Annotated in this window: 40 protein-coding genes (1 of these 40 running past the window's edge); 10 read left to right on the top strand and 30 right to left on the bottom strand. The window is 42.0% G+C overall.

Going from position 1 to position 49,662, the window contains the following annotated elements:
* Positions 1–314 precede the first annotated feature (314 nt).
* The gene (locus H0U71_02320; protein ID MBA2653886.1) at positions 315–1,580 is read left to right on the top strand and encodes a hypothetical protein; all 1,266 of its coding nucleotides are present in this window, start codon (positions 315–317) and stop codon (positions 1,578–1,580) included.
* 79 nt (positions 1,581–1,659) lie between these two features.
* Here H0U71_02320 and H0U71_02315 read toward each other — a convergent pair whose 3' ends face one another.
* The 8 genes from H0U71_02315 to H0U71_02280 all read right to left on the bottom strand — a co-directional run bounded on the left by H0U71_02315 (position 1,660) and on the right by H0U71_02280 (position 12,256).
* On the bottom strand, positions 1,660–2,055 hold the full coding sequence (locus H0U71_02315) for an acyl-CoA thioesterase (GenBank protein ID MBA2653885.1): 396 nt from the start codon (positions 2,053–2,055) through the stop codon (positions 1,660–1,662).
* Between the two features lie 15 nt (positions 2,056–2,070).
* Entirely contained in the window at positions 2,071–4,176 is a 2,106-nt protein-coding gene (locus H0U71_02310; GenBank protein ID MBA2653884.1) for an enoyl-CoA hydratase/isomerase family protein, read from the bottom strand.
* A 66-nt stretch (positions 4,177–4,242) separates the two neighbouring features.
* Positions 4,243–5,538, bottom strand: coding sequence for an acetyl-CoA C-acetyltransferase (locus tag H0U71_02305; protein ID MBA2653883.1), 1,296 nt, complete (start codon positions 5,536–5,538; stop codon positions 4,243–4,245).
* Positions 5,513–7,960 (bottom strand): acyl-CoA dehydrogenase, encoded by a 2,448-nt coding sequence (locus tag H0U71_02300; GenBank protein MBA2653882.1) that lies wholly within the window; start codon positions 7,958–7,960, stop codon positions 5,513–5,515. The genes H0U71_02305 and H0U71_02300 overlap by 26 nt, the downstream gene beginning before the upstream one ends.
* Before the next feature lie 57 nt (positions 7,961–8,017).
* Entirely contained in the window at positions 8,018–9,403 is a 1,386-nt protein-coding gene (locus H0U71_02295; GenBank protein MBA2653881.1) for a leucyl aminopeptidase family protein, read from the bottom strand.
* 21 nt (positions 9,404–9,424) lie between these two features.
* A complete protein-coding gene (ald, locus tag H0U71_02290; GenBank protein MBA2653880.1) occupies positions 9,425–10,543 on the bottom strand; it encodes an alanine dehydrogenase in 1,119 nt (372 codons plus the stop codon).
* Positions 10,544–10,553: 10 nt separating this feature from the next.
* Positions 10,554–11,504: an electron transfer flavoprotein subunit alpha/FixB family protein gene (locus H0U71_02285; protein MBA2653879.1), complete on the bottom strand. Its 951-nt coding sequence runs from the start codon at positions 11,502–11,504 to the stop codon at positions 10,554–10,556.
* Entirely contained in the window at positions 11,504–12,256 is a 753-nt protein-coding gene (locus tag H0U71_02280) for an electron transfer flavoprotein subunit beta/FixA family protein (protein MBA2653878.1), read from the bottom strand. The genes H0U71_02285 and H0U71_02280 overlap by 1 nt, the downstream gene beginning before the upstream one ends.
* Positions 12,257–12,408: 152 nt before the next feature.
* Between H0U71_02280 and H0U71_02275 the strand changes: the two genes are divergently transcribed.
* The 3 genes from H0U71_02275 to H0U71_02265 all read left to right on the top strand — a co-directional run bounded on the left by H0U71_02275 (position 12,409) and on the right by H0U71_02265 (position 18,195).
* Positions 12,409–13,506: a hypothetical protein gene (locus H0U71_02275; GenBank protein ID MBA2653877.1), complete on the top strand. Its 1,098-nt coding sequence runs from the start codon at positions 12,409–12,411 to the stop codon at positions 13,504–13,506.
* Entirely contained in the window at positions 13,507–15,129 is a 1,623-nt protein-coding gene (locus H0U71_02270; GenBank protein ID MBA2653876.1) for an electron transfer flavoprotein-ubiquinone oxidoreductase, read from the top strand.
* Positions 15,130–15,498: 369 nt separating this feature from the next.
* Positions 15,499–18,195, top strand: coding sequence for an ankyrin repeat domain-containing protein (locus H0U71_02265; protein ID MBA2653875.1), 2,697 nt, complete (start codon positions 15,499–15,501; stop codon positions 18,193–18,195).
* 133 nt (positions 18,196–18,328) lie between these two features.
* Here the strand turns inward: H0U71_02265 and acnA are convergent, their stop codons facing one another.
* Complete coding sequence (gene acnA, locus H0U71_02260; GenBank protein MBA2653874.1) at positions 18,329–20,962, bottom strand: aconitate hydratase AcnA; 2,634 nt, start codon at positions 20,960–20,962, stop codon at positions 18,329–18,331.
* A gap of 216 nt (positions 20,963–21,178) precedes the next feature.
* Here acnA and ung point away from each other — a divergent pair, with 216 nt between their 5' ends.
* Positions 21,179–21,859, top strand: coding sequence for a uracil-DNA glycosylase (ung, locus tag H0U71_02255; GenBank protein MBA2653873.1), 681 nt, complete (start codon positions 21,179–21,181; stop codon positions 21,857–21,859).
* A 35-nt stretch (positions 21,860–21,894) separates the two neighbouring features.
* On the opposite strand, the gene dnaE is transcribed toward ung, so the two are convergent.
* Both dnaE and rnhB read right to left on the bottom strand, forming a co-directional pair.
* Positions 21,895–25,344, bottom strand: a complete 3,450-nt coding sequence (gene dnaE, locus H0U71_02250; GenBank protein MBA2653872.1) for a DNA polymerase III subunit alpha — start codon at positions 25,342–25,344, stop codon at positions 21,895–21,897.
* 6 nt (positions 25,345–25,350) lie between these two features.
* Positions 25,351–25,950 (bottom strand): ribonuclease HII, encoded by a 600-nt coding sequence (rnhB, locus tag H0U71_02245; protein MBA2653871.1) that lies wholly within the window; start codon positions 25,948–25,950, stop codon positions 25,351–25,353.
* Between the two features lie 166 nt (positions 25,951–26,116).
* Between rnhB and H0U71_02240 the strand changes: the two genes are divergently transcribed.
* Positions 26,117–27,109 (top strand): Gfo/Idh/MocA family oxidoreductase, encoded by a 993-nt coding sequence (locus H0U71_02240; GenBank protein ID MBA2653870.1) that lies wholly within the window; start codon positions 26,117–26,119, stop codon positions 27,107–27,109.
* Entirely contained in the window at positions 27,102–28,247 is a 1,146-nt protein-coding gene (gene lpxB, locus H0U71_02235; GenBank protein MBA2653869.1) for a lipid-A-disaccharide synthase, read from the top strand. Before H0U71_02240 ends, lpxB begins: the two co-directional genes overlap by 8 nt.
* 6 nt (positions 28,248–28,253) lie before the next feature.
* Here the strand turns inward: lpxB and H0U71_02230 are convergent, their stop codons facing one another.
* The 13 genes from H0U71_02230 to rpsB form a co-directional block, all read right to left on the bottom strand.
* A complete protein-coding gene (locus tag H0U71_02230; protein MBA2653868.1) occupies positions 28,254–29,150 on the bottom strand; it encodes an EamA family transporter in 897 nt (298 codons plus the stop codon).
* 165 nt (positions 29,151–29,315) lie between these two features.
* Positions 29,316–30,083 (bottom strand): acyl-ACP--UDP-N-acetylglucosamine O-acyltransferase, encoded by a 768-nt coding sequence (gene lpxA, locus H0U71_02225; GenBank protein ID MBA2653867.1) that lies wholly within the window; start codon positions 30,081–30,083, stop codon positions 29,316–29,318.
* A complete protein-coding gene (gene fabZ / locus H0U71_02220) occupies positions 30,080–30,523 on the bottom strand; it encodes a 3-hydroxyacyl-ACP dehydratase FabZ (GenBank protein MBA2653866.1) in 444 nt (147 codons plus the stop codon). Before fabZ ends, lpxA begins: the two co-directional genes overlap by 4 nt.
* A complete protein-coding gene (gene lpxD / locus H0U71_02215; protein ID MBA2653865.1) occupies positions 30,516–31,565 on the bottom strand; it encodes a UDP-3-O-(3-hydroxymyristoyl)glucosamine N-acyltransferase in 1,050 nt (349 codons plus the stop codon). The genes fabZ and lpxD overlap by 8 nt, the downstream gene beginning before the upstream one ends.
* 56 nt (positions 31,566–31,621) lie before the next feature.
* Positions 31,622–32,173 (bottom strand): OmpH family outer membrane protein, encoded by a 552-nt coding sequence (locus H0U71_02210; GenBank protein MBA2653864.1) that lies wholly within the window; start codon positions 32,171–32,173, stop codon positions 31,622–31,624.
* A gap of 24 nt (positions 32,174–32,197) precedes the next feature.
* Positions 32,198–34,474 carry an outer membrane protein assembly factor BamA gene (gene bamA, locus H0U71_02205; protein MBA2653863.1) on the bottom strand — a complete coding sequence of 759 codons (2,277 nt, stop codon included), beginning with the start codon at positions 34,472–34,474 and terminating at the stop codon, positions 32,198–32,200.
* A gap of 388 nt (positions 34,475–34,862) precedes the next feature.
* Positions 34,863–36,053, bottom strand: a complete 1,191-nt coding sequence (locus H0U71_02200) for a 1-deoxy-D-xylulose-5-phosphate reductoisomerase (GenBank protein ID MBA2653862.1) — start codon at positions 36,051–36,053, stop codon at positions 34,863–34,865.
* Positions 36,054–36,065: 12 nt separating this feature from the next.
* Entirely contained in the window at positions 36,066–36,866 is an 801-nt protein-coding gene (locus tag H0U71_02195; GenBank protein MBA2653861.1) for a phosphatidate cytidylyltransferase, read from the bottom strand.
* Positions 36,859–37,593, bottom strand: coding sequence for an isoprenyl transferase (locus tag H0U71_02190; GenBank protein ID MBA2653860.1), 735 nt, complete (start codon positions 37,591–37,593; stop codon positions 36,859–36,861). The genes H0U71_02195 and H0U71_02190 overlap by 8 nt, the downstream gene beginning before the upstream one ends.
* 36 nt (positions 37,594–37,629) lie before the next feature.
* The gene (gene frr / locus H0U71_02185; protein MBA2653859.1) at positions 37,630–38,187 is read right to left on the bottom strand and encodes a ribosome recycling factor; all 558 of its coding nucleotides are present in this window, start codon (positions 38,185–38,187) and stop codon (positions 37,630–37,632) included.
* Positions 38,180–38,917, bottom strand: a complete 738-nt coding sequence (gene pyrH / locus H0U71_02180) for a UMP kinase (GenBank protein ID MBA2653858.1) — start codon at positions 38,915–38,917, stop codon at positions 38,180–38,182. The genes frr and pyrH overlap by 8 nt, the downstream gene beginning before the upstream one ends.
* A complete protein-coding gene (locus H0U71_02175; GenBank protein MBA2653857.1) occupies positions 38,917–39,798 on the bottom strand; it encodes an elongation factor Ts in 882 nt (293 codons plus the stop codon). The genes pyrH and H0U71_02175 overlap by 1 nt, the downstream gene beginning before the upstream one ends.
* Before the next feature lie 135 nt (positions 39,799–39,933).
* Positions 39,934–40,884 carry a 30S ribosomal protein S2 gene (gene rpsB / locus H0U71_02170; protein MBA2653856.1) on the bottom strand — a complete coding sequence of 317 codons (951 nt, stop codon included), beginning with the start codon at positions 40,882–40,884 and terminating at the stop codon, positions 39,934–39,936.
* A gap of 359 nt (positions 40,885–41,243) precedes the next feature.
* Between rpsB and map the strand changes: the two genes are divergently transcribed.
* On the top strand, positions 41,244–42,011 hold the full coding sequence (map, locus tag H0U71_02165; GenBank protein ID MBA2653855.1) for a type I methionyl aminopeptidase: 768 nt from the start codon (positions 41,244–41,246) through the stop codon (positions 42,009–42,011).
* A gap of 81 nt (positions 42,012–42,092) precedes the next feature.
* Here map and argH read toward each other — a convergent pair whose 3' ends face one another.
* The 6 genes from argH to htpG form a co-directional block, all read right to left on the bottom strand.
* Positions 42,093–43,493, bottom strand: a complete 1,401-nt coding sequence (gene argH / locus H0U71_02160) for an argininosuccinate lyase (protein ID MBA2653854.1) — start codon at positions 43,491–43,493, stop codon at positions 42,093–42,095.
* The gene (locus tag H0U71_02155; GenBank protein ID MBA2653853.1) at positions 43,490–44,713 is read right to left on the bottom strand and encodes an argininosuccinate synthase; all 1,224 of its coding nucleotides are present in this window, start codon (positions 44,711–44,713) and stop codon (positions 43,490–43,492) included. Before H0U71_02155 ends, argH begins: the two co-directional genes overlap by 4 nt.
* Positions 44,714–44,722: 9 nt before the next feature.
* Positions 44,723–45,622, bottom strand: coding sequence for an ornithine carbamoyltransferase (gene argF / locus H0U71_02150; GenBank protein ID MBA2653852.1), 900 nt, complete (start codon positions 45,620–45,622; stop codon positions 44,723–44,725).
* A gap of 251 nt (positions 45,623–45,873) precedes the next feature.
* Positions 45,874–46,419, bottom strand: coding sequence for a hypothetical protein (locus H0U71_02145; protein MBA2653851.1), 546 nt, complete (start codon positions 46,417–46,419; stop codon positions 45,874–45,876).
* A gap of 26 nt (positions 46,420–46,445) precedes the next feature.
* A complete protein-coding gene (locus tag H0U71_02140) occupies positions 46,446–46,793 on the bottom strand; it encodes a prepilin-type N-terminal cleavage/methylation domain-containing protein (protein MBA2653850.1) in 348 nt (115 codons plus the stop codon).
* 207 nt (positions 46,794–47,000) lie between these two features.
* Complete coding sequence (gene htpG / locus H0U71_02135; protein ID MBA2653849.1) at positions 47,001–48,905, bottom strand: molecular chaperone HtpG; 1,905 nt, start codon at positions 48,903–48,905, stop codon at positions 47,001–47,003.
* Positions 48,906–48,989: 84 nt separating this feature from the next.
* Here htpG and H0U71_02130 point away from each other — a divergent pair, with 84 nt between their 5' ends.
* Both H0U71_02130 and H0U71_02125 read left to right on the top strand, forming a co-directional pair.
* A complete protein-coding gene (locus H0U71_02130) occupies positions 48,990–49,583 on the top strand; it encodes a CBS domain-containing protein (GenBank protein ID MBA2653848.1) in 594 nt (197 codons plus the stop codon).
* A 21-nt stretch (positions 49,584–49,604) separates the two neighbouring features.
* Positions 49,605–49,662: the start of a DUF378 domain-containing protein gene (locus tag H0U71_02125; protein ID MBA2653847.1), read on the top strand. 158 nt of this gene lie beyond the right edge of the window; the window shows 58 of its 216 coding nt (coding positions 1–58); its start codon is at positions 49,605–49,607; its stop codon lies beyond the right edge, outside the window.

Here is a 49,662-nt window from a genome sequence, read left to right as displayed (position 1 = left end):
ATCCAGCATCGGCGTGGATCCCGCGATCAAGTCGCGGGACGACGTAGGAGGGGGTGTCGCAGGGCGACAGGAAGAAGATGTTGTGGCGACAGGAAGAAGATGTTGTGGCGACAGGAAGAAAAGATGTTGTGGCGACAGGAAGAAGATGTTGTGGCGACAGGAAGAAAAGATGTTGTGGCGACAGGAAGAAGATAAAGGAGCACTAAATAGTAAAATTTATCATTTCTGGCTTTACAACAAGAATTTCTTCTCCATAATATATTCCTTATATTTTTTGGATCTACCCCATATAATTACAAATAAAAGGTAAAAACATGAGAACATTCTATGCTCGATTCTTACGTATCACCTCTTCGTTGGCCCAAGGGCTGGCTGATGCCGCTGAGATGGGCACTTCCTTACTCATGAATCGCGATGCCACTAAAACCCTGACCCCCTCTAATTATGCCGTTTCATACTTATTCGGAATATTAACAGGCATTGTTACGGGAGTGACTCATTACAATTTCCAAGGGCGTGAAATCCAAAAGAGAATAACTAATGATCAACGCCGCGACTCCCAAACTGAAGAAGAACTGGCTGCAATTGAAACCCAGCCCTTGTCGCTAAAACGAAAATCCTCTTATTTATTAATAAAATATGGCTATATTGGCATGGCGATAATAGTAGATTATTTGGCACTCAGCTTTCTCTATTCTGCTACGAAGGCATGGGTGCAGGATTTGAAAGAAGGTGATGACACTCCCCTCACCTTTGTCTCACATAGTGAAGGTCTTGCCATCCTTTTGTACTATACCCTTTTTGATTTGCCCATGGTCGTAACCACCGGTATTAGCCAAACCTGTACCGGAATTAGCAATATGATGGATGTGCTGCCGCACGAGGCACCTGATAAATTTGTAATGAAAAAATTATTCTCTGCAGTACGCCCCATCGCTGCAAGTAACGTCTGTCGAAAACTCATTCGCGGTAGTGGAACACTAACAGATACTGTTGAACATGTTTTACCCCTTATAATCCTTATCCCGCCCTCTGTTATTTTAAGTATCATGAATAGCCCAGCGATAATAGCTTGGGGTGCAGCGGGGATAAGCTTAGTGGTGCTAGGCATAGTTTCTGGCACTATTCTCACTCAAACTTATCTTTTTGAGGGGAGATTTAGTGAACAAAACTTAAGATGGATTGCCAGCAAATTTGGTGAAGAACTAGGAGACGAGGCCGCTTGGGTTTCTCCCCGTGTAGCGAATATTTTTCACAAACTGCTCTATTTAGGTGGGCCATTACATGGTTGTGATAATGGTTTATCCGTTTCCCTCACATTGAAAGAAGTGAGTGCCCCCGCCAGCTTGATTGCGATTACTACGCCGCTATTTTTTGGAATATCCTGGGCAGGAAATCATTGGTCAGAAGTTAAAGAATCTCAAGATGAGCTTGAAGAAATTACTTTGCCTCGGGAATCCACACTGTCTAATAGCCGTCACACGCAATTTTTCGCAAGAGGTTACGGGACATTAAACAATGACCCAGAAGATATGAAGCCTATCGCTATTTTAAACAATGCTCAATCGCTTAATGGCTAACGCTTTCATATAACCAGAGGCATTCGATAGGGTCTTGTACCAAGTTCAAGTGTATAAGACCTACTATTCCCAGCACCGTTTACTCTTGTAATATTTCACGTTTAATACCCGGCTGGCTAACCGCAACATAGACAAGGGTAGCATCTGAAACTTTTATAAGTCCGGGGTGCGTGAGTCTTTCTGCGTATACCTCTACTTTTACTGTGATAGAAGTCTTTCCCATCTTCTCGATATCTACATAAAAACTTACGAGGTCATAGACAAACAGTGGCTGCAAGAAGGTCAAATCCTTCACCGCCACTGTCACAACGTGCCCCAGGGTTTTTTTGGTAGCAACTATCGCCCCTGCTATGTCGATTTGAGACATCAGCCAGCCCCCAAAGATATCACCCGATCTATTGGCATCATTGGGTAATGTCTTGATGCGCAGCACCGGGTCACGATTAGGTAGGTTTGCAATTATTTCTGTAGACATAGCCTCTTACCTCTTTTAATGAACGTGGGTTTCTTGTTGTTTGGGTGGTTTTTGCTCATGAATAGAAGTCTCTGGCAAATCATCCAGCGACTGCCAACCCGCATCTGGAGTGAAGCGTTCACCGTATTGAGTCATAAGTTCTTCCAGGCGCTGACGAATTGCGGGAATGCCTCGCGTTCTGGCGTATTGCATAGGGCCGCCGCGAAATGGGGCAAAGCCCGTACCAAAGATCATGCCTGCATCTAGGAGATCAGCGTCACTGACAATAGTTTCGCGCAAACATGCAGCCGCTTCGTTTAACATTCGCAGGATCAGCCGATCGATGATGTCATCTTCTGGCATCTTGGTAACAGCCGTTTCTTCTTTTTTAGTTTTCATCACCTTACCGTTGTGATAGCGGTAAAATCCTTCCCCCGATTTCACACCGAGCTTTCCTTCGGACACTAATTGCTGAAGCTGTCCTGGTACTTCGCCACCAAGGTGACGTGTTAAGATCTGGGCTACTGACAAACAAACGTCGAGTCCCACTCTGTCAGCCAATTCAATGGGTCCCATCGGCATACCAAATTTTTTAGCCGCTTTATCTATCGCCGAAGCAGGAACACCCTCCTGCAGCAATAATACGCTTTCCAAGAGGTAAGGCATGAGAATACGATTAACTAAAAAGCCCGGCTTACTCAATACAGGTAAAGGTAGGCGATTAATTTGTTTTACGAAGGCGATAGCATCGTTTATGCGTTCTTTATCAGTGGCAGAATCATAGACAATTTCCACTAATTCCATTTTTTCTACAGGATTAAAGAAGTGAATACCGATCAACTGATTTGGTAATTTAAGCACCTTGCTTAATTCAGCTAAAGGTAAGCTTGAAGTATTCGTTGCCAGTATAGCGGTTGGCTTCATCTTGCTTTCTATCTCTCGATAAAGCGCATGCTTGGCACCAAGATCTTCAATAATGGCTTCAATAATGACATCCGCTTTAGCAATGCCGGTACCGTTAAGATCGGGGGTTAATCGGTCCATAGTCAGCATGACTTCACGTGAGGATTTTTGTTTTGACTTGATGACGCCATAGGCCTTTTTCATTCCCGCCGCAATAAATTTAGGGGTTTGATCCTGCAACGTAACTGTCAAGCCAGAAATAGCACACCATGCAGCAATTGCACTGCCCATCGTACCTGCACCAATGACATGAACATGCTTGGCTTTAAAGCTGAAACCTTTAGCCAGTCCCTTCAGCCGTTCTTTTAGGAAAAAAGCCCTGACTAAATTACGCGCTGTGGGAGACACCATAAGTTCGCTAATGGATCGGGCTTCTTGCACCATCGCTTGGGGGCTTTCCGGACCTAATTCCTCCCAATTTCGGATAACAGCAAAAGGTGCCGGGTAATGATCTTCACTTATCTTTGCCTTTAAATTCTGCGTGAAAACCTTTACCAATAAAGGTCTCACTAACCCATGATTGGTCAGCGCATCAACAAAGGAAGGTTGATGCGGTTTAGGGGCTTGTAGGGCATAGTGCATGGCGGCTTTTTCAAGGGTGCGCTTAGGCACCGCGTCGTCAATGATGCCCAGCTTAGCCGCTTCTTGAGCACTGATAATTTTGCCTGAGAGGATAAGCTTCATTGCATTGGGTGCGCCGATCAATAGCGGCAACCGTATCGTCCCCCCCCAGCCTGGTTGAATACCCAGTAAGACTTCCGGTAAACCTATTTTCGTATGACGGCTGTCGTCAGCAACTCTATATTTACAGGCTAGAGCCAGCTCTAAACCCCCGCCTAAACAAAAGCCATCGATCATTGCAACCGTGGGTTGCGGCAGTACTGCTAATTTATCAAATACTAGCTGTCCTTGACGGATCAATTTGAAGGCCTGATCTGCGGTCTTTAATTCAGTGAATTGCGAAATATCTGCTCCAGCGATAAACCCTACCTTTTTCTCAGAGTAAATGATGACACTTTTGATAGACGTATCTTTCGCGATATCATCTAACATGCCGTCGAATTCTTGAAGTAAGGAATGATTGAGCGTATTGACCGAACTGCCTTGGCGATCAATTCCTAACCATAAAACACCCTTCTCATCGAATCGTAATTTGAAGTTTTGATAATCATTTTTCATTGGCATGCCCTACCTCAATAGTGTAAATCTAAATTCCTTTAACATTTAATCTCTGAATTCCAATGGTTAAACACGTTCTAACAACATTGCACCACCTTGGCCTCCTCCGATACAAATCATGGCCATCCCTCTTTTCTTATTGGTTCTTTTTAGAGTTTCTAATAGATGCAATATTATTCGCGCACCACTAGCCCCTACGGGATGCCCTACTGCTATAGCGCCCCCATCAACGTTTAATTTATCTAAATTTAGGCTACCGAATTTATGATCTAGGCCTAACTCTTTACGACAAAAATCGTCATTTTCCCAGCCTTTAACGCAAGCCAGCACTTGTGCGGCGAACGCTTCATTGATTTCCCAATAATCAATATCATCAATGGTAAGATGTTGCCGTTTCATTAATGGGGTAGCAGCAAAAATAGGACCCAAACCCATCACATCTGGCGCTAAAGCTGCCCAGTTTACATCGACAATTCTACCCAAAATAGGCAGATTATAGCGTTTAACCGCGTCCTCATTTGCTAACAGTAACATGGCTGCACCATCAGTTACTTGTGAACTATTACCCGCAGTGACTGAGCCATATTTATCAAAAAAGGGCTTGAGTTTCGCTAGTTTTTCCAGGGATGTATCGGTCCTGGCCCCGGTATCGGTATCGTAAAAATTCCCAGAAGTATCATAAAGAGCCGCCATTTCATTAGAGAGACGTCCTTCTTCTTTTGCCTTGGTGATACGTTCATGACTACGAAGAGCAAATTGATCCATTTCTTCTCGACTAATATGAAACTGGCAGGCAAGTTTCTCTGCTGTTTGGCCCATGGAGAGACCCACCAAGGGATCACTTAAACCCTTTCGTAGAGCCGCTTCTGGCATGAGAGAGTTCGGTTTGAATTCTGCTAATACTTGCGCTTTCTTGCCGAGGGTTTTAGCGGCTTTAAAACTCGATATCCAATCAACAAACTGATCGCTGTATAATAAGGGTGCACGACTCATCGCTTCGGTTCCCCCTGCTAAAACGAGGTCATGACGTCCTAAAAGAATATCTTTAAAGGCGGAATCGATCGCTTGCATTCCAGAACCGCAATTTCTTTGTACCGTCCACGCAGGCACTTTATTGCCACAACCCAGTCGCAGCGCTGCCACCCGCGCAATATTGGCTTCCGATTCACGCGGCATGACGCAACCCAGCACTACTTCGCCAATATCGGAGGGCTCGAAAGGTTGGCGATCCAAAAGTGCCTTTCCAGCGGCGACTGCGAGATCCGTTGCAGAGAAAGGGTTAGGGCGTTCTCGCATTTTAAGAAAAGGAGTCCGCGCACCATCTACTATGTAAATATCATGAGATAACTTCTTTTCTGCCATGCTCTTCATTCCTCATTAGGGAGTTAAATTCGTCGACCTGGATTACTCCAAACCTTAATTGTTCCAATTCACGTAACTGATTTACTTCTAGGTCTGTCAAAATATTAGCATTTTTTGCGGCTACAATTTGCGCATCGTAATTTTTTTCTTTAACAACCCCATTTTTAATCGCACTCTGCAGTTTTTGGTAGCTAGGCTCCGCAGCTAATCGACACTCAAACGCTTTATCCATTTTTCTGCAGATATCTTCTGCCTCACCCAGATACATATTTTCGGTTAAACGCTCTCGAAGCTCATCAGCTTGCATCATGGTGTTCGCAATCTGATGATCTTGCACATCTAACGGCAAATGATAATTATTTCCCCATGGGAAAATTAAATTTTTAATCAATCTTGCTAAAAAAGGTTTCGGAAAGTTAACAAAAAAATGATTAAAGGCATTTGCCATTTGATAAAGACAGTAATTTTGTATCCACTCGATAAAAGGCAAATCTGCAGGCGATTTCTGATGATCTTCGTAATATTTTAATGTGGCAGAGGCCAGGTAAAGATAACTTAGCACATCTCCAAGCCGCGCAGAAAGTCGCTCTTTTTGCTTCAATTCTCCCCCTAAAGTCGCTAAGGAAATGTCTGTAACAATGGCGAGTGCGACACTCATGCGCGTTAACTGACGATAAAATTTTGACGTATAGTCATGTATTGGAACACGAATAAAACGGGCATTGGTGAGCCCATAAAATAGCCCGCGCAATAAATTTGATAAGCCATAGCCAATATGCTTAAAGAAAACTTTATCAAATTTGTTTAAAGCACGTTCTGTATTTTCATTTTGTAAGGCGGCCACTTCTTTTTGTATAAAGGGATGACAACGCAATACTCCTTGACCAAAAATGATGAGATTACGGGTTAGAATATTAGCCCCTTCCACTGTGATGCTAATGGGTTGCGCAATGTAATAAATGCCCAAATAATTATTCGGTCCTAATTGAATAGAGCGACCACCATGAATGTCCATTGCGTCATTGATTATTTTTCGGCTCAATTCAGTAAGATGATATTTAGTTATCGCCGTGGCGATAGACGGTTTTGCTTCCTGATCTATCGCCGATGCAGTTAAAAAACGAGTGGCTTCTGCCATATAGGTAAAAGCCCCGATGCGCGCCAGGGCTTCTTTTACTCCCTCGAAGGTGCCAATGGAGGTATTGAATTGTTCACGAATCTTGGCATAGGCACCTGTCATGCGATACGCCAGCTTAGCGCTAGCACAACTTAGCGCAGGCAGGGAAAGGCCTCTGCCCACTGATAATCCTTCCATCAGCATCCACCACCCTTTACCTCGCGCTTCTACACCACCAATAATATATTCGAGTGGAATAAAAACGTCTTTACCGGACACGGGTCCATTTAGAAAAGCGAGGAGTAGGGGGGAATGTCGATTGCCCATTGTAACACCCGGAAAATTACGGGGAATCATTGCCAATGTAATGCCAATATTCTCTTTTCCTCCGAGAAGATGGTCAGGATCAAACAACTTGAACGCTAAACCTATCATGGTGGCCATAGGAGCCAAGGTGATATAACGCTTGTTCCAATTGAGACGAATACCTAACGTATTTTGGCCATTAAATTCTTGGTGACACACAATTCCCTCATCGGTCATTGATCCTGCATCACTTCCTGCCCCCGGTGACGTCAGAGCAAAGCAAGGAATCTCCTCTCCGACGACAAATCGAGGTAGGTAATACGACTTTTGATCTGGAGTACCGTATTCCAAAATGAATTCGGCTAATCCAACGGAATTAGGCACCATAATATTTACAGCGGCGCTGTAACTTCGAGAGGCAATCTTCATGATAATGGTAGAGTGAGCGAAAGCAGAAAAGCCTCGGCCCCCATATTTTTTAGGAATGGTGAGTCCTAAAAAACGCTCTTTTTTAATATAATCCCATGCTTCCGGCGAAAGGTCTCCTCGCTTGATGAGCCCCCAATCATCTAACAAGTGACATAAAATATTGACTTGGTTATTGAGGAAGTCGCTTTCTTCCTTACTCAACTTCGCAACGGGGAACTTTAGAAATTGCTTCCAATTTGGGCGTCCAATAAATAATTCTTTTTCCCACCATACATCACCAGCTGCCAACACTTCACGCTCAGTTTTACTGATTCTCGGTAGCTTATTTTTGACCTCTAAAAAAATTCTTGAGGTGATTGAGTGGCGACGAAGCGGCGGAAAATTGAGCATGACCATAATCACTAAGGAGAGAGCCCAAATAATGCCGAGTGTAAGCGTCAGTCCGTGAATAAGGGTTAAGGCTACTCCATAAACCAAAAAAACCACTGTACTGATTAAAAGAGGAACATTATAGAAAATAAGGAATAGGAAAATAAAAATGGCAATGAAAATCTCACCAAGGATTAACATGAGTTTTCCTTATAGGATAAAAGTCCATCATTCCTATTCCCCATTACCCATTACCCTTCACTTACAATATTTTTCCACTATGTAACGGTAAACAGCGCGAATGCCCATGGCTTCGCCACCAATAGGTCTCGATGGTTTATAGCGCAAGTTATATGCCATGATATCTAGGTGTAACCATTTAATTTTATCGGGAACAAATTCTTTCAAGAACAGTGCTGCCATAATAGCACCACCTCCTACTGATTCCATGTCCGCATTGACTATGTCGGCGACAGTACTCTCCAACAAATTACGATACGGTTTATAGATAGGTAGCCGCCATAAAGGGTCTTGTTCTTGTAATGAATATTCGAAAATTTCATTCGCCAGTTGATCATCTTCCGTAAATATGGCGCCCGGTTCAGGTCCGAGCGCTACCCGCGCCGCTCCCGTCAAGGTGGCAATATCAATAATTAAGTCAGGTTCATGTTGCACTGCATCGGTAATAGCATCCGCTAAAATTAAGCGTCCTTCAGCGTCAGTATTGGTCACTTCTACAAAGGTGCCACTTCGCATTTGGATGACATCACCCGGTCTGATCGCTGACCCTGAAACAGAGTTCTCAACAGCGGGAATCAATACCCTAAGTTGTATCGGTAAATTAGCTGACATAATCATTTGTGCCAAGCCCAGAACATGCGCCGCTCCAGCCATATCTTTTTTCATAAAACGCATAAACATAGCGGGTTTAATATCTAAACCTCCCGTATCAAAACAAACACCCTTACCAATTAATGTAATGTGGGGATCTGATTTCTTGCCCCATCTGATATCGATAAGACGAGGGGCATTGACACTGGCGCGTCCAACGGCATGTATTGCCGGATAACCTTTCTTGAGAAGTTCATCTCCAATAGTTAATTTAACTTTGGCTCCAAACTCTTCCGCGACGTTGCAAGAAATTTCGGCAAGCTGGGCCGGTCCTAAATCTTCTGTAGGCGTATTGATGAGATCACGCACGAGATAGGTGGCTTTAACAGAGCTCTCTATATGGGCGTAATCGCAAGAGCCTGGCAGCAATAGCTTCGCATCATAGCTCACAACATCACTTCGATAACGACAAAAACGATAATGGCCCAGTCCCCAAGCAATGGCAGCTAGATCTACCACGGAGGGGTCATATTGTTTTTCAATAGAGTAAACCCCCGCTTTCAAGATAGTCGGTAGATATCCCAAGGACCAAACATCTTGCGCATCCGCTATGCCAAGCAGGATCGCTTGCACATCACCCATCTGATTACCTAGATAGCAAACAGTTCCAGGTTTAGCAGAAAAGCTGGTGACACTCACCCAGTTTTTGACTACTGCGGTTTGCTTCTTCAGCCAAGAATTGAATTCCTTTGTAATAATGGTATGTATCGGAATAACTTTTCCTTGTGTTTCACCGACGTAGCAATCCAACATAGTTAATCTGTTCCTCTTTTCTTAGTTTAATAATGTCTCAGGAGCATGAAATTCTTTATTCAAATCTCCTGCGACTGCTTGATGGGTAATTTTCCCTTTGTATACATTTAAACCGTGACGCAAATGAGTATCCTCTAGAAGTGCTTTTTTATAACCCTTAGATGCAATTTCAATAATAAACGGTAAAGTAGCATTATTGAGTGCGAAAGCAGCAGTGCGAGGCACAGCTCCTGGCATATTTGACACACAATAATGCACTATATCATTGACCACAAAAGTAGGGTCATCAAAGGTTGTTGGCCTACTTGTTTCGAAGCATCCGCCTTGGTCTACGGAAACATCGACCACCACTGAGCCAGGCTCCATTTGTTTAAGAAGTTTGCGAGTAACCACTTGCGGCGTCGCATGCCCCGGCACGAGTACTGCGCCAATCACTAAGTCGGCCTGACAGACCTGTTCTTCTATAGAGGTTTGGGTTGCAAAAATCGTACTTAAACCAGACCCAAATTGTTGGTCAAGCTCTCTTAGGCGTTCTAATGATTTGTCCAAGACCGTCACGTTCGCCTCGTTGCCAAGAGCAATTCTAAGCGCATTCGTGCCCACGACTCCACCCCCAATCACTACCACATTGGCCCGACTTACTCCGGGTACCCCTCCCAATAAAACCCCCTTGCCACCATTGTTTTTTTGCAGCCAATAAGCCCCTGCCTGGATGGACAGTCTGCCCGCTACTTCACTCATCGGTGTTAAAAGCGGTAACCTGCCAAAACAATCTGTCACTGTCTCATAGGCAATGGCAATACAGCCGGAATCAAGTAATGCTTGAGCCTGCTCAGGGTCTGGCGCTAGATGCAGATAGGTAAATAAAATTTGATCCTCTCTCAAAAGTGCGTATTCACTTGGCTGAGGTGCTTTAACTTTAACAATAAGATCTGCCTTTGCAAAAACTTCTGCTGCTGAATCGACAATAGTAACGCCCCCTTCAAAAAGGTAGTCCTTATTCTCAAATCCGATGCCTTTCGCCGCATTGCTTTCAATTATTATTTGATGGCCTCTTCTCACCAACTCCCGTGCGCTATGGGGCACCATGCCTACCCGATACTCACCCTTCCTGATTTCTTTAGGAACCCCAATAATCATTGTTCTTCCTTTAACCGGTATATCCTAGTTTTGTTAACTCCAATTGCAATTCTGGCAGTACTTTGAATAAATCGCCAACAAGACCGTAGTCGGCGACGGCAAAAATGGGCGCATCGGGATCTTTATTTATAGCGACAATCACTTTGCTGTCTTTCATTCCGGCAATATGTTGAATCGCCCCTGAAATGCCTATGGCAATATACAAATCAGGCGCCACTACTTTGCCCGTTTGGCCCACTTGGTAATCATTAGGAACAAACCCCGCATCTACGGCTGCTCGGGAAGCACCAATCGCGGCACCTAACTGCTGCGCTAATTGTTCTAGCAGTTTAAAGTTATCCGCATTTTGTAAACCTCTGCCACCAGAAACAACTATTTTTGCAGCGGTTAATTCTGGACGATCGCTCTTCGTTAATTGCCTACCCACCACTTTCGACAGTGTATTCTCTATTACCTTCGCTTCGTTTTTGATAGGGGCTTTTTGGGAGGTCTTTCCTACAGGGGCAAACATTGTAGTGCGAACGGTGATTATTTTAATGGGATCGGTTGATTCAACTGTTTCATACGCATTACCGGCATAAATAGGACGAATAAAGGTAGCTGCATCAATAACCTGGGTAATATCTGAAATTTGTCCTACCCCGATTAATCCAGCCACCCGGGGCATTAGGTTTTTACCGAAGGTATTAGCCGGCGCTAATAGGTAAGCATATTTGGAGGATAACTCCGCCACTAACTCTGCCGTATTTTCCGCCAATTGTTGTTCATAGACGGGGTTATCAGCACAAATGACTTCGTTTACTCCCTCATATTCCGCCATTTCATCGGCAACCGAGGCACAATTATACCCTATCACTAAAACATCAACGGCGGGATGCAACTTGAGCGCCGCTTGCAGTGTTGATAAGGTAGAGGCTAATAATTGGGTATTGTTATGTTCTGCAATCACTAAGGCTGACATTAGATAACTTTAGCCTCCTCGTGTAATTTTTTAATTAACTCTTGAACCGATTCTACTGTGACACCTTTTTTCTTTTGGGAGGGAGGGGTAATGGATTTCACGATAGAGTGTGATTTGAGCGCTAACCCCAAACTATCGAATGGTAACGTTTCAAGCGTTTTTTGTTTGGCCTTCATAATATTGGGCAAGGAAATATAGCGAGGTTTATTTAATCTCAAATCGGTCGTGATTACTGCGGGTAAGATGAGTGCTAAGGTTTCTAAACCCCCATCTACTTCGCGGGTTACAATTGCTTCTTGACCTTGTATTTCTACCTTAGACGCAAAAGTACCCTGTGGCCATTTTAGTAAAGCCGCCAACATTTGACCTGTCTGATTGCAATCATCATCAATCGCTTGTTTGCCTAAAACCACTAATTCGGGTTGTTCTTTCTCAACGACCCATTGCAAAATTTTCGCAATGTTAATAGGTTCAAATTGTTGATCTGTAAGAATATGAATTGCGCGGTCGATTCCCATCGCCAAGGCGGATCGTAGCACTTCTTGACAACCCTCTGGCCCGATTGAAATGACGAGTGTCTCATTAACGAGGCCTTGCTCTTTCAAACGCAGCGCCTCTTCAACCGCAATCTCATCAAAGGGGTTCATCGACATCTTAACATTGCTGGTTTCAATGCCAGAGTGGTCTGATTTAACGCGAATTTTTACGTTATAATCTACCACTCTTTTGATACTGACGAGGATTTTTTGCATAAGCTTCCTTGAAGCAAAAAAAGAGAAATTTTAGCTGAAATCAATTTAAATAGCCACAAAGGGGCTGTAGGGGAGAAATATCTTGGTGATATTGGCTATTTATTTTAAAATCTCAACCTTAATAAGAATCTATAACTAGTATTGGAGGGGTTATGCAAGCAGGACGCGAACAAATCAATAATAAAGAGCAAAATCTTGCCCCACGCTCAATCCCAAAACCTATTAAAAAAAATGAGTGCATTGTCTGGAACCCGAGCAACGATTGGGTGACAGAAGTGGGATTACAACTTGACGTTTATCTTGCTTTAAAATCAAAAGACCGAAAAATATCGGACAGTCATGTTAAATATGCGCAAAGCATGAAAAAGTTGGTTGATGCTATTCTAAAGTTTAGAGAGCAAGCGGCCGCGGGGGTTAACGCTGAATTAAATCACACTGCTGAAGATCAGCATAAGAATGTACTGCTATCAAATCTTAAAAAACCCAAACAGTTAAAAAAATGGTATCACAGAGAAAAGAGTTATCTCTATACCTTATGTAAATTTGCCTACAGGCAACACGATAATTACGTCGCACTCGCAAATAATAAGGAGCGTACGAGCAAATTACAGGAAGAGCTTCAATCAAAAGATACAAAAATCGCCGAGCTAGAATATTCTCTCAAGATCAATCTAGAAAGATTAAAATCAGCCCTAGAAGAAAACCAACAGTTAGTTAAAGAGAATAAATCAGTAAAACAACAGGCTGAGGAGAAAGTGCTTGAAAAAGGATTAAAAGAGAGCCTTATGGGCCAAGTTTCAGGCCTTTCCAAGGAGACCGAGGAGCTTAAAACGAAGTTAGAAACTGTCGAGAGTAACTTTGAGAAATTGACCAACATATTGAAAAGAGTCTTGGCATCTAATTTAAGCAAAAAGATCTCCGCATTGTTCACTCCAGATGAAACAGCCTCTCTTGAAAAACTCTCAATAACACAAACAGCCGGCGAAAGAATAGCGGCTAAAGCGCAAGAAGATAATAACCATACAGACGATAATACATCGCAACCCACATCCTTTAAATTTTTTGGAAAAAAATCTAAAGAAGCCACCAAGGATCCAGCAGATAGCGCTTTCAAGGATGCAGTGGGTAACACTTTAGAGCGCGCAGCGGTTATAAAGGAAGACATGAAGGGTGGTCTTACTCAAGTCAAGGAGAAATTCGACAATTTGACTTTACCGACCTTCAATAATCCTTTTTCCCGGAATAAATAGTTGGAGCGCGAAAGCCTAGCCTTTGACGTAGTCATAGTCGGCGCTGGCCCCGCAGGATTATCCGCCGCCATTCGCCTGGCTCAATTAACCTTACAAGATGCTGCGCCTCTTTCAATTTGTGTTTTAGAAAAAGGAGCCGAAGTCGGTTCTAATATAATGTCCGGCGCTGCGATTGAACCTAAGGCCCTGGATGAGTTGCTTCCCGATTGGAAAGCGTTAGGCGCCCCCCTTGAAGTTGGCATTACGGAAGACGATATTTATCTGCTTACTGCTACCCACTCTCTTCGCTTACCCACCCCGAAACCTATGAAAAATGGTGGCAATTACATCATTAGTCTTGAGAATTTGTGTCGCTGGCTGGCTAAACAAGCTGAAAATTTGGGTGTAACTATCTTTCCCGGTTTCGCAGCGGTCGAAATTATTTATGATGCAGATGAAAAAGTATGCGGCGTGGTAACAGGGGATAAAGGCGTTGATAGAAATAATCAACCTACAGATCGCTATCAGCCCGGGATTAAACTACTCGCCAAACATACGTTGTTTGCTGAAGGGTGTCGTGGATCGCTGACCAAGCAGCTTATTAAAAAGTTCAATCTTCAGGATGATCGTTCCCCGCAAACATATGGCATAGGTGTCAAAGAGTTCTGGAAAATTCCCAAAGAGCAGCACCGTGAAGGTAAGGTAGTTCACACAGTCGGTTGGCCGCTTGACTCTAAAACGTATGGTGGCAGCTTCATTTATCATGGTGCAAATCAACAGCTGGCAGTGGGATTCATTATAGGGCTTGATTATCAAAATCCTTATCTAGACCCTTTTGAAGTACTACAACAATTCAAAACCCACCCCAAATTTATCCACCTATTTAAGAATGGCCGGCGTATTTGTTACGGCGCTCGGGCTATCACCGAGGGGGGATGGCAATCGCTGCCTAAGCTCACAGTGCCTGGCGCTATGATCATAGGCGATAGCGCTGGAACCTTGAACGTTCCTAAAATTAAGGGCACCCATACTGCCATGAAGTCAGGCATGATCGCCGCAGAAACCCTGTATGCAGAGCGACATAACTTAGCGTCTGAACTCAAGGAGTTTGAGCCTAATTTACGAAATTCTTGGGTTGGTAAAGAATTATATCTTGCTAGAAATATACGCCCAGGATTTAAAAAAGGTCTCTGGACCGGCCTTGCCTATGCAGCGCTTGATAACTACATTTTTCACGGCAGAGCGCCTTGGACCTTTAAAAATCATGCGGATTTCACCACGTTAAAACCCGCGAAAGCAGTTAAAAAAATAGAATATCCAAAACCAGATAATAAAATTACCTTCGATAAATTATCGTCGGTTTATTTAGCTAATACCTATTACAGTGAAAATCAGCCGTGTCATTTAGAGATTCTGAATCCACTTATTCCCATTGAAGTAAATCTCAAGATTTATGATTCACCCGAATCGCGTTATTGTCCCGCAAACGTGTATGAAATACTGCATCAAGATTCAGTGCCTTATTTACAGATTAATGCCTCAAATTGTGTTCATTGCAAAACGTGTGACATTAAAGATCCGAAGCAGAATATTAATTGGGTGCCTCCCGAAGGGGGCGACGGGCCTAATTATATTGATATGTAATTTACCTAATTGGGAACCTGGATTTCGCTTCGCTTCATCTGGATGCAGCGCAGCGTAATCAAGGATTCATTCTCCAAATCACTCATAATTTGCTCCTCCACATTCCTATAAAAAAGAAGATAGCTAGTCAATTACATTACAATTATCTTTGTAGTTACCCATATGAATATCCTTGATTCCGTTGCACTGCATTAAGGCTACGAACTTCATTTAATCAAATATGCTCGGTTTTAGCTCATTGAGGCATTTGCTGTAATCGCCATACTCATAAAAATAGGCAAATCCCTGCTTAATATTAGGTTAAGTTTCTCCGATTATACTTTCTTATCGTTGTTATTTAACCAACGCACTCAATAGCAGGTACTCGTAGTGGAAAGTAAAGAATTAAATCAATGGTCTCAATTTTTATCATCAGACACTTCTTGGGGCATTTTAATACCATGGATTAAGAAGCATCCAAAATTAATCCAAGAAAATAATCTTTTGCATCAAGCAGTAATAGCCAACAAAAAAGACCTGGTGTCTTTAATGCTAGATTATGGAGTTTCCCCAAACCATAGAGACTACTCTGGGCGCAGTCCTTTACACTATGCTGTGCTAAAGGAAAGCCGATTAGCAATCGTTGCGCTGTTACTTGATAACCATGCTGAGCAATTTCCTGACAATTATGGAAAAACTCCTCTACACTTAGCCACTGGCGAAAATAATATTGAAGTTGTATCAAAGCTATTATCAGTTGATCACACTATGGATTTAACATTAGTTGATCATGAAAATACCACAGCATTTGGTGCCGCTGTGCAACTTGCTCCTAGTCCCAAAATTTTACACATATTCTTAGGACAGTATGTTGCTAAGATTGACGTAAAAGAAATAGTTTCGTTAATCGAACATTCGAAATTCGATGATAATTCTTTATCTGATGCTGCATTTTTATATTTAATCTCTAATACTAGTATTAACTTAGAAGAATTACAGCAGCTATCTAAAAAAATAAATGTTAATTATAAAGATTCGTATGGAAATAATGCTTTACTAATAGCCGCGGGTTCCGGTCGCATTGACGTAATGAATTGGCTAATTAATGATTTAGGTTTCACTTTAAATTCAAAAAATAATGGTGGATTTGACCCAGTGTTAATAGCAATAGCGCATGGTCAACTTGAGCTGTTAAAAGAGTTAGTGGAACGCTATCAACTTTCACTACAGGTTAAAAACCATGAGGGTGACGATCCTGTGCTGATGACAATCCAGAGGAAGCATTATGAGATATTACGCTATCTAATTGAAATTAAAGAATGTCCTCTTGAAGTTCGTAACAATAGTAGGCAGGATCCGGTTTTGACGGCTGTCGCATTTGGGAATGTTCCCGCTTTAAAATATTTAATGGAGTTACAAAATTGTGCGCTCGCTGTAAAAAATGAACAAGATAAAAATCGCGCATTGTTGTTGGCTCTAGGTTTGGGTAAAACGGAGGTGGCGAAATATTTAATCGAAGAGCAAAACTGCTCCTTGGATAGTGCCAACAGTAATGTGGCCATAATATTTGGTAATCTTGAGGTTTTGCGTTACTGGGTAGATGTGCATAAGCATTCGCTCAATGTCCAACCTAGGTTGAGATCAGGAACGATTTTCGAAGCTACCGCTCTAGGTAATTTCGAAGTATTAAGAGAACTGGCCGAAGTTCACGGTCTTTCTTTAGATGTAGTAGATGGGAAAGGCAGAGGACCCTTGGATTACGCCGTCAATTTTGGGCAACTTAAGATCTTACGCTATCTTGTGGAATTCCATAAACTGAACCTCAAACCCCTTACAATTTTTGGCTTCCAATTAGTAGCACAAGCTATTGGCCACGGTCACATTGAGGTGCTCCGCCAGCTGGTCAATGGCTATAAACTTCCCCTAGATTTTCCTAGAGGTCCGGTATTTACCGCTGTTGAATATGGACAAATTGAGATGCTACGAGAATTAGCGAATGGCTTTAACCTTTCATTAGAGGTTAAAAACAATAAGGGTCAAGGGCTAATTGAAATAGCAATTTCTTATAACTGTAAGAAAATGTTAGAAACATTAATTTGTTCTGTAGCAAAAGGTGGTTTTGGACTTCCATTGGAGAATCCTGAAAAATTACTAGCTACTGCTAATGAAACAATTTTCCAGGTCATCTTTAAACATGAATTTGAACGATTATTAGAGCAGAGTTGTCAGCAAGCAGTGGATTGGGTCCAAAAAATATATCTCTCAGGTGAGCCCTACGTTGTCAATTATGATCTGAAGTCAGTGGTGACAAAGCTTCTTGAGGAACTCATCAATAATTATCTAATTCTTCTTAAGGCGAGTCCTGACTCTGAAGCTACCCTCTTAAAGATTGAAGTGGTCGTCAATGCACTCGACGAAATTTCGCCTGGACAAGGTACTTTACATTTAGGCTTTGCTTATCTAGAACAAGTGCAGTTTGTTGAATCCTATAGCTACTTTTTAGCGTCGTTTAATAACCAGGGAGTAGAAAGTAAGAAGAGCGCTAGCTACGAAATAGTAAATTTAATTATGAATGGCTTTGTAAGTTTAGATGCGGTTGGAACCTTAGATGCAGCAACAACTCTAGAGAATAATGCCTTAACTGATCAGGAGAAAGATGAAATAGGTAAGGATATTGTTGTCATGCAGCGGCGTGCTATAAAGTCTTATGAATACCTTGCCAATGATCAATCAGCTCGCGCTATCGAGCTACGCACTTGGCTGATTAATGTATTGTCGGGTGTTTTAAATCCTAGTCATGATGTCAAAGGAGCCAATTGGTTACTGAGCTCTACGATGGAATATCGCACATATTACCGTGTAAAGAATCCGCTAATGCTTTTAGATGAAACCTTAAATGAGGCATTAGATGGCATATTAGCCGATTATAAAAAGCTTCTTTCTGCCAACAAAAATGATGTCAAAGAACAGCCAGTTAATAATAACAATAATGGACCAGTGACTTTATTTTTTACAAAAGGATCTGAGGCCTCTTCAACGTTGGAGGCTGGGCACCTCCCTGCATACGACCAAAAATTCCCCAACTAGTAGCCTTGATGCAATCAAGGCTTTTTGTTTCCAGAACTCAAAATACTTTGGGTTTCCTTGATTCCATTTCATTGCATCAAGGCTACAAAATATAATAAGTAGCCTTGATGAAACCATGCCTACATTTTACTCTCTAGGTTAAATTCTTTAAGACATAGGGGAGAATGCCGCCATTTTGATAGTAAGCTATTTCTTCCTGGGTATCTAAACGAGATAAGACTTCGACTTCTTGTTCGCCTTCTTCATTTTTAATACTCATAATAAATTTTTGTCGAGGTGACAAGTCTTTATCTATCCCGCGAATTGTAATCAACTCATAACCCTTTAAGCCGAGAAGTTTGTGGTTTAAATTATCTAAGAATTCCAAAGGTAATACACCCATACCAATTAAATTGGACCGATGTATCCGTTCAAAACTCTCAGCAACCACCGCCTTTACGCCGAGTAAGCGTGTGCCCTTAGCTGCCCAATCTCTTGACGATCCTGTGCCATATTCTTTGCCAGCGATCACAACAAGGGGAGTTTCATCAGCAGCGTACCGGATAGCTGCATCGTAAATGGATAGGATTTCTTCAGTGGGTAAATACTTAGTGTAGCCACCTTCTACTCCCATTAACATTTCATTTTGGATGCGTATATTGGCAAATGTTCCGCGCATCATAACTTCATGATTTCCCCGTCTCGCACCATAAGAATTGAAGTCTTTTACTGCAACGCCATGTTCTTGTAAAAATTCACCTGCTGGGCTATTGGGTTTGATTGAGCCTGCCGGAGAAATGTGGTCGGTTGTGATACTATCGCCAAATAACGCTAAGATACGAGCTCCTTCGATATTGCTGTATTTAACTTGAGGACCTTCAAAATAGGGAGGATGCTGAATATAAGTGGAATTTATATCCCAATCATACGTTTGACCTTCTCCTACTTCGAGTTTTTGCCAATCGGCATCGCCTCTAAAAACATCCGCATACTGTTCTTGGAACATGTTGCGATCAATTTTGCTGACTTCGTTAATAATTTCCTCTTGGCTGGGCCAAATATCTCTTAAATAAATAGCTTCTCCCTCAGCATTTTTACCGAGGGGTTCAGATTGGAAATCGATCTTGGTGGTGCCCGCCAAAGCATATGCAACCACTAAGGGAGGAGACGCTAACCAGTTTGCTTTGATTTGCGGATGAATACGACCTTCGAAATTACGATTGCCAGAAAGCACGGCGCACACCCAGAGGTTGTCTTTCTCTATAGCATCAGACACTTTCTCGGGCAACGGGCCTGAATTTCCAATACAGGTAGTACAACCATAGCCTACTAGGTTAAAGCCTAATTCATCCAAGTAGCGTTGTAAGTTTGATTTTTGTAGGTAGGAAGTGACGACTTTGGATCCCGGAGCCAATGACGCTTTAACCCAAGGCTTTGCAGTTAGACCTCTTTCAATGGCCTTCTTGGCGACCAAGCCTGCTGCCATTAACACGCTAGGATTAGAGGTATTCGTGCAACTGGTGATAGCCGCGATGACTACATCTGCGTGGTTTAATCCTGACTCATTAACTTTGTCCCCTTCAGGAATTTGTGACAAGGCAGATTTAATAGCATTAGGCATCTCTTTTAATTTAACCCGGTCTTGAGGACGCTTAGGACCTGCAAGACTTGGCACAACACTTGCGAGATCTAAGAAAAGAGTGTCAGTGAAAACAGGTTCATCAGCTCCCTCATCTCGCCATAACCCTTGCGCCCGTGTATAAGCTTCCACCAATGCTAACGTGTGCTCATCTCGCCCGGTGAGTCGCATGTATTCAAGTGTCACTTTATCAATAGGAAAGAAGCCACAGGTAGCGCCGTATTCAGGCGCCATATTAGCCACCGTTGCTCTATCTGGCAAAGGTAATTCATTCAGGCCAGGACCGAAAAACTCAACAAACTTGCCGACCACCCCTCGTGCTCTTAGCATTTGAGTAATGGTTAATACTAAATCGGTGGCTGTAGTACCGCTAGGGAGGGTGCCAATAAGTTTGAAACCAATGACATCAGGAATTAACATTGATACCGGCTGACCCAGCATTGCCGCCTCCGCTTCAATACCCCCTACTCCCCAACCTAAAACTCCCAGGCCATTAATCATAGTCGTGTGACTATCAGTACCCACTAAGGTATCGGGATATGCAATGAGCTTACCCTCTACTTCACTTTGCCAAACGGCCTTCGCCAAGAATTCCAGATTAACTTGATGACAAATCCCCGTGCCAGGGGGCACCACTCGAAAATTTTCGAAGGCAGTTTGACCCCAGCGCAAAAAAGCATAGCGTTCTTTGTTGCGTTCAAACTCAAAATCGACATTTTCTCTAAAAGCCTGCGCAGAACCAAATTTATCTACTTGTACGGAGTGATCTATGACCAAATCGACCGGTGTCAGCGGATTAATTTTATTGGGATCGCCTCCAGAATTTTGCATGGCTTCGCGCATTGCAGCTAAATCAACAATGGCAGGAACGCCCGTGAAATCCTGCATAAGTATTCGCGCAGGCCTGAAAGCTATTTCATGAAGATCAGTTTTTGTTGTGCCCCAATTGGCTAATATTTCAATATCTTCACGTGTTACGCGCGCTCCATCTTCAAATCGCAACAAATTTTCTAATAATACTTTTAACGAAAAAGGCAGTGATTTAATGTTTGGGATTTTTTTTGAGACAGAGGCGAGGCTATAGTAATGATATTTTTTGCCTTCGACCTCCAACACATTAAATGTATCGAAAGAATCTGAACTCAGCATAGTAGCTCCTCGTGCAAGGGGTGATATTACTCTTCAGCCACTAACAAGCAAATATCCGTCCTGGCCGATTTCGATTAAAACCGAAATTAAGCGAAATCAATGTTAGTTAATCAAAAATGGGCTGAATATGGGTGGGGGTAGTATAACACCATCTTACCCACCCTTGACAAAACCTATGTTCACAAAATAGAGTGGCTGTCCTATTGAGGTAATCTTATGGACACTACAATCGAAAATAAAACAATCACCTGGCAAACTGAACTTGCTGCTGAGAAAGAACAACCTTATTTTCAAAAGCTCATGGCTTTTGTTAAAAGTGAACGTAGTAACAAAGAGATTTACCCGCCACAATCTGACGTATTCAATGCGTTAAAATTCACTCCTTTAGAGACTGTAAAAGTGGTTGTAATTGGTCAAGACCCCTATCACGGACCGAAACAAGCCCACGGTTTATCTTTCTCTGTGCTCCCTGGTATTAAGCCGCCTCCTTCGCTTAAAAATATCTTCTTAGAATTAAACCAAGATCTTAACATTCCTATTTCCAACAATGGCTGTTTAATCAAGTGGGCTGAGCAAGGGGTTTTATTGCTCAACGCGGTATTAACAGTTGAAGCCGGAAAACCACAAAGTCACGCCAAAATGGGCTGGGAACAATTCACGGATAAAATTATACAAGTCTTAAACGATAAAAGAGAAGGCCTGGTTTTTTTACTGTGGGGAGCTTACGCTCAAAGAAAGGGCGAGATAATTAACCCTACCAAACATCATATTCTAACAGCCGCTCACCCCTCTCCTTTTTCTGTTCGCGGATTTTTATCGTGTAAACATTTTTCTAAGACAAATGCGATCTTAACCAAGCTAGGCAAGACCCCTATTGATTGGAAGTTAGAAAACTAGAGTAATTTGAAAGGTGCCCCTAACCAACCCCGGCTTTAATAACACACGCACACCGACTCTGCTCCACATAATCCATGAAGCTGATCTAATAACTTCTGGCTGACATTCACCTGCCACTCTTTTCCTAATGAAAGTTGCGCGCTACCCTGGTCATTTTTGTAATGAATATAGATACCACAACTGCCACCCCGAGCGGGCTCTAAGATGTGGGTCAATTGTTTGAAAATTTCCTCATTACAGCCTAGTGTTTCTAGAGACACTTTTAAGCCTTTCGCTTGTCGTCGCACGTCTTCAAGGGTCATCACCTTTCGACCCGTAATACGATAGCTTTCGGTATAATCATCGACACTGACTTCCCCCTCCACGATGAGCAGCTGATCTTTTTCTAACATGTCGCGACATTCGGCAAACAAATTAGCAAAAATAACTAACTCAATGCGCGCACTGCGATCATCTAAGGTCACAATCCCCATTCGGTTGCCACTTTTAGTGAACACCGAGCGTGTATTGATGACTAACCCTGCAATAGTAACGCTCCTCTCCTTATTCGGTTTTAAATCTGCAATTTTCGCCGTAATAATTTGCGCTAATTCTTGCTCAAATTTGGTGATGGGGTGCCCAGTAAGATACAGTCCGAGAGTTTCCTTTTCACCCAGCAATCTCACTTCATCACTCCATTCGCGCACCTTTACATAATCGAGATCAACCATGTCCTGAGTAGTTTTTGAATCCGGCAAGTTAAATAAATCATGCTGTCCCACTTCTTCGTTGCGATTTTTTTGTTCTGCTTGTTGCAAGGCTTTATCGAGGGTCAGTAATAAGGAGGCACGCCCCACTTCAAAACAATCCATAGCACCCGCACGAATTAACGATTCCAGAACACGTCGGTTAACCTTGCGACTATCGATGCGATAGCAAAAATCAAATAAGTCAGTAAATGGACCGTTCTGCGAGCGATTTTTTAAGCAGGTTTCAAGTGCTGCTTCGCCTACCCCTTTAATGGCGCCCAACCCATAGATAATGCCGCCTTGATCGTTAACGGTGAAACGAAATGCACTTAAATTAATATCCGGCGGAGAGATTTTTAAACGCATTTTATTACAATCATCAATCAAGCGAACAACTTTGTCTGTATTATCCATATCCGCTGAAAGCACTGCAGCCATATATTCAGCTGGAAAATTCGCTTTAAGCCATGCTGTTTGATAAGAAAGAAGCGCATACGCTGCGGAATGAGATTTGTTGAATCCATAGCCGGCGAATTTTTCCATCAAATCAAAAATATGATTTGCGGTATCCGCAGCGACCCCTCTTTCACAAGCCCCCGAAACAAAGCCTGCACGTTGCTTGGCCATTTCTTCGGCTTTTTTCTTACCCATCGCCCGCCGTAAAAGATCTGCGCTTCCTAACGTATAGCCTGCGAGCACTTGCGCAATTTGCATCACTTGTTCTTGATAGAGAATAACACCGTAAGTAGGTTTTAAGACGACTTCTAGAGCAGGATGGGAATATTCAACGCGTGCACGCCCATGACGACGATCAATAAAATCATCCACCATCCCTGACTGTAAAGGTCCAGGGCGGAATAGAGCAACAAGTGGGATAATATCTTCGAACGAACGAGGCTGCAGACGTTTAATGAGATCCTTCATGCCCTTTGATTCAAGCTGGAATACCGCCGTGGTGTTTCCTGCGCAAAGTAATTCAAATACTTTAACGTCATCCATCGGGATTTCAGCGATCTCTAAAAGTTCTTGTTCATTACGATGCGCATTAATGGTTTGTAAAGCCCAATCGATAATAGTGAGGGTTCGCAGGCCCAAGAAGTCGAATTTCACAAGGCCGACCGCTTCCACATCATCTTTATCAAGTTGCGTTACCAAATGATCACCACCGGCCTCACAATAAAGGGGGGTGAAATCAGTGAGTACCGAGGGTGCGATGACAACCCCTCCCGCGTGTTTTCCTGGATTGCGCGGCAATCCCTCTAACTTCATGGCTAAATCAATTAGAATTTTAACTTCTTCATCTTCATGATATCGAGCATGTAATGTTTGATCCTGAGCAAGGGCTTTTTTTAAGGTCATGCCAATTTCAAACGGGATAAGTTTGGCTAATTTATCGACAAACCCGTAGGGATGGGCCAATACTCGACCAATATCTCTAACAACACCTCTTGCCGCCATAGAACCATAGGTAATGATCTGAGAAACGCTTTCTTTGCCATATTTACTGGCAACATAGTCAATAACTTTATCCCTGCCTTCCATACAAAAATCGATATCAAAGTCAGGCATAGAAGCACGCTCAGGGTTGAGAAAACGCTCAAATAGCAGATCCAAGGTGAGTGGATCAAGTTCGGTAATACCCAAGGCATACGCGACCAGTGAACCGGGTCCCGAACCCCTTCCAGGGCCGACAGGAATACGATTCTCTTTTGCCCATTGGATAAAATCGGCCACGATTAAAAAATATCCCTGGAAGCCCATTTTTTGAATAACTTGTAGCTCCATTTCAAGACGTTTATCGTAACGATCAACGTCTTCAGGCGATGCTTTCTTGGGAAAAAGTTTTTGCAATCTTTGCCCTAGTCCTTTCTTGGCCCGCAAAATAAAAAATTGATCTAGCGACATATCGGGGGGAATAGGAAAATTAGGTAAACATACCCTTCCTAGGTCGAGTTGCAGATTACATTTCATGGCAATCACCCAGGTATTTTCGACTGCCTCGGGAATGTCCTTAAATAAATCATACATTTCACGAGGGCTACGCAAAAACTGCTCTGCGCTATAAAGACGTGGTCTTTTAGGATCCTCTAGTACCCTGCCTTCATGAATACAAACGCGTGCTTCGTGGGCTTCAAAATCTTCAGCAGCAATAAACTGCACATCATTGGTCGCCACAACAGGAATGTGATGTTTTTCAGCAAGTAGAATCGCAGCTTGTAAGTACTCTTCATCATACAAACGCCCTGTTCGTTGCAGTTCTAAATAAAAACGCTGAGGGAAAAGCGACTGCCAATACTCAAGATAAGTGGTCGCCAAGACAACATCTTCTTGTAACAGCGCTTGACCAATATCGCCCCTTTTAGCACCGGAAAGCGCTATTAATCCTTCAGAAAGCCCCTCTAGCCAAGATTTATGAATTATTCCTGCGCCATACTGCTGATCCAAATAGCTTTTAGAAACTAATTTAGTGAGGTTTTTATAACCACATTCGTTTTGACAGAGTAATACTAAATGGTGCGGCGATTGAGGTTGGACTGGATTATGAATAAGCAGATCAACTCCAATAATAGGTTTAACACCGGCCTCCAAAGCTGCCCGATAAAATTTAACCATACCAAAGAGATTACAATGATCCGTAATTGCAATTGCAGGCATGTTTAAATTTTTGACGGCGGCAATTAATTGCTTAATGCGAGGTAAGCCATCAATTAAGGAATATTCGGTATGGATATGAAGGTGGACAAATTTAGGTTTCATTTTTAATTATACTTCTTCTAATGGTAACTCAGTCTGCTCGACTTGCCTTACCGGCGCAAACGAACGCCGATGGATAAGGGTGGCTCCTAAACGCCGTAAATTAAATAAGTGTTCTGGGGTTGAATAGCCTTTGTGTGAAGCAAATCCATAACCCGGGTATACTTTGTCGTATTCCACCATCTCTCGATCCCGCGTTACTTTTGCAATAATCGAGGCTGCACTTATTTCTGCAATAAGTCTATCCCCTCCCACATGCGCCGTCACGGGGCACGGAACTTCTGGACAAATATTGCCATCCACTTTCACATGAGTCGGTGCTACTGACAATGTAAGCACTGCACGGCGCATAGCCAATAAGCTTGCCCTTAAAATATTGATAGTATCTATTTCCTCAACATCGGCCCGGGCCACAGACCAGGCAAGACTATTTTGAGTTATCAGATGATATAATTCTTCGCGTTGCTTTTCGTTAAGTAATTTTGAATCGTTCAATCCTTTGATAGGGAATTTAGGATCCAAAATAACGGCAGCCGCCATAACAGGTCCTGCCAATGGACCTCGTCCTGCCTCATCTACCCCTGCAACAATTATCTTTATTTTTTTCAATTCCCTTATTCCCTAAAATTTTGGTCTTTATTATCCTACATTCTCGCCCTTCATATCTGGGTTAAACACTATAAACATTGATTCCCCAGAAAAAAAGTGCGACCATTTGCGCCAAATTAGCAATAGTTTTTATTGTATAGACTCTCCGCGAGGTAATGAAGCTTCAATGAACAAGATTCGAACCGGTGTTATTGGTGTTGGCTATTTAGGCAAATTCCATGCTGAAAAATTCGACATGCTACCTAATTCTGAATTAGTAGCTGTTTGCGATATACATGAAGATCGCTGTAAAGAAATTGCCCGAAGACATAATGTCGAACCTATTTTCGATTACACAAAACTAATTAATAAAATAGATGCTGTGAGTATTGCTGTTCCCACCAGCCTTCACTACCCTATCGCAAAATTTTTCCTTGAAAACGGTATCCACGTTTTACTGGAAAAACCGATTGCTTCAACCGTAGTAGAAGCTCAAAGCTTAATCGATATTGCAAATCAAAAGAAAGTGGTTTTTCAAATTGGGCATTTAGAACGTTTCAATAGTGTGCTGGTTGCATTAGATACGGTGATAGATAACCCACGCTTTATTGAATCTATTCGGCTCGCGCCCTTCAAACCGCGGGGCACCGATATTAATGTAGTATTAGATTTAATGATTCATGATATAGATATCATTCAACGTATTGTTGGATCACCCATAATCAATATCCACGCAAACGGAGCATCTGTTTTATCCTCCCATATTGATATTGCTAATGTAAGATTACAATTTGAAAATGGCTGCGTAGCAAATGTTACCGCCAGTCGGGTAAGTTTTAAGGTAGAACGCAAACTGCGTATATTTCAACATGATGCTTTTATTTCCTTAGACTTACATAATAAGAAGCTCGCTATTCACCGCAAAGGTATTAGTGAAATGTTCCCGGGTATTCCAGAAATAATTAGTGAAGAACAGGCTTATGAGCAAGGAGATGCTCTTTTGGATGAAATCTCCGCATTTCTTCATTCTATTCGAACTAATACACAACCAGTAGTCACCGGTGAAGATGGCAAAAGAGCATTAGCGACCGCTGTTGAAATTACTCGAATTGTTTCCGATCAACTCACTGCAGATGAAGCTGCTGGTTTTGTGGCGCAAAGTTTAATTCTAAATGATTAGTTCAGACACGTTATTTGTTGTAGCGGGTGAAGCTTCAGGTGATCTACATGGCGCTAATCTCGTCAAAGAAATCCTCAAAGAACGGCCTGATATTAAATTTTACGCGATGGGCAGCCAACAACTTGCTAAGGCAGGCGCCAAAATTGTCGTTGACGCTAAGGGTCTAGGGATAGTTGGTTTTTCAGAAGTCCTATCAAAATTAAACCAAATAAGCCGCGCCTTCAAAAAAACTAAGCAGGCAATATTAGAATTACAGCCCAAAATAGTTATTTTAATTGATTATCCTGGGTTTAATTTACGTCTCGCTAAAGCTATAAAAAAATCGAATCCTGACATAAAAATTATTTATTACATTAGTCCCCAAATTTGGGCATGGCGTTATAAACGAATTCACCTCATCAAAAAAGTCGTGGATTTGATGGCTGTTATCTTTCCCTTTGAGGTAGCTATTTATAAAAATGCGAGTGTTCCAGTAAGATTCGTAGGTCATCCTTTAGTGGATGAAATTAAAGTCACACGCTCCCCTACGGAAAACAGACAATTTTTTGGATTAAAGCAGAAATCAAAGATAATCGGTTTAATGCCCGGAAGCCGTCATAGCGAAATCAAAAATTTGTTTCCTATTATCATAAAGACAGCGCAAATTTTAAAAAAAGAAGTCTCAGATATTGAATTCATATTACCCTTAGCACCCACTTTGTCAGAAAAGGATCTTGAGCCTTTTTTACGCCAAACGCAGCTTCGAATTAAGATTGTAAAAGAAAATCACTATGATGCGATTGCGACTTGTGACGTGGTAGTGGTGGCCTCGGGGACCGCCACCCTTGAAGTTGCTATGCTGGCAAAGCCCATGGTAGTTCTCTACAAAGGTTCCTCAGTTTCTTATGCTATAGCAAAATGGTTAGTTCGAGTTCCCTATGTCAGTTTATGCAACATTGTTGCGAATGAAGGCATTGTTACAGAATTGCTTCAAGCAAAAGCAACTCCCAGAAACATCGTCAAAGAAGTTAAATTAATTCTTGAGGATCAACCTTACGCTTTGCAAATGATTATGAAACTTCAAAAAATGGGTCATCAGCTGAAACAACAAAATGTAACCGAATCGCTAACGAATATTATCCTCAAATTGATGAATTAGGCGACATTATTTTACGGGGATAGATCTTATAGTATATTTCGTCTCAAATAAACGCGAGCCCACTAAATTTATAATAAGCCCACCCACTACTAATAAACCTGCAGCGAACTTCCAAGGGTACATGGATTCATTCAAAAATATAACTGAACCTAACACACCCACTATCGGCACTAAGAGCGTAAATGGCGCTATAGCTCCTATAGAGTGACGACTAAGCAGCCAATTCCACACACCATAACCCACCCACGTAGAGGCGCATACAATATACATCACAGCACTGATACCCACCCACGTTACGTGATGATACGACTGCACCATCGCAGCGGGACCTTCAATAATTAAAGAGAGTAGAATCATTGGAATACAGGCTACAAAACTTCCCCATACTACTAAAGAAATCATATTAATATTTTTGGTTTTTCGAGTAATCAGATTGCCCAGACCAAAAGTTGCCGCCGCCGCTAAGATAAAGAGAAAGCCTAATAACGAAATATTTTTTTCAAAATGTAATGCCACTAAAGCAATGCCGGTGAAGGAAACTAAAGCGCCCATTATTTGCCACGAACTCGGTTTTTCGCCGAGGACAATCGCCGCGAAGATGATACTGAAAAACACCTGGACTTGTATGATTATGGATGCCATGCCGGGTGTCATACCCACATGCATTCCGGTAAAGACGAATGCAAATTGCAGAGCAAACATCACCAAGCCATATAAGGCCACTGTTCGGAAAGGAGCTTTTGGAAGTTTGATGAAAAAAATAGCGGGAATACTCGCTAATAAAAACCGCACAGCGCAAAGCAGCAGTGGCGGAATTTCTTCAAGCCCCAGCTTTATAAAAATAAAATTTAGTCCCCAGATGACAACCACAAGTAACACGAGAAAAAGATGAGAGATAGGCATGACATTTCAACATATAGTAAATGAATTTAATTGTAACCAGGCCACGATTATAAAACAAAGTAGCCTTGATGCAGCAAAGCGAAATCAAGGAAACCCAAACCCGCCCTGCGACCTAGAGTGATCCATCCCACATCTCACCCAAAGTCACAGAACGAGCACTTAGATTTAACGCACCAACCCACGACTAGAATTATTAATCGCATCAATGAATAACTGCACTTCCGGACAATCTAATACCATTTTTTCTAATTCAGATAGGGCTTGTTTAACGTTTAAGCCCTGGCGAAAAAGAATATTATAAGCGCGTCTGAGCATGGTAATGGTTTCTGAATTAAAGCCGCGACGTTTTAACCCCACCATATTTAAACCACAAACTTCCGCTGTATTTCCGGTGACCATGACGTAAGGCGGAACGTCTTTGCCAATCATGGTGGCGGTGAGAAAACTATGCGCCCCAATGCTACAAAATTGATGGATACCTACAAATGCACCAATATAAGCATGATTCTCGACGATAACATGACCGCCAATCGAGGCATTATTCACAAAGATAGTATGATTAGCTACTTTGCAATCATGTGCCACATGCACATACGACATGAAGAAATTATTATCACCTACGGAGGTGACACCACCTCCCTTGGCTGTTCCTCTATTGAAAGTGCAAAACTCTCTAATGACATTGTTATCACCAATATGAAGAAACGTTTCTTCGTCTTGATAATCCGCATGTTGAGGGTCTTCCCCTATGGATGCATATTGATAAATTTTATTATTACGACCAATACGAGTGGAACTTTTGATGACAACATGGGGGCCAATTGTTGTACCTGCTCCAATTTCAACGTTGGGTCCCACGATACTCCATGGCCCAACTGTAACGCCTGCTTCGACCTTCGCACTCGGATCAATAATTGCTCGCTCATCTATCACGCTAATGTACCTCTTGCATTAATGATTTCAGCTGAACAGGCGATATGGCCATCAACTGTTGCTGTGCCTTTGAATTTCCAAATATCCCTTTTAACTTTTAACAGTTCTACTTCCAGACGTAACTGATCGCCAGGCTCTACTATTTTTTTAAAACGGGCATTATCGATTCCTGCCAGATAAAACCAAAAATCTTTATCCAATAAACGTTGTACTGTTTTGAAAATTAACATGCCTGAAGCCTGTGCTAACGCTTCAATAATTAACACCCCCGGCATGACCGGTTTTTGAGGAAAATGTCCCATAAAAAAAGGTTCGTTCACTGTTACATTTTTAATAGCGACCAAGGTAGTGTCAGTGCTTTCGACTACACGATCTATCAATAAGAAAGGATACCGGTGTGGCAGATAATTCTTTATTTCGTGGGCGCTGAGATTATTCATTTGTTTCTTTCTCCAATTTTCTCAACTTCCTTGCAATGTCGTCTAGGTTATGTAGACGGGCGATATTTTTATGCCATGCTTTTTGAGGTAATATACTTGTGCCAGAAGAATAAATGCCTGGCTTGGTGATTGATTTGGTAACTTGGCTCATTCCTGTAAAAATAACATTATCGCCAATAACGATATTATCGCTAATCCCCGTCATTCCTCCTATCATGCAATTTCTACCTATGCGTGCGCTTCCTGCAATTCCAACACATCCAGCTATTACTGTATTTTTACCGATGACCACCCCGTGTGCGACCTGAATCAAGTTATCTAGCTTTACGCCGTCTTCAAGAACCGTATCATCAATCGCTCCACGCGCGATGGTAGTGTTTGCCCCAATTTCCACATTATGACCAATTAGCACGCCCCCGAGGTGAGGAATTTTCTTCCATCCCTCGCTATCCCGTATCATTCCAAAACCTTCGCTGCCAATGATAGCGCCCGATTGAATCATACAGCGATCGCCAATATTCACTTGGTCATAAAGGGTAACATTAGCCTCGATATCGCCATTCATGCCAATCGTAGTGTAATCACCAATGATGGTATTAGGCCCAATAACAGTGCCTTCTCCAATTTCGCAGTGATTGCCAATAACACAATTGGCACCAATACTAACGGATGCAGCAATTTTAGAGTCTGTGCCAATTATCGCAGTTTTATGGATTCCGGGCTTTGGTGACGCCTTGATAGCAAATAAAGCAGCGAGTTTTAAATACCCTTGATAAGGGTCATCAATAATAAGTTTATCTACAGGGCAGTCTTCTGCATGCAGGGGTGACAATAAGACAGCAGAGGCTTTAGTCGTGGGCAAAAATTTTTCATAGCGACCACTTGCAACCAATTGGTAACGTGAATTCACTAAAAAACTTATCTGGCCTGGAATCGCTTTTTCTAAAGAAGCAATGCCCTGAATGGTGCAGTCGGCATTACCCTCTAGCGTTGCCCCTGTGAGCTCAGCAATTTGTGCTAATGTATAAGTAATTTTTTGCATTGCGGATTCCGTAAGACAGCATCCAAGCAGTAAGGTACTGCTTGGATGGCTCGAGATTATTTATGAGGTAATTGCTGTATCACTTTGTTCGTAATATCTAGATCTGGATTAACAAAAGCGACTGTATCTTTAGTAATAACAAGACTTAGATTTTCATTTTTTGCTGTTTTTTCAACAATATTTTTAACGTTGTCTAAGAAACCTTTCAGTTCTTTGTTTTGAGCAGCCATTAATTCTTGTTGAAAGTTAGCTTGCATACGTTGTAATTCTTGCTGACCAGTAATGAGTTTTTGCTCTAATTGCTTACGATCATTATTGTTCATAATTGCATTATCACGACGCAATCTTTCACTGTCACTCTTCAAAGTGTTTTGAGCTGAGAGTAATTTGTCTTGTTTTGGTTTGAAATCTTTTTGTAACTTTTCACGAATTTGTGCAATTTGTACAGATTTCTCCATAACTTGACGCATATCCAGCACACCTACTTTGGAAGCTGGCGCAGAAGCATTCGTCACCGCTACAGAGTTTTGCGGAGTTACCGCAGCAAACGCTGAAAAGCTGGCTGTAATTAATGCTAATGAGGCAACCAAATAACTCAATTTTTTCATTCTCTTCTCCTGTAATTCAATCAATTAAAAACTTGCACCCAATGAAAATTGGAACAGTTTGGGTTCATCGAATCTACCTTTGTTCAATGGCTTAGCAAAACTAAAGTGTATTGGTCCCATTGGCGAAATCCATTCGAATTGAAGACCAGCTGCGGTTCTAATTCCACCCAAGTCCATATCATTATGAAAAACATTACCTGCGTCAACAAATAATGATGTTCGTAGCTGATCTGGGAAGGGATTCGGGTAAATTAAGGCAATAGAACCTGTTGTTAAGACATTACCTCCAATCGGCTGAATATTAGAATCACGAGGCCCCAGCGTATTATCATCAAAACCTCTGACAGAATCGATACCACCCGCATAGTAGTTCTTGAAGAATGGCAACTCACCCGTATTCCCAAAACCATTACCATAACCTAGCTGCGCACGCGCATGGAAAAGAAAATGTCCCACAATAGGATGGTAGTAAGCCGTGGAATAACTAATCTTATAATAATCTAAACTGTTGCGTGCAAACGGTAATCCTAACTCAACCCCAAAGAATTGCTTCCAACCACAAACAGGAAATACGGCGCTGTCATAAGTGCTCCTACTCCAACCTAACGTGGCTTTGAACTGATCAAAATTATCGCCATGTTCTGCTATAAACCGTTTAACTTCATAAGAAGCACCGCTGTTGATGTATAGGCGGATGCTGTCATAACCAAAAGCAAAATTGAGACGGCTGAACTCAGCGATGGGAACATCATAATTCACTGCCGCCCCATAGGTATCCATTCTAAATGGGGTAATACCTACCTTGCCTGGATCAGCAAATTGAGTGTAAATGGTGAAACCACGGCCGATGCCACTCATAGTATAATAAGGGTTGTAATAGGTTAAACTGATGCTTGTTGAAGCATCGTTGGCTTGAAAATTCGCGGAAACCCGTCTTCCAGTCCCCAAAAAGTTGGTTTGATTTAAATTTGCGCCATATAAAAGACCATACGAATCAGAAAACCCGACTTGAAAATTAGCCGTCGCAGAGGAACTCTCGGTAACCTGGTACTCTAAATCAACAGAATTAGGATTTTCTGGAATGGGGATGGCCCGAATTTGAATATTCTGCAAATAACCTAAGTTTGAGAGACGTCGTTTAGATTCTTCAACGTTATACGTTGAATACATAGCTCCTTCCATCTGGCGAAGTTCTCGTCGCAACACTTCATCTGTCGTTTTGACATTGCCGGCAAAATTGATACGTCGCACATACACACGTTTTCCAGGATTGATATTGTAGGTAATGAAAACAGTATTATTGGCCTCATCAACATCGGGAATTAAATCTACTTGCGCTAAAGCATAGCCTTCATTCGAAAGAAACTTATCCAAATGTTCTCTTACATCGACGACTTCTTTGCGCGAAAAGATTTTGCCTGGCTTGACGGTCACTAATTGTTGCAAAAGTGCTTTTTGTCCAAAAAATTCACCGGTGAGCTCAACCCCTCTGACTTTGAAAACAGGGCCTTCCTCGATGACAACATCGACAAATACCTTCTTTTTATCAGGGCTCATGCGCGTATTTGAAGAAACGATTTTAATCTTTAGATAACCGCGATCCATATAAAACGCTTTAAGGACATCTAAATCTGCGTCTAATTTTTCTTTCACATATTGATCACTGCTAGTAAAAAATGACCAAGGATGGGTTTTACCTGACTGAAATTGCCGTAGCAGCTTGCTCTCGGTAAATGCTTTGTTTCCCGTTATATGTATTTCTTTAATTTTGGAAACTTTGCCTTCAACTATTTCTAATTTAACTGAAACTCGATTTTGACTTTCATTAGTAACGGTAGTATTAACTGCGGCAGCATAGCGTCCTTGTGAATTATATTGCTGCTCCATAGCTCTTTTCATGGCATCTAGAACGGAATTATCGAAAGGTAAGCCTTCTGCAATCCCGGCTTTCTTAAGCGCGTTGGTAAGATCTGGCGTTTTAATTTCTTTGTTGCCTGAAATACGAATGGCGCCAATCACGGGGCGTTCAACTACTTGGATCACTAAATCGTCGCCTTGCCGACCGACATTAACGTCACTAAAAAATCCTGTGCGATAAAGGGCTCGGATGATATCCGAGGTTTTAGCAGGATCGAGATCTTGACCTTCCTTGACAGGCAAGTAGGTAATAACAGTACTAGAGGGTATTCTTTGTAGACCCTGAACACGGATTTTTTTGACAATAAAGGAAGAGGCAACGGTTGAATAACCCAAGGCGAGAGAAATTACACCAACTAAGGTAATTTTTTTTATTTTATCCATAATCTATACCCATCGGTAATATTCACCGCTCGTTCGCAAAACATCGCACCCACATACAAATCTATACATGAAAATAATTATGTGATTAATGAGTATTTGCTATACGCGATTGGTGTGTTTTATACAAATTTTCCCTAACACCTCTAGATATTTTTAAAGTTAAAAATATCTTCACCTACATCCTGAATGTAATTATAACTTCCAAAAAAGTGGCGCTAGTATACAACAGGTTACCCCACAAGCAAATTATTAAGTATGGAAAGCGGGGAGGCAACTTTGTTCCTAGCCCGCGGACGATGGAGAGGTTTCCTTGATTTCGCTTCGCTGCATCAAGGCTACTTGATAATTGTAGCCTGAATGAAGCGAAGCGAAATCCGGGTCCTAGGGGCTAATCAGTCATCGCACTCATATTTTCATTCGCCAATTCTCGTGCCCTGCGGTCAGCCTCTAGGATAACATCATAACTACTAGCAGGTTCAATATTCGTTCTTTCTAAAACCTCATTAACCAGCGGCACAATTGCGCTAAACGTGAGACGCCTGGCTAAGAATGCCTCAACAGCGACTTCGTTAGCCGCATTCAAGACGGTACTCGCTGTGCCACCCGCCTGGATGGCTGCGTAGGCAAGACCGAGCGCAGGGAAGCGCGTAGCGTCAACAGACTCAAACGTCAATTTGCCAATGTCTACCAGATCTAATTTTTTGACGGGAGCATTTATTCTGTCTGGCCAAGCAAGCGTAGCCGCAATAGGAATTTGCATATCAGGCGATCCCAGCTGCGCTAACATGGACCCATCTTTATAACAAACCATGGAATGGATAATACTTTGAGGATGAATAATGACGTCTATCTGAGCCATTTTCAGATTAAACAGCCAAAAAGCTTCAATGACTTCACATCCTTTATTCATCATGGTTGCAGAATCAACGGAAATTTTTGCGCCCATACTCCAATTGGGATGCGCAATTGCTTGCTCAGGAGTGATACTGCCAAATTTTTCAAGGGGCAACGACCGAAAAGGTCCTCCAGAAGCCGTCAACACGATTTTATCGACATTGGCTGCTGTGTCCCCTGTTTTATAACCAGGAGGCATGCACTGAAAAAGGGCATTATGTTCACTATCTACCGGCAGTAATTCCGCACCAAATTCAGCGATCGTTTTCATAAATAATGCGCCCGACATCACTAGCGCTTCTTTATTCGCCAATAGAATACGTTTGCCTGCTCTTGCGGCAGCTAAGGTCGGTAGCAAGCCTGCGGCACCTACAATACTCGCCATAACATAATCTACTTCTGCTGCCGAAGCGACCTCCTGTAAAGCTGCAGCGCCGTGTAAAATCTTCGTTCTTAGTTTGGCACCCGCAAGTTTTTGCTGCAGTTGGTTGGCATGATACTCAGACTCGACCACGGCGAAATTAGGATTGAACTGTTGACATTGTGTCGATAGCACGTCGATTTTTGATTTGGCGGTTAAAGCGAATACTTCAAACTTATCAGGATGAACTCCTAAGAGATTTAATGTGCTTTTACCGATGGAACCCGTGGAGCCTAATATAGTAATACGTTTATTCAATTTCAGACCCTGGCACGCTTAATTAAAAAGATAAGGAAAAAATAAAGCAAAAAAAGGAATTGCGGTGGTCATGCTATCGATTCTATCTAATAACCCTCCATGGCCTGGTAATATCGAACCACTATCCTTAATATGGGATTGACGCTTCATCATGCTCTCAAATAAATCGCCGATCACACTAATCAGTCCACCGCCGATCACACTCACAATGAAAAATAATAATCCCCGATCAGAAGGAATGCGTAAAACCCAAAAGCCAACTCCTGCAATAACTGCAGCGGCGATCAAGCCCCCAATAAAACCTTCGTAGGTTTTTCCAGGACTGATAGCCGGGGCCAGTTTATGCTGCCCCCATTTTTTTCCGGCGAAGTAAGCTGCAGTATCAGCGCCCCAAATTAAGATCAGGCAATACATCAAAACTATAGGACTAAAACCTTGTAGAATAATGAGTCCAACCCAACAGGGTGTCAAAACTAAAAAACCTATGAGACTACGAATCCATATACTGTTGCCCCACCGTTCCTTGCCTCGAGGGTAAATCGCCAGAAGCGTAATGGCAATTAGCCACCATACAACCGCGAGTGAAATAATGACATAGAGTGGCACGAACACCGAGAGCACTAAGACGGCCGCTAACAATACAAGAAAGCCGATTCTCAAAGTCAAGTTAGGGAGTTCTGCCAGGATGGACCATTCCCAACCCGCTAATAAAATAACCAATAAGGCTAATGAAAAAAAAGTTAACGGCGGCATGAAAAATACGGCAGCAATAACAATCGGAATCAAAATTAATGCTGTAAAAATTCTAGGTTTAAGCATCTAAGAGTTCCTTTGATAGCTGTTCGCTTATAAGACCAAATCGGCGTTCCCGGGAGGCATAAAAATTTAGTGCATCTTGAAATTCTTTTTCTTTGAAGTCCGGCCAAAGAACATCACTAAAATAGAGCTCGGTGTAGGCAAATTGCCAGAGCATAAAATTACTTATTCTTTGTTCGCCACTGGTGCGGATAAAAAGATCGGGTTCCGGCAAATTATTCAAACAAACATAGTTTTGAAAAAGCTCAGGCGTAATGTCTTGTAATTGAATCTTACCTTCCACCACTTCTTTTGCAATGGAATGAGTGGCATTAACGATATCCCAGCGGCCACTGTAATTGGCGGCAATCACCAAGGTTAAGCCCGTATTCTGTTCGGTCATGGTTTGAGAAATATGAATTTGTTCTCGCAGCTCATCATTGAAACGCTTACAGTCGCCAATAACGCGAAGGCGTATATTATTTTTGTGTAAATTTTCAGTTTCTTGGCGCAGTGTCTGCAAAAAAAGATTCATTAGATGTTCGACTTCTTCCGGAGGGCGTCGCCAATTTTCACTACTGAAAGCAAAAAGCGTTAGAATCCCAATCTCTTTTTCAGAACAGGTTTTCACAATTTGTTTAACAGATTCAGCACCTGCTTCATGCCCAGCAACGCGCGGTAAACACTTTTTTTGTGCCCAACGACCATTACCATCCATTACAATTGCCACATGTTTTGGCAATTTATTCATTCGTTTCGTCTCTGTCAGTTGAAGGGGGTTTGGCCATTAGATAGCCATCAGATCAGCTTCTTTCGATGCAATAATCTTATCTATATCACCCACATGCTTGTCAGTGATTTTTTGAATAAGAACTTCGCCTCTGCGTTCATCGTCTTCGGTAATTGCTTTTTCTTTAAGGAGATCTTTTAACATTTGATTCGCATCGCGTCTAATATTGCGTATTGCAACCCTTGCTTCTTCTGCAAGCTCTCTGATGACTTTTACGAGATCGCGGCGTCTTTCTTCATTTAAAGGAGGCAGAGGAACTCGGATTACTGTTCCAGCTGTCGCGGGATTGAGCCCTAAGTCAGACGTCCGTATCGCTTTTTCAACCACCCCGATCATGTCTTTTTCCCAGGTAGTAACCGCAAGTGTTCTAGAATTTTCAATTGCAATATTAGCCACCTGACTTAAGGGCGTTTCCGAACCATAATAAGAAACTTTTATGTGTTCTAATAAACTTGGGTGAGCCCGACCGGTGCGTAATTTAGTTAAATCATGTTTCAGAGCATCAATACTCTTTGCCATTCTCTTATCAGCATCTTGGGTGACTTCATTAATCATGTTTATCTCCTCTATCAACCAGTGTTCCTTCTCCTTCTCCCATTATCACATTCATTAAGGATCCTTCTTGACGAATATCAAAAACTCGGACGGGTAAATCATGATCCCGACACTGGCAAAATGCTGCCAAATCCATCACCGCTAATTCTTTCTCTAAGACTTCTTTGTACGTTAAATGTGAGTAACGTGTAGCCGTCTTATCTTTAGCAGGGTCGGCAGTGTAAACACCATCTACATTGGTGGCTTTCAATAAAATATCTGCCTCAATTTCAATACCGCGTAGGCTTGCTGCAGAATCTGTCGTCACTAATGGGTTTCCCGTGCCTCCGGCAAAAATGACTACGCGGCCTTTTTGCAAATGATGAATCGCCTTCCTTCTATCGTAGTGATCTACAATACCACTCATAGGAATAGCTGATAAAATACGCGTAGGCAGATTTGCTCTTTCAAAAGCATCTCTCAATGCTAATGAATTCATCAATGTGCCAAGCATGCCCATATAGTCAGCAGAAACTCGTCCTAAGCCGGATTTAGTTAGCGCAGCTCCTCGAAATAGATTGCCACCTCCAATGACTAAGCCCACTTGTACTCCTAACTGGACTACTTCAGACACTTCATTCGCTAGACGATCTAATACGGTGGGATCAATACCAAAGTCGCTCTTACCCATGAGGGCTTCACCACTTAACTTGAGTAAGATCCTCCGATAGAGTGGCTGACTATTCGGCATTATTTGCTCCCACGCACTTGAGCCATAACTTCATCGGCAAAGTTTTCAACTTTTTTCTCTATCCCTTCACCTACTTCAAAACGTACGAATGAAAGAACTTTTGCATTTTCACTGGTTAACAGTGCATCAATAGTGCGCGAAGGATCCTTCACAAAGGGCTGGCCTAGTAAACATTCTTCACTGGTAAATTTCTTAATCCGACCTTCTACCATTTTTTCAATGATATCGTTAGGCTTGCCGCTAGCTTGTGCTTGAGCGGTAAAAATTTCGCGTTCTTTTTCGATAACAGATTGAGGAATATCACTGGGGGAGATAGCGCGCGGACAACTCGCCGCAATGTGCATGGCTAAATCTTTACCCAATTCCTTATTATCGGTAGACAACTGGACTAACACTCCGATTCTGTCGCTGTGTAAGTAAGATCCAATAGTTCCCTCAGAATGCATGATATGGGCGCGGCGGATTTGAATATTCTCACCTAATCTGCCCACTAATGAACGGCGTTTTTCTTCAATTGTTTCAGAGTCATTAAACTTCAGTTCTGCAATAGCGCTTACATCGGAAACACCGGCTGCCAGAGCGCACATCGCTACCCCTTCTGCAAATTCTTTAAAGCTATCATCTTTAGCAACAAAGTCGGTTTGTGAATTAATTTCTACCATAGCTGCATGTTTATAATCAGGGGATATTTTAATAATCATGCGACCTTCAGCTGCAATATTACTGGCTTTTTTATCGGCTTGGGCGCTGCCTTTTTTGCGTAGATATTCAAAGGCTGTATCGATATCGCCATTGGCTTCAACCAACGCTTTTTTGCATTCCATCATTCCGGAACCTGAACGTTCTCTAAGTAATTTAACCTGATCTGCAGAAACTATCATTATAACCTCTCATTGTTGTAGAAAGGGGGCTCATAGCCCCCGATATTTTGTTGTACTTTGCAACTGATACACATTACAGAAATGAAGCAATTCCTATGCTATGTACACTGCAATTTAAGGTAACAACTAATCAAATTACTCCTCTACAGCCGCACCTGATCTCTCTGCTTCAGAAGATTCAGAGACATTAGATTTTGGCTCTCTTTTATCAGCAGGTTTTTTATCGCTTGCTTTAGGAGAAGCTACTTTTTTGGGTTTCGATTGGTTGTCAGAGTCCGCTTCTAAATTTTCATTATCTTCTTTTGCTTTCTTAACAACAGGTGGAGGTGCTTTTTTAGTGACAACTTTTCGTTTGCCTTTTTCATCCGTCTTCGCTTTTTCACCCTCAGGTTCACCTTTATCCATCTCTTCGATAGCATGTGATGAACGAGCTTCTAAAATGACATCAGCAATTGATTGAGTATAAAGCTGAATTGCACGAATAGAGTCATCATTTCCAGGGATAAGGTAATCGATGCGTTCTGGACTGTTATTGGTATCAACAATACCGATTACTGGAATACCCAGCTTCACCGCTTCGTCAATAGCAATTTTTTCGTGGCCCACATCAATAATAAATAAGGCATCTGGTAAGGTGCCCATATCTTTAATACCGCCCAAGCTTCTGTCTAATTTTTCTTTTTCACGCGTTAAGTTCAATTTTTCTTTCTTGGTGAGGCCTTCAAAACCACCACTTTCAAAAGTAGCTTCCAGATCTTTTAAGCGTTTAATTGACTGACGAATGGTTTTATAGTTCGTCAACATTCCACCAAGCCAACGATGGTTGACATAAGGCATGCCACAACGCGTTGCTTCTTCTTTGATGATTTCTCCGGCAGCTTGCTTTGTTCCCACGAACATAATCTTGCCTTTTTTAGCCGCTAAATGTGAAACGAAATTGAGGGCATCTCGGAATAAGGGTAAGGTTAATTCTAAATTAATGATATGCACTTGGTAGTGAATACCGAAGATAAATTCAGACATCTTAGGGTTCCAATCTCTTTTTCGATGTCCAAAATGCACGCCAGCTTCAAGCATCTGACGCATAGAAATAGTATTGCTCATAGGTTTAACTCCTGGGTTTTGCCTCCACATATCCCATAGTTTAACCCCCAATCCTTAGGAGCACCCAAAACCATGTGACGATATGTGTGTGAATTAAAAATTAAATAAATTGACGCACAATTGCGCTGGGCCGTTTATACCACATTACAGTAAATAATGTCCACCCAACTCACTAAATGAACTCCCGCGACTTGATCGCGGAACTCACATCGGATGCTGGACCCCGCTATCAAGTCGCGGGATGATGGCGGATGACTACCTCAGAGGTAAAACACAGGTAAGTCTAGATAATTAAAGAAAAATCAACAATAATAACTACAACAATGTTAGCCGGATGAATTATGACTATTAGCATCAAATCCTCAGAAGAAATCACTAAAATGCGAACCGCTGGCCGTTTAGCCGCTGAAGTGCTCGAAATTATTGCACCCCACGTGCAGGCCGGGATGACAACGGGTGAATTAGATGCCATTTGTCATGACCATATAGTGAATCACCAGCAGGCTATACCGGCTGCGCTTAATTACAATGGTTTTCCAAAGTCGGTCTGCACCTCTGTAAACCATGTGGTTTGTCATGGCATTCCCGGCGACAAAAAACTCAAAGATGGTGATATCATAAATGTCGATGTTGCGGTAATTAAAGACGATTATTTTGGCGATACCAGCCAAATGTTCTTTGTGGGCCAGCCCTCTATCCTCTCTAAACGGCTGGTGAATATCACCCAAGAGTGTCTTTATCTGGGCATCCGCATGGTTAAACCCGGAATTCGTCTCGGTGATATTGGAGCCGCCATCCAAAAACATGCTGAATCACAGCGCTTTTCAGTAGTAAGAGAATATTGTGGCCATGGTATAGGCGCAGCCTTTCATGAAGATCCTCAAGTGCTTCATTACGGGAAGGCGGGCACAGGCATAACCTTACAGCCTGGTATGACTTTCACCATCGAACCTATGATCAACGCGGGGGGACGCCACATCAAATTATTACCCGATGGCTGGACCGTGATTACCAAGGATCGAAAACTGTCGGCTCAGTGGGAACATACCATTCTCGTGACAAATGAGGGCTATGATGTTTTAACCCTCCGTCAAGGCGAAATAATTTAACTTCCCCTGTAACTATTCAGCGCAAAACTGAACAACCTTCGAGAAAAATTCAAAAATTAGTGCTGAATAGTTACCTTCCCCTCAGCGCTTTTCGCTCATCCAGAGATGGGTTTCCTCTAAATGTTTTTCCACTGTAGCAATTTGGTGCATGACAGAAGCTTTGGCCGTGCCACACAAAGTGGTTTGCAGCTCAACCACATTAGCTGCTGACAAGAGCGGAATAATGTCTTCTTCAAATAACACTGAAAATTCTTTAAAGATATTTAAATCGAGCTCAGTAAAAGTGATTTCTTTTTGCAGACAATACTTGACCAAACTACCCACTCGTTCATGGGCCTGCCTGAATGGCATTCCTTTTTTTACCAAATAATTTGCTAATTCCGTGGCAGACAAAAATCCTGCCTGCAAACTCTGGTCAATGTGCTCGCGATTAATTTTTAGAGAAGCCATCATGCCTTTCATGATGATGAGGCAATCATTCACTGTCTTGACAGTGTCAAACACGCCTTCCTTGTCTTCCTGTAAATCCTTGTTGTAGGCAAGGGGCAAGCCTTTTAAAACGGTAAGCATTGATATCAATGAACCATAGACCCTGCCGGTTTTCCCACGAATCAGTTCGGCAGCATCAGGGTTTTTCTTTTGCGGCATCATGCTACTACCGGTACAAAATGCATCGTCTAATTCAATGAATGAAAATTCCTGAGAAGACCAGACGATCAACTCTTCGCAAAGCTTTGATAAATGCATCATGATCAACGAAGCAGAAGAAAGAAATTCCACCAAGTAATCGCGGTCACTAACGGCATCCATACTATTGAGATAAATGGCATCGAACTTCAGCTCCCTAGCTAAAAATTCTTGATCGGTGGGAAAACTCGTGCCAGCCACCGCCCCAGCGCCCAGTGGCAGTATATTAGTACTCGAAAAATTATGCTTAAGACGAGTGATATCTCGATCTAACATCCAAGCATACGCCAGCCAATGATGCGCCAGACGAATAGGTTGAGCTCGCTGAAGGTGGGTATAGCCCGGAAAAATAATATCCATATGTTGCTTAGCTAAATGAATTAATTGTTGCTGTAATGCACTGCTATTTTCAATACAAATCAAAATTTGTTTGCGCATATAAAGCCGCATATCTAAAGCGACCTGATCATTTCGGCTACGGCCCGTGTGTACTTTGCCAGCTAATTCGCCTATGTCATTGGATAATTGCCGTTCAATATTCATATGAATATCTTCATCTTGGGTAGTGAAATTAACGTTTTCAGTTTTTATTTTATGTTCAATTCTAGATAAACTGTCGCATAGCAGCAAAGCCTCTTCTGCAGAGAGCACATTGGCATGGCGCAGCGCTTTGACATGCGCAAGACTTCCCAAGATATCTTCGCGCCAAAGAATATGGTCAAAATGAATTGATGCACCAAATTCTTCCATTATCTTATCGGTTGGTTTCCCAAATCTTCCACCCCACAGTTTCACCGCTCTTCCTCCAAGATAGGTTTGCTCAATAATTTACTATTCACTTGTGAAAAAACTTGCAAGGGTAAACCCCACAATTTAATAAAGCCAAGCGCTGCTTGATGATCAAAAGCATCCTCTGCAGCATACGTCGCCAAGGCTAAATTATATAAAGAGTGGTCAGATTTTCGACCCACCACATTAATGTTGCCCTTACTCAGTTTAAGTCGCACGGTTCCAGTAACGGTTGACTGGGTCTGTTCCGTAAATGCGACTAACGCCGCTCTTAAAGGGGAATACCAGAGACCTTCATAGATTAAATTTGTCATTTTTTGTTCTATGAATGGTTTAAAATGCATAACCTCACGCGGCAGCGTCAACGCTTCTAAAGCTTGGTGTGCTTTTATTAACGTCATTGCAGCTGGGGCTTCATAGACCTCTCGCGACTTAATCCCAATTAAACGATTTTCTATATGATCAATTCGACCCACTCCTTGCTCACCGGCCAGAATATTTAGCTTGGCAATTAATTGATGCAAAGGGAGTCGCTCATTATTCAACGCGACGGGTAAACCTTTGACAAAATCCAGCGTAATTTCAGTCGGTGCCGTCGTTATTGCCTCAATTGGTTTCGTCCATTCAAAAGCAGCCTCAGGAGGCTCGCACCATGGGTCTTCCAACACACCGCATTCACAACTTCGCCCCCACAGATTTTGATCAATACTGAATGGATTTTCTAAATCAATGGGCAGGGGTATATTATGCTTTTTTGCATAGAGGATAGCTTCTTCTCTGGCGAGAGGCGCCTCCCTAACAGGCGCGATTATTTTCAGTGTTGGGTCTAATACAGAGATAGAAACGTCAAAGCGAACTTGATCATTCCCTTTTCCAGTACAACCATGCGCCACAGCGACAGCTTGTTCCTGGTGAGCAATGTCTACCAATATTTTTGCAATCAAAGGTCGCGATAAAGCCGATATAAGAGGATAGACCCCTTCGTATAAAGCATTATTTTGTAGAGCGAGTCCAAGAAATTGCTCTGCAAATATTTGTTTAGCATCAATAACGTGACATTGAACTGCTCCAATGTCATAGGCTTTCTGTTTAATAGCCAACCAATCCTTATTTTCTCCCACATCTATACTGACCGCTATAACGTCGTAATGGTATTTTTCTTTTAGCCACTTGATGGCAATAGAGGTGTCTAACCCACCCGAATAAGCCAGTACTATTTTATTCATCACGACCTCTTAATAAAGTAATTGATAAAGGAGTGCTTTTTGTACATGTAAGCGATTTTCGCTTTGCTGGAATATCACGGAACAAGGTTGATCCGGCAAGGTTAAACTCACCTCTTGGCCACGATTCATCGGCATACAATGCATAAAAAGGGCCTCAGGCTCTGCGTGAGCCATTAACACTTCATCCACCTGGAATCCCTCAAAACTCTCAATATTACGTTCTTCAAACCCCATGCTCGTCCAAACATCAGTATATACCGCATGACAATTTTTAACGGCACTCATAGGATTGTTGAAAGACGTAATTGATCCCCTGCCCACGTTTTTGTGTGCCTCCTGCAAAATCTCAGGATCAGGTCCATAATTCACTGGGCAGCTATAGTGGACTTCTACACCTAACTTTGGCGCCATGAGTAATAAACTATGCAAAACATTATTGCCATCACCCACGAAAGCAATCTTGAGCCCTTTTAATTGATGAAATTTTTCTTGTAAAGTCATTAAGTCGGCTAAAGCTTGGCAGGGATGATAAAAATTCGAAAGACCGTTAATCAAGGGGACACTGGCCACTGTCTGCATTCTATTTATTGTCTCGTCAGCATGAGTTCTAATCATTACGGCATCACAATAACCTTGTAATACCCGCATTTGGTCTTCAGGTTCCTCTTGCTTACGATTGTTATTTTGGCTTTCGACGATATCTCCCCCTAACTCCCGCATAGCCAGGGTAAAACTAATACGTGTGCGTAACGAGTGTTTATCAAACATCAATGCCAAATGCTTTTGATGTAATACCGTCGAATAGGAATAACGATTAGTTTTGAGCTCATTCGCTAATTCCAAAAGATAAATTAACTCCTTGTTATCTAATTCCCCTCCCGTTAGTAAATGCTTTGATTGCAATTTCATCTCCACCTCAATACTCAATAAATATACATTTAAAGCTAATAATTATGAATTATTATTCATTTTATCGAATATAAAATCAAAAGCAAGGATTATTCAATGAAGACAGGGGGCGCCCTATTGAGCAGTCATAAAACCGCACCACATTACCCACCAGTTTTTGCTGTATGAACGACGAAGAGGCGGCCTTCAAAATAAAGAGGCAAGTAATCACAAAGAAGAACAGGCAAGTCATTAAGACATGACCCCGTATATCAATGCTTCTTTTTAATCGCGATATACACACTCCACGGTTTTGCAATGAGATTATCCTTCGAAAATAAAGTCAGCTTCAGACTTATGACTTGAGACCAATCAATGCCGGATGAGAACCCAACATACCCACAAACATTCTGCGACTTCGCACATTTAAGACCATACAACGCTCTCATATCCACGATTTTGGCAATCGTTTCGATACGAGGTTTACCCTGCTGCTTCATGAAAAGGGATGAATTGAGGGGGTTAAGAGGACTTTGACCCACATATAGAATTACTTTTTTTATTTGATTTTCATTTGCAATTGTCATCTCTATTGCATCAGTCAATCGTTTAACAGGTAATCCTTTAGAATGGACTTCACCTCCATCAAGCCCCCGCACGCTATTTACCCCCACAAATACATTACGTAAGAAGAAGCATCCATAGCGTTGATTCTCTAATTCTTCTGAAAGTAAATTAACCGCGAGATAAAATCTCAGACAATTAGAAAATAAAATTAAAAATAATAAAATTAGCGCGCTGCCCAATAAATTAACCATCAGGGTTTCGATTAATGTAAAACCCTTTAACTTTTGTTGTCTGAAGCAGGAAATGTTACGCACTGATAGGATCCGTATTTCCAACAGGTAGCGATAGCCGGTTTTCCGAATTGCCAATGCACCGCCCCTCTCCCTTGGGGTAAGATATGCCCATTTTCTTGCTGCCATTCATTAATTTCGTGAAGCCGATGAGAAACATCTTCATTTACCTTTAATCGCTCTTGTAATGAGAGTATCTGTTGTAAGGCGAGATGTTTGTAATAGGATTGCTGCAGCGAGATTTTAATTCTGAATTTATGTTGTGCATAATTTATGATCAGGCAAGAAAACAAGAAGAGCACAATCAAAACCTCTATTAATGAAAACCCTTTCACATCAATCTACCTAATTAAAAATTAACGTAACTACTCGCTCCTATACGTGCACTCCTAGCCAACTAATCACTTTGGATGCGAATACAAATCAACTTTAGCAGATTTGAAAAGTTTCAAAATACAGCGTTTTTATGGGGATATTATAAAGCTACAGGGCGGGATAAAATGATCATTCCCGCACTGCGGGAATGATCGAGCACTAAAGCACTACTTCATGACTTGCTTAACAAGCAATGAATTAATATTTTTCACAAAGCTTCCTGGATCTTCAAGTTGACCTCCCTCAGCCAGCAAGGCTTGATCAAATAATATCTGACTCCAATTTTTTAGCTCATCATCACTCGCTTGATTCAGATAATTGATAATCGGATGAGTAGGGTTTATTTCCAAGATAGGCTTACTGCCCGGAAATGATTGCCCTGAAGCAGAGAGCATCCGCTGCAAATGCGCGCTCATTTCATTATCATCAGTCACCAAGCAGGCGGGAGAATCAGTTAACCGATTAGTAACCCGTACCTCTTTTACCTTGTCTTCAAGAACATCTTTGATACGTTTAACGACATCTTGGTATTTTTCCTCAAGTTCCTTATTTACTTCTTCATCTTGCTTAGTGATGTTTAAATCACCCTTAGCAACGGATTGGAATTTTTTGCCAGCATACTCATCCATGTGAGCCACCCACCATTCATCAATCTTGTCACTCAGCAGTAAAACTTCGACCCCATTTTTACGGAAAATTTCTAAGTGTGGGCTGTTTTTCGCTGCGTTAAAAGTATCTGCGATGACATAGTAAATTTTATCTTGATCTTCCTTCATATTTTTAATGTATTCGTCTAGTGACACAGAAGGGTCTGCATTATCATCTCGTGTGGTGGAGAATCGAAACAGTTTTGCAATACGTTCTTTATTCGTATGATCTTCCGCAGGGCCTTCCTTTAACACTTGACCAAATGCACTCAAAAACTTCTTATACTTGTCATTATCATCAATCGATAACTTCTCTAACATATCCAGCACTCGGCGAGTAGACGCGGTACGAATCGAATCTATCACATGATTATTTTGCAGAATTTCTCGAGACACATTAAGTGGTAGGTCGTTAGAATCGACAATACCCCTTACAAATCGCAGATAAGAGGGCAATAATTGTTCGGCGTCATCCATAATGAATACGCGGCGAACATAAAGTTTGAGTCCTTTATAATGATCGCGGTTCCAAATATCAAATGGAGCGCGTGCAGGAATATATAACAAGCTCGTATATTCTAATTTACCTTCCACTTTATTATGAGACCACACTAGGGGATCTTCAAAATCATGGGCAATATGTTTATAGAGCGTATTGTATTCTTCATCTGTGATCTGGCTCTTAGGAAGTGTCCACAGTGCTGTTGCTTTATTTACAGTCACTTCTTCTAACACAGGCTCCTTACCCTCTTCTTCTGCTGCTACCTCTTCTAACTTAGGTTCTTTCATCACAATAGGTAAGAGAATATGGTCAGAATATTTGGTGATGATATTCTTTATTCTCCACTCGTCGAGAAATTCATCGTCTTCCTTTTTTAAATGCAAGACAACTTCCGTGCCTCGGGATTCTTTGTTGATATTTTCAATGATGAACTGACCTTGACCTTCTGATTCCCAGTAAACACCCTGCTCAGGAGTCATACCTGCCCGCCGAGTTTTGACCACCACTTTATCTGCAACCACAAAAGAGGAATAAAAACCTACCCCGAATTGCCCAATAAGATGCGCATCCTTACTCTGAGAAGCCGTTAATTTTTCTAAAAACTCACGTGTACCTGATTTTGCAATAGTGCCAAGATTTTGGACAACTTCTTCGCGAGTCATCCCGATGCCGTTGTCACGAATAGTAATTGTTCGAGCTTCTTTGTCGATATCGATCCAAATTTTTAGATCAGGACCATTTTCATAAAGTTGAGCATCCGTTAGCGCTTCAAACCGTAGCTTGTCAGCAGCGTCTGAAGCGTTGGAAATAAGCTCTCGAAGGAATATTTCTTTGTTGCTATATAATGAATGTGTCACGAGATAAAGTAATTGCTTTACCTCTGCTTGAAAGGGCATTGTCTCTTGTTGCGATTGAACAGCCATTAACTCACTCCTCATAAACCTATCTAAAATGACTAAACTATTAGATAAGGGTGTAAAGATAAATTTCAAGTCTGAGGAATCAAAATGGCTATTTTTGAAACAATACCAACGTTGAATCTCTTCAAAAACAATGAACTTACTTCTATGGAAGAAAAGCTGCCAGAGCTCGTGAAGCTAAATGACTCTGCGAAGTCAATTTTCACTGATTTCGCTAAGGTTTTTCCTGCAACCATCCCGCCCAAATCGTCTATCGACGTTGCGGCTCATGAAATGAAGGTAAGACATCAACAAATGTTGTTGGTAGAAGAAAACCGCCAAGTGATTGGACTTATCAGCTTTGAAGATATCTTGAGTGAGCGCCCTTTGCAACTTATGCAAGCCAAAGGTCTAAATCGCGCTGAAATAACCGTGGAAATGTTGATGAGCCCTCGTGAGCATATAATTGTGCTCGACATATCACATCTAAAAAATGCCCAAGTGGGACACATCATTAATACTATCAAAGCGCACTCTGCTTACTATATACTGGTTGTTAAGACATTGAGAAGCAACAAACACCTCATAAAAGGCTTGTTTTCTGCGACTCAGATAGGCAAACAACTTCACTCAGATCTCTCCTCAATTCTCACAAAAGAGCCAAAAACAATTGTGGAGTTGAACAAGGAAAGAAAAGTGTAGCCACATCACAGGACGGTGTACATGCTAATAAAAACGCTCGATTGGATTGCATTAATTTTACTCATCATAGGGGGGCTAG

The organism is Gammaproteobacteria bacterium, from assembly GCA_013697705.1.
GTDB lineage: Bacteria > Pseudomonadota > Gammaproteobacteria > UBA6002 > UBA6002 > UBA6002.
This window is presented reverse-complemented; position numbering and strand designations above follow the sequence as displayed.

Bases quoted from the DNA above. Each gene is read 5' to 3' on its own strand.
- H0U71_02320 (MBA2653886.1), top strand. From the start codon at position 315: ATGAGAACATTCTATGCTCGATTCTTACGTATCACCTCTTCGTTGGCC.
- H0U71_02315 (MBA2653885.1), bottom strand. From the start codon at position 2,055: ATGTCTACAGAAATAATTGCAAACCTACCTAATCGTGACCCGGTGCTG.
- H0U71_02310 (MBA2653884.1), bottom strand. From the start codon at position 4,176: ATGAAAAATGATTATCAAAACTTCAAATTACGATTCGATGAGAAGGGT.
- H0U71_02305 (MBA2653883.1), bottom strand. From the start codon at position 5,538: ATGGCAGAAAAGAAGTTATCTCATGATATTTACATAGTAGATGGTGCG.
- H0U71_02300 (MBA2653882.1), bottom strand. From the start codon at position 7,960: ATGTTAATCCTTGGTGAGATTTTCATTGCCATTTTTATTTTCCTATTC.
- H0U71_02295 (MBA2653881.1), bottom strand. From the start codon at position 9,403: ATGTTGGATTGCTACGTCGGTGAAACACAAGGAAAAGTTATTCCGATA.
- ald (MBA2653880.1), bottom strand. From the start codon at position 10,543: ATGATTATTGGGGTTCCTAAAGAAATCAGGAAGGGTGAGTATCGGGTA.
- H0U71_02285 (MBA2653879.1), bottom strand. From the start codon at position 11,504: ATGTCAGCCTTAGTGATTGCAGAACATAACAATACCCAATTATTAGCC.
- H0U71_02280 (MBA2653878.1), bottom strand. From the start codon at position 12,256: ATGCAAAAAATCCTCGTCAGTATCAAAAGAGTGGTAGATTATAACGTA.
- H0U71_02275 (MBA2653877.1), top strand. From the start codon at position 12,409: ATGCAAGCAGGACGCGAACAAATCAATAATAAAGAGCAAAATCTTGCC.
- acnA (MBA2653874.1), bottom strand. From the start codon at position 20,962: ATGCTGAGTTCAGATTCTTTCGATACATTTAATGTGTTGGAGGTCGAA.
- ung (MBA2653873.1), top strand. From the start codon at position 21,179: ATGGACACTACAATCGAAAATAAAACAATCACCTGGCAAACTGAACTT.
- dnaE (MBA2653872.1), bottom strand. From the start codon at position 25,344: ATGAAACCTAAATTTGTCCACCTTCATATCCATACCGAATATTCCTTA.
- H0U71_02240 (MBA2653870.1), top strand. From the start codon at position 26,117: ATGAACAAGATTCGAACCGGTGTTATTGGTGTTGGCTATTTAGGCAAA.
- lpxB (MBA2653869.1), top strand. From the start codon at position 27,102: ATGATTAGTTCAGACACGTTATTTGTTGTAGCGGGTGAAGCTTCAGGT.
- H0U71_02230 (MBA2653868.1), bottom strand. From the start codon at position 29,150: ATGCCTATCTCTCATCTTTTTCTCGTGTTACTTGTGGTTGTCATCTGG.
- fabZ (MBA2653866.1), bottom strand. From the start codon at position 30,523: ATGAATAATCTCAGCGCCCACGAAATAAAGAATTATCTGCCACACCGG.
- lpxD (MBA2653865.1), bottom strand. From the start codon at position 31,565: ATGCAAAAAATTACTTATACATTAGCACAAATTGCTGAGCTCACAGGG.
- H0U71_02210 (MBA2653864.1), bottom strand. From the start codon at position 32,173: ATGAAAAAATTGAGTTATTTGGTTGCCTCATTAGCATTAATTACAGCC.
- bamA (MBA2653863.1), bottom strand. From the start codon at position 34,474: ATGGATAAAATAAAAAAAATTACCTTAGTTGGTGTAATTTCTCTCGCC.
- H0U71_02195 (MBA2653861.1), bottom strand. From the start codon at position 36,866: ATGCTTAAACCTAGAATTTTTACAGCATTAATTTTGATTCCGATTGTT.
- H0U71_02190 (MBA2653860.1), bottom strand. From the start codon at position 37,593: ATGAATAAATTGCCAAAACATGTGGCAATTGTAATGGATGGTAATGGT.
- frr (MBA2653859.1), bottom strand. From the start codon at position 38,187: ATGATTAATGAAGTCACCCAAGATGCTGATAAGAGAATGGCAAAGAGT.
- pyrH (MBA2653858.1), bottom strand. From the start codon at position 38,917: ATGCCGAATAGTCAGCCACTCTATCGGAGGATCTTACTCAAGTTAAGT.
- H0U71_02175 (MBA2653857.1), bottom strand. From the start codon at position 39,798: ATGATAGTTTCTGCAGATCAGGTTAAATTACTTAGAGAACGTTCAGGT.
- rpsB (MBA2653856.1), bottom strand. From the start codon at position 40,884: ATGCGTCAGATGCTTGAAGCTGGCGTGCATTTTGGACATCGAAAAAGA.
- map (MBA2653855.1), top strand. From the start codon at position 41,244: ATGACTATTAGCATCAAATCCTCAGAAGAAATCACTAAAATGCGAACC.
- H0U71_02155 (MBA2653853.1), bottom strand. From the start codon at position 44,713: ATGAATAAAATAGTACTGGCTTATTCGGGTGGGTTAGACACCTCTATT.
- argF (MBA2653852.1), bottom strand. From the start codon at position 45,622: ATGAAATTGCAATCAAAGCATTTACTAACGGGAGGGGAATTAGATAAC.
- H0U71_02145 (MBA2653851.1), bottom strand. From the start codon at position 46,419: ATGGTTAATTTATTGGGCAGCGCGCTAATTTTATTATTTTTAATTTTA.
- htpG (MBA2653849.1), bottom strand. From the start codon at position 48,905: ATGGCTGTTCAATCGCAACAAGAGACAATGCCCTTTCAAGCAGAGGTA.
- H0U71_02130 (MBA2653848.1), top strand. From the start codon at position 48,990: ATGGCTATTTTTGAAACAATACCAACGTTGAATCTCTTCAAAAACAAT.